Raw genomic sequence first — 57049 nt, forward strand, 5'->3', positions numbered from 1 at the left:
ATTACCGCGGCTGCTGGCACAGAGTTAGCCGGTGCTTATTCTGCAGCTAATGTCATCGTCCATGGGTATTAACCATGGAGTCTTCTTCACTGCTTAAAGTGCTTTACAACCAAAAGGCCTTCTTCACACACGCGGCATGGCTGGATCAGGGTTGCCCCCATTGTCCAATATTCCCCACTGCTGCCTCCCGTAGGAGTCCGGGCCGTGTCTCAGTCCCGGTGTGGCTGATCATCCTCTCAGACCAGCTACAGATCGTCGCCATGGTAGGCCTTTACCCCACCATCTAGCTAATCCGACTTAGGCTCATCTAATAGCGAGAGCAACAAGTTGCCCCCTTTCTCCCGTAGGTCGTATGCGGTATTAATTCGAGTTTCCCCGAGCTATCCCCCACTACTAGGTAGATTCCTAAGTATTACTCACCCGTCCGCCGCTCGTCAGCGAGAAGCAAGCTTCTCCTGTTACCGCTCGACTTGCATGTGTTAAGCCTGCCGCCAGCGTTCAATCTGAGCCATGATCAAACTCTTCAGTTTAATCTTGCTTGAAGTCCTTTAAAGAGACTCCGAAACTTGGCTCATTTAATCTGGCAATTACGCTCTCGTATGTTTCATATAATGAATTAACTTTGAGTTTTCTTGCTGTCTTAAATGATAATTTTTATAGTTAGAATGACTCCCGAAAAGAGAGTAAAACCAACTTTATTTTTTAGCATTCTGAATCAGCAAAAATCCACACAAGTTGTTCTTTAGTTATGCTTTTAAATAGTGTCAAGCTACTGTCGTCCAGTAGTTGATTATATAGGGTATTTCTCTTTGCTAGTCAGTCTAAGTTAAGAACTTATCCTATCTAGCGAGCCGACTATCATATCATGATGATTTGGTTTGTCAAGCTTTTTTATAATTTGTTTCAATAAGTTAGCCAGGTTTGTTATATGTAATTTACATATAAGTCGTTCTGGTTCTCCCTAATGAGGTGCGTATTATAGACGCTTATTTTAATTAGTCAAGAAGTTATTTTATTTAGTTTGAAATTTTTATCAGTCTACGTAAAAGTATTTTGATGTGTTCTTTCTCGCTAATGGGTGTTTATTCAGTGCTAAAGCACTTTGTAAACGCTCTTCCCTTTCGACTGGGTGGCATTATACGCGCTTTTAGTAGGGGGTCAAGGGGGTTTATCCGCTATTTTAGCGATTATCTGACCTTGCCATTAATACTGTTTATTTATCAGTTAGTTAGGGTTAAAAATAATTTCACCTTCATTATAGACTACCTTTTTTGCTTAAAATTGCTTACCTCTCCTATATAACGGCTATCTAATAATTATCTTCTATATAGGATATGACACTTCTATAGTTTACCTATCTTTTTAAAGAAATCCTTATAAGCAGCGACTTTTTTATCTAACGCTAAAGGGTAGGCGCGTGAGGTTGAAGGCAACCTATATAAGGTAAGACTATTTACATTGGATTTTTTATTATTATCATTTTGCCATTCATAAGGGTAATTCATGCTTTGGTTGGTCTTAGGGTATTTTGATTTGGCAGGTGGCTCAGCTAATAAATTGAGTAGCACTTCAGTGGCTTTGCCGCCCGTGGTAAATAAGGTTTCAACCTTTGGTACTTGTGGCAAGATAATATCTAAATCAACGGGGGTGACAACGGTGAGGTTTTTATCAGAAGCATTACCAGTCTCGCGGATAGCTTGAGTGACGGTAGGACAAGAGGCAATGCCGCGCTCGAACATAAAGGCACGAATACGCTCAGGGTCAAAACGCTTTTCATCGCCTACTCTGAAATAATCAACGTCATCAAAAAAAACACTGCCATAGATACGCCACATATCATTATAAAAGTTCGGGTAGTGAAAGCGCATTGCCCATTTATCAGCAGTCGGTGGAAAAGTACCCATCATCATCACGGTAGCATTCGGCGGTAACACTGGACCGAACGGATGGGTTTCTACTTCTGCGGCGCGAGTGTCGAACAATAACGAGTTGGTAGCCAATTTATCAGTATTATCATGGGTATGGGATGGTTGTGTAGTCATAAGATTCTTCATCAGAAAAGCGGTTTTTTTGTTATCATAGCAAGCCTGAACACTACTTCATTTGTTAGGGCGTTATTATAGTCGAACATAGTTTGCTTAAATAAAACTAACCTTGTTATAAATGCCTTTGGCTTACTTTTTTATTAAAGCATTAAGCTTACTATTGATGGGCTAGGTATAGGGTTGAAGTGCAGTAAGTGTTTGTATCTTTATTACTAATAGCAACCGCAGTAACTGCGCAAGCATCAGCGAAAAATCAAGAGAGACCTTATGAATGACTTAAAAATCACCGTTATTGATCACCCGCTAGTCCGTCATAAACTCAGCCTTATGCGTGAAAAAGACTGTAGTACCTATAAATTTCGTACATTAACCAAAGAACTTGCACGCTTGATGGCGTATGAAGCGAGCCGCGATTTTGAAATTGAAACCTTCCCAATGCAGGGCTGGTGTGGCGAAATTACAGGTGAGCAAATTTCGGGCAAAACTGTGACTATCGTTCCTATTTTGCGGGCTGGTATCGGTATGCTCGACGGCGTGCTCGATTTAATCCCAACGGCGAAAATCTCTGTCGTCGGTTTACAGCGTGACGAAGAAACCTTGCAGCCTGTGCCATTTTTTGAAAAATTTGTCAGCCATATGGACAAACGCCCAGCCCTTATCATTGACCCCATGTTAGCGACTGGCGGCTCAATGGTTGCAACCATCGAGATGCTCAAGAAAAATGGCTGTACCAATATCAAGGCATTGGTCTTGGTTGCCGCGCCTGAAGGCGTGCGTTTGGTGAATGAAGCCCATCCTGATGTGACCATTTATACTGCCGCACTCGATAGCCATTTAGACGAGCATGGCTATATCATTCCCGGTCTTGGCGATGCCGGCGATAAAATCTTTGGTAAGCAGTTATTTAACAAGTAAGACAACGCCTTTAAACCAAAACAAGCTATCGTCATAAAAATTATGAAGCACGCAACATCAATGATAAGGATATAAGATGAACGTATTGATTACAGGGGCAAGCGCCGGTTTCGGTAAAGCATTAGCTGAGCGTTTGGTTGCCAATGGTCACCGCGTGATTGGCTGTGCCAGACGCTTAGACAAATTGAATGCGTTGGCAGATACGTTGGGCGAGGCATTTTTACCTGTGGTCATGGATGTCAGTGACACGGCGTCTATTCCACAAATCATTGCTGACTTGCCGGCTGACTTTAAACAAATCGATGTCTTGGTGAATAACGCTGGACTGGCACTCGGCACCGAGCCTGCGCACAACGCCAGTCTTGATGATTGGATACGTATGATTGATACCAATATTAAAGGTTTGATGGCGCTCACTCATGCTGTCTTGCCAGCCATGGTCGCACGCGATAGCGGTTATATTATTAATGTTGGTTCAATTGCGGGCAGTTGGCCTTATTTTGGTGGTAACGTCTATGGCGCGACCAAAGCTTTTGTCAAACAATTTAGCTTAAATCTGCGCGCTGACTTAATCGGTACGCAAGTACGGGTGACCAATCTTGAACCGGGTAATGTCGCGGGCACCGAATTTTCAAACGTGCGCTATCATGGCGATGACGATAAAGCCGCTCAAGTTTATGATGGCTTTAAAACCATGACCGGTGATGATATTGGCGATATCTTGTTATGGCTGATTGAGTCGCCTGCCCATATTAACGTTAATCGTTTAGAAGTGATGCCGGTTGCGCAAACCTACAACGGTCTAACGATTGCTAAGCAAGATTCATAAACGTTTAAACTACCGTTTGACTTATTAACGTAATTCATAAGACCGAAGCAATATAGACGCCTCTATGTTGCTTCTTTTTTTGGCTATGACATTCTCTTCATTGATCAGGCGCAATTCCTGAAAACCCAAAATCAATACCTCATTACGCGTGCGCTCGCTGGTACGTTTATTGTGACGTATCGGAAATCCTAAAACTTGCTTACCTTTAATTACTATCTGATTGATAATCATGGTCGGATTATTCATAGTAGATTTTGCACTTACCTTTTGAGCATCAATAATCGCGGTGGCAGGATTGAGCGTTGTGATTAACACCTTTGTCTGGCGCACGCTTTTTGCTAAATCTCCTGCAAAAAAGAATACTTGCTCTATTGGTAAATACTGGGCGTGGCGCATAAGCTCGCGGCGAAATAACGCTGGCATATCGGTATTAAAGCTGTCTTCTGTTTGTCGATAAAAGGCCGTAAAATTACGATGTAGATAGCGACCAAAGACGCTGCTATTTATCCAATCTTGATAAACACCATTGGCTAATAATTGCTTTGTAAATGCTTCGGCATCTGGCATATTTTCTGTCATGAGCATCGCTAGCAATAGCGCGCGCGGATTGGTAAATGTTTGCTGCTGCCAGCTTTGTGGATATAAGCTGCTATCAAGCAATGCTAAAGTTAACTTGCTCATACGCTAATATCCTTATTAAACAGTGAAACTATGATTTAGTACATATAGTATCTATTATATACGTTTCCTATTACAGTCATTCGCTATCGAATAGCAGCACAGATTGTGTGCTTGGATTCATTTGATCGCCTTACTCATATAAAAAAAAGCGACCTTAAAAGACGCTTTTTATTTGAGCAATGAGTTTTAAGTATTTTTAAAGCCTTAATCAGCTAAGGCTTTAATCAGCTCAAATCTCGGTATTTCTTTACCATCAACTTCAACGGTTTCTGTAAACATGGTTAATGGTCGAACCCAAACGCCATACTCGCCATATAGACAGCGGTAAACGACTAGCGATTCTTCGGTTTCTGAATGCTGCGCGGTATGCAATACCTGATAAAGATTGCCTTTATAATGGCGGTAGATGCCTTGGGTAACGGTTTGGCTCATAAAATTACTGTCTTATTAAATTTTATTAATTCCGAGGTAATTAAATAAATCTAACCATGTATAACATATTATGCTTTTATATTTACATGTATCAGGTATCTTTATGTCACCTACTAATTCTTTAGATATATCTTTGTTAAACCCTTGCTCACTTGTCAAAACACAAGCATTTTTGCTTATAGCAACAGCTATATTAGATAGGTCATTACTAATCCCATTAACCTTCTTCAAACGCTTTTCTACCTTCATGTTCTGAAAGAATGGTAATTCTTCAATCATTTGATTTTGTAGAGATAAAAGTTGAGTTTGATATGTCGTCTTTCTTATTACTTCGATGCTGAATGATTTGAAAAAATCATCCAAAACTATAGGTGAATACCCATCGAAAAGCGCTACTCGACCGTAAATTTCCTGTCTAATATCTTCAGAAACGACAAATTTAATAAGTCCAGCAGATATCGAGTTTAAAAGCGAATCCCAAATTGTTTTGAATATTTCAATAGGATAATATCGATAGCAAATATCAATAATAGCATTAGTATCTAAACAGACTCTTATCATCAAGAAAACGCCTTATCTTCTAAGTACTTCAAATCCTCAATACGATTAGGAATTCTCAGCAAGTCCATTGCAGAATTAATAGTTAGCTCTTCTTTCCAAATAGCTGAAAATACTTGCTGTAAATAAACTTTACCAAAATGATTATATGTAGTGTGTCTTTTCTTAACCCCAAAACCTCCAGAGCTTTCAACTTGAAGACTTTTTAAGTAGTCTTCGAGCTCTATTTGTTTTACTAAACCTAATTGTTTAAGCTGAATAGCAACAGCTGGTCGACTAGCCTTAGTAACTTTTCGAATTGCTAGTATGTTCTCACTTAGAGATAAGTTCGAAGAGTAATATTTATAGACAATTGAACTAGGGACTAAAACATATCCAGCAACCTCATTACAATAGACCTCTTCAGTATAGTTAGAATATATCAAGTTGCCGTCCAAAGCACTTTGCTTCAAACCTAAATGTACCAGTTCGTGTATTAGAGTAAAAAGTCGACGTGCAGGTGACTGTCCTGTAGTTAAAATCACTATGATAGGTAATTTATCATAGTAAAGAGACATACCCTCTGAGCTTAAAGAAGGATTTGATTTCTCTAAAACAATTACATCATTTTTTTCCACTATAGTACGCCAAGACTTATAATAATCAGAGCCTGACTCTAAAAGACTTTCTTCCTCTAAATTTAAGAAATCTATGATTAATTGTGCATCGTGCTGTGCATTACTTCCTAAGAGATTTAAACCAAAAGTACTTATATTCTCATCTAAAGACTCATAGATACTTAACAGATTATCTCTGTCGATATATGCTTCCTGAGCTACTTTTTGGAATTGATAACTTTGCTCTTCATCTTCTCCTGATATATCTTCATACTTATTTCTAAAATCAATGACTTTAGGTAATTCACGAATAATGACTGAATCAAAAGTTAAATAAGAAACTGGTACTAGAAGTATGTCAGCTAATTTATTGAGCTGCTTAATTGTGAAAACATTATTTTCAACTTTAGCACTTTCAATTTTTTTAGAAGGAATGGATGTTTTTTTGGCAAGCAAATCTACAGATAGCGACATCTGTTGTCGATAATGATTCAATGCTATTGGAGAATGTCTCACTAATTGACGATTTGTCATAACTTCCTAGAATATCCTTTTATAGTTAAACAAGGCTATAATTAATATTATAGCCCTATTTTAAATTAAACTTTATAAAAGAATTGTCTTTAACCTAACCCACCGTCACTTTTGCATACGCCTTTTTACCCGCTTGGATAACGACTGTCTGACCAGACGTTAAACTAAAGCCTGCATCGACGACTTCGCCATCTACTTTTACCGCGCCACGTTTAATCATGTCTTTAGCCGATGAGCTGTTTTTGGCAAGCTCTGCTTGGTTTAGGATTTGCGTGATAAATAATGCGTCCTGCCCTTCTAACTCTAACGTCACTTCTGGTAAATCAACGGGCAATTCGCCATCAGCCAATACGTTACCTGCTGATTTATGCGCATTAGCTGCCGCATCGGCATCATGGAAACGCTCGATTAATTCTTCAGCAAGAATACGTTTGATTTCTTGTGGGTTGCGACCGTTATCCATCTCTGCCATTAACGCCTCAACTTCTTCCATCGGCTTAAAGCTTAAAAATTCAAAGTAGCGACGGATTAAAGTATCTGGCATCGACAGCAGTTTTTGGTACATGGTGCCCGGCGCATCGTAAATACCGACGTAATTGCCGAGTGACTTAGACATTTTATTAACGCCGTCTAGCCCTTCTAAGATTGGCACCGTGATACAAACTTGCGGCTCTTGACCATAACGACCTTGTAAGGTACGTCCCATCAAAATGTTAAAGGTTTGGTCAGTACCGCCCAGCTCGACGTCAGCTTTTAGCGCGATAGAGTCATAGCCTTGCACCAATGGGTATAAAAACTCATGGATAGCAATTGGCGTTTGCGCAGCGTAGCGTTTAGAAAAATCATCACGCTCTAGCATGCGTGAAACGGTCAATTGGCTAGAAAGCTGGATCATATCGCCCGCTGACATGTCTTTAAACCATTCAGAATTAAAGACGATCTTGGTTTTTTCTTTATCCAAGATTTTAAAAACTTGTTCTGCATAAGTCTGTGCGTTGACTTTGATTTGTTCATCGGTCAACGGCGGGCGTGTGCTGTTTTTGCCAGATGGATCACCAATCTTGGCGGTATAATCGCCGATTAGAAAATAAATCTCATGACCCAAATCTTGAAAATGCTTCAGCTTATTAATCAACACGGTATGGCCCAAATGCAGGTCAGGCGCTGTGGGATCAAAGCCTGCCTTGATACGCAGCGGGCGATTCAGTTTTAGCTTTTTAACCAAATCCTCTTCCGATAGGATTTCTTGCGTACCGCGCTGAATCAGGGCAAGTTGTTCTTCTAGGGTGTAAGTTTGGGTGGTCATGATGCTCTCTTTATTGTCTTTATTTAAAGGGTAACGCGTTTGGGCCAATTAGAATTTCGTAGCCCGTAAAAGATGTTAGAATTTGAGAGATATACTAGCGTTTTTTAAGGTAAATTGCCATGACCAACCCTGCATCGATTGCTGATACTAATGATAATACTGATTCAACTATCAATTATGACGATAATTTAAATAACACTTTGGACAAAACTTTAGATGACGATTTAAATTATGCCACCTTGACCGATGCGCTTGAGCAAACGGTGTTTGAAAACTTCGATGATGGCTTATATATTGGCATGATGTCTGGCACCAGCTTAGATGGTATGGATGCGGTGCTTTGTCAATTCGATGGTGAAGAAAACATCCAACAACCGCTGCGATTGTTAGCGTCTATTAGCCAAGATTTTCCGCCACGCCTGCGTGAGGTGTTATTGGCACTTTGTCAGCCAAATGGTGTTCAAGAATTAACGCCAACAATGGGCGAACCAAGCAGCGAGTTAGATTGGTTTGGCTGGGCAAGTAAAGAATACGCTGAATTTGCCAGCGACGTGGTCAATAATTTATTGCAGCAGTCCAATACCGATGTAGAGTCGGTGCTGGCAATTGGCTGTCACGGTCAAACCGTGCGTCATCGTCCACAAATGGGCTTTAGTTTGCAACTGCTCGATGCCAATATCATCGCTGAGCGTACTGGTATTAGCGTGGTAAGTGATTTCCGCCGCCGCGATATGGCCGTTGGTGGTCAAGGCGCGCCTTTAGTACCTGCCTTTCATCAAGCCTTGTTTGCCACGCCTGATAGCACACGGGTGTTATTAAATTTGGGCGGTATTGCCAACATTACCGTTTTGCCAGCCAATGCTAACCTTATTAACGCTAATCCTGCTAATGATGCTCTTGTTAATAATAGTCCAATTATTGGTTATGATACCGGTCCTGCCAATTTATTACTCGATGCGTGGACGGCGTTGCATACGGATAAAGATTATGACGCTGGCGGCGCATGGGCGCAGTCAGGACAAGTCGTTGAGCCGCTACTTAACCAACTGATAGAACATCCATTTTTTGCGCGAACCTATCCGAAAAGCACAGGTCGTGAAGACTTTAACTTAGCATGGCTACAAAGCGAGCTGCAAAAATTTGACCAAGCCTCTGCCCATATTCGCTATTCGTCAGCCGATGTACAGGCAACATTGACCGAGCTGACGGCGATGAGTGCCAGTATGCAAATCAATATGTTTATTAAAGCCAAAGAAAATAGCTCGGTTTATGTCTGCGGTGGCGGTGCCTTAAATGATTACTTGATGACTCGCTTGCAGGCGCATTTACCTCACTGCAAAGTAGAAACTACTGCCAGCTTGGGACTAAACCCCGCTTGGGTCGAAGCCGTCGCCTTTGCATGGTTGGCACGGCAAACCTTAATGGGGGAAACTGGTAACTTACCAGCGGTCACTGGCGCAAGTAAAGGCGTGGTATTGGGTCAAGTTTGTTTTGCTTAATAAGCCTTTAATTGTTTAAATTTTAGTTTACATACGTGCACTAATGTGTTTTATAATGACGGTTAAAATACCTTCTTTTTAGGATCGCACGTACAGGATATATCGCATGAGCCAACATAGCAGTTCACCAAACGCGCAAGCCGCCGACTCTAATGCTGCCCCTATCCAGCAAAACCCGCGCCAAAAGCCGCCCCATTATGAGCGCCCAGACGAGATGCGTGTGGTGGTCACCGGTATGGGTGCGGTGACACCTTTAGGATTAGATGTCGCAAGCTCATGGACGCGTCTACTTAATGGCGAGAGCGGTATCGCGCCCATTACTCATTTTGATGCAACCGACTATCGGGCGCAAATTGCGGGCGTGGTCAAGGATTTTGACGCCAAGCAATATATGAATGCTAAAGACGCGCGCCGCTATGATGAGTTTATACATTATGCCGTTGCAGCTTCGGCTATGGCGTTAAAAGACGCGGGTTTTATCGATGAAGTGAGCGCAGCTGACGCACCTGTACAAGATGTCGAGCAAGAACGCTTTGGCGTGATCTTAGGGTCAGGCATTGGCGGTATCCAAACCATTGAAAACAGCCGTGATACCCTACGTGACAAAGGCGCTATGAAGGTTTCGCCCTTTATCATTCCAGGTTCTATCGTTAATATGGCTGCAGGTTTGGTCGCTATTAAGCACACTTTACAAGGCCCAAACCTTGCGACCTCGACTGCCTGTACCACCGCGACCCACGCTATCGGGCTTGCTGCGCGTTTGATTGCCTATGGCGATGCCGATGTGATGCTGGCAGGTGGTAGTGAAAAAGGCTCGAGCCCGCTTGGAATGTCAGGTTTTGGGGCGATGCACGCCTTATCAACTCGTAATGATGAGCCAACCAAAGCCTCACGTCCGTTTGATAAAGAGCGTGATGGCTTTGTACTCGGTGATGGTGCCGGTGTCATCGTCCTTGAAAGCCTTGCCCACGCCAAAGCGCGCGGCGCAACGATACTTGCTGAGCTGGTTGGCTTTGGCATGAGTGACGATGCTAGCCACATTACCGCGCCACCAGAAGATGGTAGCGGTGCAGCGCGCGCCATGCGCAACGCCCTAAACGATGCCGGTATTGAGCCTGCCGTCGTTGGCTACGTCAATGCCCACGGTACCAGCACCCCTGCGGGTGATGTTGCCGAATCTATCGCTATCGAAACCGTTTTTGCGCCCGTTAAAGACAGCATTTTGGTCAGCTCGACCAAATCGATGACTGGTCATTTATTGGGTGCCGCTGGTGGCATCGAGGCTATCTTTACTGTACTTGCCCTGCAACATCAGCAGGTACCGCCGACCATTAACTTGGATAATGTTGAAGACAACTGCAATCTCGATTACGTCGCCAATCAATCACGTAAAGTTGATAATCTGCAATATGCAGTTTCCAATAGCTTTGGTTTTGGTGGCACCAATGGGTCGCTTATATTTGCCCGTTGGCCGGTGCAACCATCAAGCTAAAACGCCTAAAACAACGTTAAAAATGCTAAATAAATGTTAAATAACTATTATTTTAGCCGTTGTAACCTTGGTGTCAGATTTGCTACGTTTGACCACTTGCAGCCCCTTATCGTACTTGCGTATGATAAGGGGTAATTTTATGCAACATTTATGGAAGATACCATGTCAAGCTACTCATTTTCCCATCAGTTTTATCAGCGCTGGACGTGTGCGCCAGACCCTGTACGCGCCTCTATCATCCAAGAACTTACCGATATCACTACCCTCTTACAACACGACACGCCATTTGAAACCTTTGTTTTTAGCACTCATGACTTAGACGACCATCTTGATACTCTTTATGAAAATCATGAAGCCGAACAAGCGATTGCCAAAGCCATTGCCGAAAAACAAGCAAAAGAGCGCGCCGCTGCCGAAAAAGAGCGTTTGGAAGAAGAACAACGTTTAGAAAAAGAACGTTTAGAAAAAGAAAAACAGACAAAAGCAGCAGTAGACGCTAAGCAGAAAGAAGAAGAAACATTAAGGGCAGCAGAAGCGGCGAAACAAGAGCAACAGCACAATGAGCAGCCAGCTCATAAACAAGCTACCAGTGTTGATGACAATGCTAGTAGTAAAAATATTACTAGTAAAAATGACACTGACGCAGTAGACAAACTGGAAGCTACTAAAACGGATGCTACGAAAATTGCTACTGACACTGATAAAAAATCCATTCAAGAACCTGCTAATATTGCAAATGTGACAAATGGCACAAACGATCATAATATGAAAACCGTTATCGATAAAGCCGTTTCAGACGCCGCTATTCCTTTGTCTTTAAAAGATACTAAGCTTGGCGCGAGTCACCCAGAATTAATTCGCGAGCTTGAGATGCATGTCGATGACTATTTAAGCGAGCAAATGATGCAAATTTCTGAGAATTTAAAATCTTGGTTACGGGCCGAATTGGCACAGCATTTAACCGAACCTGATACCGCCACTACTATTAAAAGTAATGAGAATATCGCTAAGAAAAACATTCATTAGCGATAAAAAACCTGATTTAAATTAAAAAATTCATCTAATAAGTAAATACTAAAAAGCCCCATCGATATTGACGGGGCTTTTTAATATCTTCAATGCAAGAATATAAGCTTTTGCCTTAGATAGCTTTAGTACGCTCAGTTAACCACTCAAGCGCCGCACCTTTAACGCGATCTTTTAGCTCGGCATAGACTTGGCTATGATAATCATTGAGCCAATCAATCTCGACTTGGGTTAATAGTGCAGGCTCAATCAAACGTGTATCGATTGGGCAGTAAGTAATGGTTTCAAAGTTTAGGAATTGGCCAAACTCAGTCTCAGTCGGATTCGCAACCGGCGTATTGACCACCAAGTTTTCGATACGAATACCCCATTTACCCTCGCGGTATAAACCCGGCTCATTACTGGAAATCATGCCTTCTTTCATGGCACGTTCTTTTGGCGTACTGGCACTATAAGCAATGACCTGCGGGCCTTCATGGACGTTTAAGAAATAACCAACGCCATGACCGGTACCATGACCATAGTCCATCTGTGCTTGCCACAAGGGTGCACGGCAAATCGCATCGATGAGCGGTGAAGCAATACCATCAGGGAAATGTGCTTTTGCTAAGGCGATATGGGCTTTTAGCACAGTGGTGAAGTCGCGTTTATGCTCAGAATTTACTTGTCCAATACCGACCACACGAGTGATATCGGTGGTACCGTTTTGATATTGCGCACCTGAGTCAATGAGCAATAAGCCGCCCTCGCCCTCAGCGACATCAAGGTAGCTGAATTTTTCTGGCGTCGCACGGTAATGCGGCAAGGCGCCGTTTTCGTTAAAGCCTGCGATGGTTGGAAAGCTTGGCGACACATAATGCGGCTGCTGACTACGAACTTCGATGAGCATACTATCGACATCTAACTCACTCAAACGCTCACCATCTGCTAGGCGTTTTTCAAATGTCGCAAAAAACTCACTTAACGCTGCGCCATCTTGACGCATCGCTTCGCGCACATGCTCGATATCCGCCGCAGACTTCACTGATTTGAGTAACGTACTTGGCGCCATTTGCTCGATAAAGCCCACATCGTCGGCCATTTTTGATAACGTACCGACCGCCACTTTGCTTGGGTCTAACAATAATAAATCCTCTGACGTTAAGGTAGCTAATGCCTCTTGTACCGCATCATAATCCGCAAGCGCGATACCGCTGTCTTTTAGCGCTTTTTCAATCTCGCTACTGACTTTATTATTATCAACAAACAAGGTCGCTTTATCTTCGCTAATGAGCATATGCGCTAAAAATACCGGATTATAATCGACGTCTGCACCGCGTAAGTTGGTCAACCAAGCGATATCATCTAAGCTTGATAGCAAGTGATGGCTTGCGCCTGCCTTCGCCATACCTGCGCGCACGGCAGCAAGTTTTGAGCTGGCGGGCTGATCGATAAATTGCGCATCGTGTTGATATAATTGTGCTGATGGCAATGCTGGACGCTCGCTCCATATGTCAGTCAACACATCGCGCTCAGTAATTAAAGTAATATCTTTGGCATCAAACGCATCAAGCAATCTGTCTTGCTCAGCGATAGACAATACATTGCCATCAACCGCCACGCTATCGCCTTCGGCTAAGTTTTGCGCTAGCCAATCGACATGATTTGGCTGACCAGGAGCCAGTTTTTCCAGAGTAATACCCGTGCCTTCTAACTGATGCGCGGCGTGTACCCAGTAGCGGCTGTCCGTCCATAGGCCAGCAAAGTCAGCGGTAACGACCAGCGTACCAACCGAACCTGTAAAGCCTGATAACCATAGACGCGCTTGCCAATATTCTGGCAAGTACTCAGACAAATGCGGATCTGCTGACGGTACGATAATCGCCGTTAAATCTTGTGCCGCTAGCGTTTGGCGTAGACTATCAATACGCTCGTGGATATGTTGTTTATTCATGAAAGGTGTCCTTATTGCTTTTAAAAATGAGAGTTAAAAAAACGCTTGTGAGGCGACTATGAGTAGCCGTCTTATTGAGGCAAATAAATTCATCAGTATTACGTGAAGCCTTTATTTGCCTATAAAGGGTTTACTATTTTTAGAATGATAGTTATATAAATGAGTAAGAGTGTTTAGGCGTTTAGCCGAGCTATTATTAATTTCAGCTTAGTAATAGTATTTTAATAATAGTATTAAAGCAGCGCATCTCTAGATGTTTGGGCAGACAGCAGGCTTTCAACGGCGACAGAGAAATAACTCACTGATTGAAACAATAAAACGTGCTACCGATTATGGTAACACGTCTTATCTTTGGGCGTTTATAGGGACGATTGCTACTATAAATAAGCTAAATAGGCTTAATTAATCTTCACCATCCACTTAACGCTTTATTTACTGAGCCGCTTTATCGGCTTGCTCACTTTTTACCAGCATGTTATTGATAGGTTTTGCCAGTACCAATAACACCACTGCGGTCACTACCAAAAAGACGGTCATGGTGGTAAATAATGTCGGTAAGCCTTCAATTTTGTCCGCAGAAACATGACCACCAAAGAACGCAGCGACCAAGTTGCCCATGGCGACAGAAGCAAAGAAAAGTCCCATCATTTGCCCCTGCATACCTTTTGGCGCAAGCTTTGTCATCGCAGACAACCCGACAGGGCTGAGCGCCAATTCCCCAAGTGTTAGCAGTAATAAGCTGCCCACTAACCATAAAGGTGAGGCCAGTGCACCATCACTGGTCAAAATACTTTTTGAGGCAAATATCATCAACGAAAAGCCTGCCGCGGTCAGTAACATACCCAGTGCAAACTTAACCATACTATTTGGCTCAAGGCCACGATTGGCAAGCTTGATCCAAACAATACTAACAATGGGCGCCAGCAATAAAATAAACAACGGGTTTAATGATTGGAACCAAATACTCGGTATCTCAAATCCTAAGACGTTCAAGTCAGTATAGCGATCGGCAAATAGGTTAAACGAGGTTGGTTGCTGCTCAAAGCTTGACCAGAATAGTGTCGAACCGATGATTAAAATAAAGCAAGTCAGTAGGCGCAGCTTATCGGTTTTATCAAGACGAGGTGAGACAAACATAATCGCAAAATAGCCTATCACCACTGCTGCGATGATATAAGTCATATATTCGGCGACCATTTCAGGATTAAACGGTAACATGCCACTTGCTACCAAAACCACAGCCGTTGCCAATAACACCAAGAAACCGATTACCCAGCGACCGATATTTTTATAACGGTCATTGGCGTATTCCCACTCAGGTTTTATATTTTTGGCTTGGGCATAGTGGGTCAAGGTTTTTTTGCGCAGAAAAGCGGTAAATCAGAAGTGATACCAGCATTCCAAGTCCGCCGACACCAAAGCCTGCGTGCCACATGCCTTTTTCTTTAAACACCCCAACGATGAGCGCTGCTAAAAGGGCGCCAATATTAATGCCCATATAAAACAAGGTAAAACCACCATCACGGCGCACATCGCCTTTTTTATACAAAGCGCCTACCATGACGGAAATACAGGTTTTAAATAACCCTGACCCTAATACAATACATATCAAACCAACAAAAAACAGCGTCATGCCAAATATGGCGGAGAGCGCAATACATAAATGACCGAGGGCGATAATCACGCTGCCCCACCATAATGCCCGCTCTTGACCAAGCCAGTTATCAGCGAGCCAACCCCCCGGTACCGCCGCCAGATATAATGAACCGGCGAAAATGCCATAAATAGCAGAGGCAGTAACTTCATCGAAGCCAAAACCGCCGCTGCCAACGGTCGCTACCATAAACAGTACTAATAACGGACGAATACTATAATAAGAGAAGCGTTCCCACATTTCGGTAAAAAACAGCGGGCGTAGTGGCTTTGGGTGCCCCATAAACCCATTATCCAATGCTGACAATTCAGCTTCACTAACATTTACTTTTGAGTCTCTGCTCATAACTTTATTCCTTTAAAGACCACTGTAATGACGACCAAACTCCTGTTTATTTTGCTAAGCGGTCACATAGGCGCATTATTGTTTTACTTGGTTATGGTCAAGTAAAGAAAAAGTTATTCAATAATTACACAAATACCTACAAAAAAACCTGTGCTCAGTTAACCAAGCACAGGTCTTTAATGTTAGCTTCTAGAGTATTTTCACTCTTAGAATAAAGTATCGTCACAACAGTTGTATTTAATTACGGGTATCTGACTATATTTATACAAGTATTTGTTTTTATAACAAATACTTAGGTCACAAGCTTACTCTTCAGTTTTCCAAGTATGCGTTAACTCTGCACCCTCACCACCATCCAAATCCGCATCGGCTTCTTCTGCTGTCAAGTTAGCATCATCAGGTACTGCCGCTTGATTGACAGTACCCTCAGCAGTTGCGGTGCCAGATTCAGCAGCAACAACCGTACCATCAGTATCAGCAGCTGGGGTTACGGTAGCATCTGCTGGATTTTCAGTAGGTGCGGTTGCAGGCGTACCAGTTGTTGCTGGCTCGGCAGCGGTTGCAGCGGGCGCAGTTTCTTCTGCCGCAGTTGCCTCTGTTTCAGCAGCCGCTTCGGTGCTCTCAGCAGTGATATGCTCGCCTGCTGGACGCAAATAGCCAGAAATGCCGATTAATAAGACGATACCTAAAAATAAGGCAACACCGCCTAAGGCAAATAGGAACTCTTTCTTGGGATTGTTTTCGACAATATGTTCTGACATACCTTATCCACCTTGCACAAAATATTTAAAATATTGGCCTATTATATCGCAATTTATATCGATTTGTGAAAACCCTTAACGATTTAAAGGGTTTATTAGCGAAAAAACTTACAACCAAAGCCTATGGGTATTTTTTATTTGACCAAACGTCTCTGCGGGGTCGCACGCTTGCCAAGATAGCTTAATAATAGCAGAAGCGCAATAATGATTAAAATAGGATAATTACCCGCGCGCATATAAGGCGTATTACCAACGCGTGCCTGCACATTTCCGCGTAAGACGGTGCGCTCAAACTGCGGTGCGCGCTTTACGATATGACCTTTATGGTCAATGATAGCCGTAACGCCAGTATTGGTGGCGCGCATAAACCAGCGGCCGTTTTCAAGCGCGCGCATTTGGACCATTTGCAAATGCTGGAGCGGACCTGCCGAGCTACCAAACCACGCATCGTTAGAGATGGTCAATAAAAAGTCAGTATTGATGGCGTTTTTGCGCGTGGTGTCAGGATAGGCAACTTCATAGCAAACCGCAGCGCCCAAGTTATGACCACGCACGCGCAGCGGTGATTGATTATCACTACCGCGGCTATAGCTCATGATATCTTGGCTACCAGCAAGGTTTGGCAAGATATCTAGCATACCCTCAAAAGGAATATATTCGCCAAAAGGTACCAAACGCTGTTTTTTATATAGCCCTTCAGCGTCCGCACCTAAAGCAATGACACTATTATAAAACGGCGGGTATTTATCGGTCTTGGCATCAAAAGCCGCGGTATCCTTATAAGGGATACCAGTGACCCACGTGGTATCGGTTTCTTTGGCCACTTTGACCACTTCACTGATAAAACCTAGCGCTTCATCTTGAAACATGGGAATGGAAGACTCTGGCCACAAGATCATGTCGCTGCCCCATTCGGTACTGGACAGGGTGGCATAAATTTTTAGCGTTTCTACCTGATATTCAGTCAGCCATTTTAAATCTTGTGGAATATTACCTTGAATTAATGATACCGATAAGTCAGGCGTGCCCTTTGGTTTTGTCCATTGCGGATTTAGCAACCATAACGCGCAGCTGACAATAAGTAGTGCGGCAGTAGGAATCATATAACCGCCGCGGCGACGCAATAGCTCAACCAAACTTGCCGCCAATAATACTGCCACAAAAGACACCGCAAACACACCAGCAATGGGCGCTAATGACGATAGCCAATACTGCTCGGTAAAGGCATAACCGACAAATAACCACGGAAAACCGGTAAATAGCCAAGTTTTCATCCACTCTTGCAATACCCAAAGCGCGGCAAAGGATAACGGCTGCTTACCGACGACACGATTAAAAATCAGCGCCAAAAAGCCATGAAACAAGCCCATCCCAAGGCCCATCAGCGCAATCATAATTAGCGCGAGCCACACTGGCGTATCGCCATAGACATGGATTGAGGTATACAGCCAAAACGCCCCGACGCACCAAAGCCCGGTGCCATAAGCTTGACCGATAACAAAAGCACGCTTGCCTGTCATATCAGGCATCAGTAAGGCATACAAAATAGCGGGCGACACCAACGCCACCGGCCAAAAACCATACGGCGCGAGGGCAAAGATAAACACTGCGCCTGCCAGCCACGCAATCAATATGGTCAACACCAGCGGCAAGCCCTTGGGCTTATCGGGGTTTAGACGTTTTTGCAAATCCACAGTAGACAGACGCATAGCAGTTATCCAAAACCTTATTTTTCAGTCGTTTAAAGCTTAAATATTAAACTTTGATTTATTCGGTGAGCGCTGGATTGATAGCCAATCGTTAGCTGCTCAATACAGCGCTCAAAAATTAAACCTGCCCATGATACCAGTCTAAATCAATCAATAGGTAACATTGCGTTGCAAAATACCGATTTTAAAAGCAAAAAAAAACACGACCGCAATCGTGTTTTTTTATATTTAAATGCCGAGCTGATCTTTAAGTGCCAAGATTAAGTGATAAACATCAATAAATTAATGGCTACCTATTAATATTTGCTGGTCAGCATTGATTTTAGACAGCTCAAGATTCTGAATAAAGCGCCCTTCAACATCGGTAATGGTAATTTGCCAATCGTCTATCACCACACTCTCCCCTTCCAAATCACCAACATGACCGAGCGCTTGCATGACCAAACCGCCCATAGTATCAACATCGGTATCATCAAAGTGGGCGCCAAGCTCATCGTTACAGTCTTCAATCACTGTCGATGCTTGCACGCGCCACGTATTTGGTCTTTCAGGATCGGCGACGATATTATTGATATCACTGTCTTCATCGAAGTCATCATGCTCATCGACGATATCGCCGACGATTTCTTCGAGCAAATCTTCCATCGTTACCACACCAGCAAAATTCCCAAACTCATCGACGACAATCGCCATATGCACTTGGGTGCGCTGTAATGAGCGTAGCAAAGTATCAGAGCGCGCTGTTTCGCTAATATAAAGCGGCTGACGCACCAAGTCTCGTAAACGTTGACTGCCAATTTTATCTTCTTGATCGCGCACCATGTGTACGAGGATAGGAATCAAATCTTTTGCCAATAGAATACCGATAACGGCATCATCGTCTTGGCTATCAAAGACCGGATAGCGCGAGTGTGTGGTCTCAAGAATGATATCCATCACTTCAGCTAAGCTAGCGCTTTCGTGCAGCCCAATCACTTGCGGGCGCGGGGTCATAATTTCGCGAACTTGGGTGGCAGGCAAATCAAGGACGCCTTCCAACATGTCCACGGTATCGGGTTCTAAGAACTGGCGCGAGTCTTGCACCAAACGTATCAGTTCATCACGGGTTTCGGGGGCGGTCGATAGCCAGCGTTTTAAGCCGCGCATCGACCAACTACTCGGGCTTGGAGCGTCTTCGGACATGATGATGTGATTTAACCTCTTTAGTTAATAGCAGTAATCAAAGAAAATAGTGAATAGCAATTAAAATCTTAAACCTAAATGGGGATTAAAATAGCAAATAAAACAGCGACTTTATATTTAGGCAGTAGTCAAAATATTTAAATAAAGATCAAATTATCCATACAAATCCTATCATAGCGATAAATGACAACTATATAAGTATAGATAAAAATAGACTAGCCTAATAGGTTTCACTTTATCGCAAGGCTTACGGACATTCAACGACAAATTCACTCAAATTGTATTGTCAGTGTGTTGCAAACTTTGCTATGGTCAAAGCCTTCATTCCTCAAAGTCAAACCTATGTCGCTATGTGCCTTTTTTTCTCGCCTGCTCTCGCCGCTTTCAAACAGCAATCGCTTAGAGCATGGGGCAGCTCATGATCGCCAGCAAAAGCGAACTTGGCGCTATTACCTCGCGCAGGTTTTAATCGTTACTACGTTGCTCCTATCTGCTGTTTGGCTGTTAATGGCAATTTGGTATCAGTTTGGCATACGCTCACCGATTACTTGGCTTACGACCCTTGTTATAATCGGCATTTTAGCGGCGCTGGCTAATGCCGCTTATGCAACAAAAAGGCATTGGTCAAAAACTCCAAAAAATCGAGGTAATCAGCCATCAAATAATTCAGCAGCGCCAGATAAAAAAGTAACCGTTAAATGGCTCATTGGTTTATATGGCGCAGTTTGGTTTATCGGTTTGGGCTGGTTTTTTTCTATTGAGCCCAAACAAGACCGCGACTGGATGGCGGAAGTCAGCGAAAGAGTTACTTATAGCCGCGATGCCAACAGCCCTGACTTAGTCACGCTCACCAATGTTCGTAATTTTGATTGGCGTACTGATAAAGAAGCGGCTGAACACTGGGGCACGCGCACGATAGATATGTCAAAACTCTCTGGCGTCGATGTGACCAACTCCTATTGGATGGGGCCGCTGATTGCGCATACTTTGGTCAGTTTCCGCTTTGAAGATGATAGGCCGCTCGCCTTCTCGTTCGAGATTCGTAAGGAAGAAGGCGAGTCGTTTTCGGCATTGGCAGGGTTTTTTAGGCGTTTTGAGCTGAGCCTGATTGCTGCCGAAGAGCGCGATATTATTTATACCCGTAGTAATGCTCGCGGCGAGCAAGTTTATCTGTTTCCGGTCAGCAATTTACAACAGCACGAGGTCAAGTCGTTATTTGAGTCTTACTTAACTGCCGCCGATGAATTGAACGCCAAACCAACTTGGTACAATACGTTGATGAGCAACTGTACCAATATTATCTTTTATATGGCACGTATTGTCAGTGGCGACCGTCTGCCATGGGATTACCGAATTTGGGTATCGGGCTGGCTACCAAACTACTTATACGACGTTGGCATGCTCGACGCCAACCCTGAAAAGGACGGTCAGCCTTGGTCAATGGATACATGGTACGAGCGCACCCATATCAATCCAAAGGTTCGCGGTTTTGATAATCTGGCAGGAACTAGCGCTATCAATAGTCGCGAGTTCTCCAAGCAAATTCGGCAGGATATTCCTATCCCGCCACTAGCAGATTCACAAGCCGATGCGGAAGCAAGTGCCAAATCCGCCGCGCAGGATTCTAAAGAATAGCTGAGGATTTCGAAGAGGTGCAGCTACTCTCCAAAGCGGTATTGCGACGTTAAATCCATTGTTCATTAAGCATAAACATAGATTAAACCCTTTATAAAAAAAGTTAGGTTAAGGCTGGACCCAATTTACCACCCGCTCCTCCATTTCCTCATCTGTCATGCCAATCTCAGAAATACAGCGCCCTGCTACGCCAACATTGGCAGCGCGCATCTGCTGCTGAGTTGCCACCGCATCTCCCGTCAATAACAAATGCCAATTTGGTAAATCTTGTCCTTTATACAAGCGCTTATAAGCACAGTGTGACGGCAGCCACATCATCTGCGGCAAATTCTCCATAGTTAGCTGAATACAGTCCGGCACATGCTCTTGGCGTGTGGCGTAATGCTTGCAGTAACCGGTCGCGCAATCCATCAGCTGGCAGGTGACATCGGTATATTCAACCATTTCTGCTTCATGACTATGGTCATCGCTGACATTGTCATCGTCGATATACTTGATTAGGCAACAGCTACCGCAACCATCGCATAGCGCTTCCCATTCGCTATGGTTTAGCTCTGACAGCGCAAAACGTGACCAAAACTGCGGACGCAATAGATCATTAGCATTGTTTTGGCTGTGAGGAAATAAGCGCACCGCAGATGGCGTCGCTGAATCTGAATCAGTTGTTGTTTTGGAATCTAGAGCGGATGCTAATTGAGATCCAGATTGATTGAACAAATTGAGTGTCATAAAGTCGCCGTAGCATTTTGATAAAGAGCGTTACAGTATTATAGCTGTTTTTGGCGAACTTGGGCGTTAAGGTAGGAGAAGTAAATAAAAGAATGAAGCAAAATACGAACAGTTAATACTTATAAAACAAGCATTTATAAAGTAGTTATTTATAAAACAGCCATTTATAAAACCCCCTTCATAACATAAAAAAAGGACAATAATATGTCAATTAAGACTTTTGAATTGATCAGCACTACCGAAAATAACGTTGAGCTTATCAGCTATGTGGCGCTGCCAGAATCTGCCTCAGAGGACAATCCAGTAGCAGGTATTTTGGTGGCGCCAGAATGGTGGGGCGTGGTCGATCATCCAAAGTCCGTCGTTGAGCGCTTAGCAAAAGCAGGCTATGCAGCGGTGGCGATGGACGTTTATGGTGAAGGCAAGCTGACCAGCGACGCGTCGATGGCCAATATGTGGATGGAGCAAGTACTTGCTGATCAAGACATGCTAATGGCACGTTGCCGCTTAATACTCAATGACTTTGGTGACCAACTGGCGGTTAATCGCGATAACTTAGCGGCGATTGGTTATTGTTTTGGCGGTAAAGTGGTGCTCGATATGGCACGCGAAGGCATGCCATTAAAAGCCGTCGCTACTTTCCACGGTAATCCATCAGCAAAACAGCCTGCCGATAAAAACTTCAAAGCCAAAGTATTGGTCGCTCACGGCCGTGATGATTCGATGGTGTCAATGGAGGCAATCGAAGGTCTAAAATCAGAGCTAGATGCTGCCGATGTTGACTACACGATTGATGTCTATGACGGTGCTAAGCATGGCTTTACCAATCCGCATGCCGATGAACGCGCGGCCAAAAACGATGTTGACCTTGGCTACAACGAAACCGCTGCTAAGCAAAGCTGGGACAACATGCTTGAATTTATGAAAACCAATCTCGGTCAATAATTTTAAAAATATCATCAATCAAGTTGTATAAACGCTCACTATAACGAGTGTTAATACAAAGTATAAGACGAAAAACAGGGGTCACTTTCTCAGAAAGCGACCCCTATTTTTCGTCATTATACACAATAACTACCATGACCAATCTTGTGCTTATGAGCAAATAACGTCATCATCACTCTATTATAAGTGGGATTGAGTAACGAGGATGTTATATCTATTGATAAATCAGCTGGGCTGGCTGGCTTTTATGGCTTTATTGATCGTGGTGTTCATACTATACGCCAGGATAAGCCAACAAATCAGACAGTTGCGTCATGATATGACAGCGCTACAAGCTGAGCTTAAACGGCAAGAAGAGGGCTTGATCACAGCAAAATCTTCTCACGCCGATATAAATAGCGATCAAGAAAGTCAATTTGCATCAGTGCCTGACACCTCTCCAACCTTGCGGTCATCAATGCCGCCACCGATACCGTTAGCAGCAGTAGATTTGGTTACAGCCGCTGACGCTAGTCCCACGCCGATAGAAAATATCGTGTTAACGCAAAAATCGACAAAATCGAAACCCCCTGTTACAACGATAGAGCCAGACGAGCGCTCCTTGCCTATCGTCACCTCCATTATTCACTCTATGCAAAACTGGTTTTTTGGCGGCAACTTAGTAGTGCGCGTTGGGGTATTGGTGTTGCTCGTCGGGGTGGTGTTATTACTGCGCTTATTAAGCGACTATATTGAAATACCCATCGCCTTTAAACTCATTGCCATAGGCGTCCTCGGTTTAGGGTTAGCAGCTTTAGGATTAAAATTAGTAAAAAACCGCTTTGCTTACGGCATCACTTTGCAAGGCGCAGGATTGGCGATTGCTTATCTAACCACCTTTTTTGCCTATAGCGTTTATCAAGTGCTGGCAAGTCTACCAAGCTTTATAGGACTTGGTTTATTATCAGCACTTACCGTCGTTTTAGCCGTCCGTCAAAACGCCTTTCCTTTGGCATTACTGGCATTATCGGGCGGCTTTTTTGCGCCTATATTGACCAGTCAGGATACAGGCAGCTTGACGGTTTTGTTTAGCTATTACTTATTACTAAACGTGACTATTGCAGTAATTGCTCATTATCGTCCGTGGAAAGTGCTCAATATTTTTGGGTCAGGAGTCACGTTTGGGCTGGCTTATTATTGGGGACTGACAGAGAACGTAACGGTAATTATTGATAATCAGCGTTGGTCATTGGTGGTACTGGTTGCCCTACATCTCATTCTGTATTTATTTGTGGTGATTCGCTACGCGCAACAAATCATTGCTTATAACGATGACAATGAAGCGATTATGAACGTGGCTAATGTTGAAGAACGACGTTCTAGCTATGTATTCCCTATCGATATTGGTCTGTTATTCTCCGTGCCGATATTGGCATTTGGCTTATTTTCTGCCTTATTGCAGGATATTCATCATGCGTTGACCATTGTTAGTGCTATTTTAGCGATGATTTATCTGGGTCTTGGTTGGCGCTTTATTAAACGCAGTCAGCGCTATGCTCTGATTACTGAAGGTATGCTGGCGTTAGGGTTTGGCTTTTTAGCATTAGTGATTCCGCTGGCACTTGATGCAGAATGGATTGCCTTTGGCTGGTCGGTACAAGGGCTAGCCTTGGTATGGTTTGGACGGCGCTCACTACGTGCATGGTCAGTATTGTTTGGGTTGTTATTGCAGCTGCTCAGTATCGCGATGCTGATGATAACTGTGGTCTTTACGATCAAAGATTATCCAACGTTGGCGTTGACGATTTCGGCGCTCAGCTATCTAGCTACGATGTTTATCTTACGCGCCAGCAACTCGCCTATTGATGACGCCAACAACCAGCTTAACGCCAATCATACGCTGACTGCCTATACTAAAGCTTTGGGCATTGGTGAACTCGCTACTAAGCAATGGCTTACCAGTATCAATAGCCAAAGTATGGCGTTTAACTTGATGTGGCGCAGTCCAAATTTAGGTCGCTTTTTAACCTTTACTGCAATGGTTTGGCTGCTGTACGTATTGGTGATTGATTTTGACCACTGGCTTGCCAGCCGGCGCTTAGCAACGACGGCGCTGCTAGGATTGGCCACCTTAACCAGCCTAGCTATTTATCAAACAATCAATCACTATCATGCGTGGCGCGAGATTAGGCAGTTTAGCCATGGGTTATTGCTGCTATTTTATGCCGCACTACTGTTTCAACTGCCACAAAAGTATGAATTTGATCATCAATGGACAACCTTTCATTGGCCGATATTTATTGCCTTATTCATAGGTTGGTTAGTCGTTGGGCAACTATGGTTAAAGTCATGGCATAAAGAATTGGAGTTAAAAAGTTTTGATAGCGCGAGCTGGCTTGGTGCTGGCATTATCCTGTTGGCAGAAGCTATGCATTATGGCTTGCCTGATTCAAAAGGCGTCATGACTATTTTAGTTCCGGTTGCCTTTATGCTGGCTGGATTATGGTGGACACAGCGTCATGCTATGGTTCAGTACAATGATAAGCAATCAAAAGCAGCTAATTCAGCGCTTGCGCCTTATTGGTTCGACTGGCATCAGGCATTATTAGATAGCGCCAAACTCTTTGTGCCTATGGCTTTAGGCTGGGCTATTTTTACCAACTTCACTTACGATGGCGTCATTTGGCAGCTACCCTATTTCCCCCTATTTAACTTATATGATGTGACGTTATGGCTGGTGGTTTTTTACAGCTTGGGCGTTTATTTGCTCCGTCAGCCACATGGCATGAAATCGAGAAACCTATTAAGCGCTATTCCTAAAAACGATATGCTATTAATTATCTTAGCGCTGATTGGCCTTTGGATAGGTTCTAGTATGTTGGTTAGAACGCTGCATGCATTTATCGACACGCCGTTATGGACTGGCGGCTCATACGACGTGACAGGGGGCGCTTGGAGCAGCGAGCAGGTACAGACGGGATTGACCATTTTATGGACGCTCATTGCTTTGGTCGCCACTATCATCGCCAGCCGCTATGGACAGCGAACACTATGGTTTATGGGCATTGGACTGCTGGGCGTTGTGGTGCTAAAACTGGTAATCGTCGATTTATCACAAACCGAGGCAATTTGGCGGGTGATTTCCTTCCTTGGTGCGGGTAGCTTAATCTTGGTCATTGGTTATTTAGCGCCATTGCCACCAGCACGTGAGGATTTAACAGACGAGTTTGAATAATAGTCTGCTCTGTGCGTTACGTTAAATGAAATGTTAACGTGGTGACGCTGGTTGTGTAGTAAACTGGACGCCATTAAAGAGTAAGCAAAGAGTGTCTTACTTTTAGCATTTTTTATAAAAGGTTATAAAAGCAGATGGATAAGAGAGCAAGTATTCAGTGGTTCCCTGGGCATATGAACAAGGCCCGTAACGAAATCAAAGAAATCATGCCGCAGATGGACGTCGTCATTGAAGTGATTGACGCGCGTATTCCTTATAGTAGCGAAAACCCAATGGTCGCGGCATTACGTGGCGAAAAACCGGTCATCAAAATTTTAAACAAAGCCGACCTTGCTGATCCTGAATTGACTAAAGCGTGGATGGAATATCTTGAGCAACAAGATGGCGTCAAAGCCATCGCTTGCGACAATAATAAAGCCGATGACGTCAAACGTATTATCGCGATATGCAAATCCCTCGTACCCAATAAAGTCGGCACCGGTCGTCAAATCAAAGCCATGATAATGGGTATTCCAAACGTTGGTAAATCGACCTTGATTAATACCTTAGCTGGACGCGCCGTGGCAAGAACCGGCGACGAGCCTGCCGTCACTAAGTCGCAGCAGCTGATTAAACTTGACGATGACATCATGCTCTATGATACCCCCGGTATGTTATGGCCAAAGGTTGAAAACGAAAATTCTGGCTATCGCTTGGCGGCGACCGGCGGTATTCGTGATACTGCTTTTGACTTCGCCGATGTGGCCAGTTATACCGCTGAGTATCTCATGCAAGCCTATCCTGAACTGCTAAAAACCCGCTATAAGATTGAAGAATTACCCAAGACCGATTGGGAGTTTCTTGAAGTGGCGGGACGTAATCGCGGCTGCGTGCGCGCGGGCAATCAAGTCGATACCTACCGCATGTCTGAGATTTTGATTAACGAGTTACGTAGCGGCAAGCTTGGAAATATTACCCTCGAGACGCCAGAAATGACTGAAGCTGAAGAAATTGTGGTCGCTGAACAACGAGTCGCAGCCGAAGAGAAAAGAATCGCTAAAGAAGAAGAAAAACGTTTGCGTCGTTTAAAAACGCGGAAGAATCGGAAGTAGATCGAACTTAGATAAAGTTGTAGGGTGCGCCTAGCGCACCTGTTATATTCTATTATTTACCTTTAACTTATCTGAAGGTTTACTCAAAATTTACTTGGCAAACAAGACAGTGAATTATAGCTCCATTCCTTGATTTTCATTCCCCGATACTGAAAACCAAGCTCATCTACTATTGTCTTGTATCAATCGTATTACACCCCATAAACACTGTTTGTCCCAAACGTTATATATCCCTGTTCAATTTACAAGGAATACTCTTGCCTACTCAATTTTCTCAGTCATTAACTTCTCTGGATTCATTCGCTCCCCGCCTGCTCGATTGGTTCGCTGAAAACGGTCGCCACGATCTGCCGTGGCAACAGCACCAGACTGACACCCCCAACCCTTATATCGTTTGGCTATCAGAAGTCATGCTCCAGCAAACGCAAGTAATGACAGTGCTGCCCTACTTTGCCCGCTTTATGGCGTCGTTTCCGACGGTGCAAGATTTAGCCGCAGCAGAATGGGATATGGTGGCGGAACACTGGGCAGGACTTGGCTACTATGCGCGCGCGCGTAATCTGCATAAAGGCGCAAAGCAATTGGTTGCAGTAATTGATGAGACGGGCGACTTTCCGCAAACACTAGCAGGTTGGGAAGCGATTTCTGGCGTTGGCCCTTCGACCGCTGGGGCGATTATGGCAATGGGGCTACATCGTTATGGCGTGATCTGTGATGGTAATGTCAAACGCGTTCTCACCCGCTGGGCGGCTATCGATGGTGATATTACCAAGTCTGTTACTACCAAAGAGCTGTGGGCATTGGCGGAGCGTTTAACACCAAGAGAGAACTCAGGATTGTTTGCGCAAGCCATGATGGATATGGGTGCAACCTTATGTACGCGTAGCAAACCTGCTTGTCTATTGTGCCCATTACAAGATGATTGCTTAGCCCATGCGCAGGGTCGCGAAACCGATTATCCAGTCAAGGCCAAAAAACAGCCCAAGCCCAGCAAAGTTAGCAATGCACTATTGATTAAAGATACGGATGGCAAAATACTGTGGCTACAGCGTCCTGATAACGGCATTTGGGGCGGACTATGGAGTTTGCCTTTGCAATTTGTTGAGAAAATTGACGGTAAAGCTACTGCTAAAAATTCGGAAGCCAGCGATGATAAATCATTAAAAGTTACTAGCAATGAAAAAGTCTATGAAAAAGAGTATGAAACAGAATTTACCACCGCTGAGCAAATTATCAATGAATGGTTGGATAAGCATAGTTTAGCAGCCGCGCCCATTAATAAAACCTTGCTTGATGACGCGCCTATCAAACACTCACTAACTCATTTCCATTGGTATTTAACGCCGCAATCACTAACTTTAACGAATGAGCAAACGGCTGATTTGACCAAAGCCTTGCAAGCAGCGGAAATTAATATAAATTGGTCAAATGCTGAAGATGCACAAGCGACACTTGGATTGCCACGAGCGATGATGAAGATTTTGGAAGCATAAGTTAGGGAAACCAAGTAACCTTTATAAAAAAAGCGACTCAAAATATACTCTGAGTCGCTTTTTTCATTTATAACCTACAAAAAACTAAGAAAAAACTTAAGATTTGGGCACCCGCAAACGCATCAGGCCTTCTTGTTGTACCGTTGCGACCAATCGACCATCTTGCCAAAACTGACCGTGATTTAAGCCTTTGGCATTAGAGGTCGTGTCGCTCCACATGTCATATAGCAGCCAATTATTTAAATCAAAATCACGATGAAAATGCATCGAGTGATCAATACTCGCCGCTTGCAAACCACTGGTCATAAAGCTGACCCCATGTGACATCAGCCCCGTACCGACCAAGTAAAAATCAGACGAAAACGCCAATAGTGCTTGCTGAATGGCCACAGGCTGCTTGCCAAGCTCACGGATACGCAGCCAGTTTGCTTGCTTGGGTTTCATCGGTTCTGGATGAATCGGATCACGCGGCTTAATCGGTTTAATCTCGACATGACGATGACGCATAAAACGCGCTTTTAGGGCATCAGGAACCTTTCCAACATACTGCTCTTTTAAATCTTGCTCATCAAGCAAGTCTTCTGGCGGCGGATACACGGGCATATCTTCTTGATATTCCAAGCCCTCTTCCATTGGTGAGAACGAAGCAATCATCGAAAATATCACTTGCTCGACAGGCGCTTTACCGCGCACTTCTTTATACTGAATTGCCGTGACTTCACGTGCTGACAGACTGCGACCATCACGCAGGCGGCGTACTTGGTAAATCACCGGCTGATTGATATCGCCGCCGCGCAAAAAATAACCATGCAGCGAATGACAAGGTTTGTCTTTATCGAGCGTATGCGATGCGGCCATAATTGCTTGCGCCAGCACTTGCCCGCCAAAAATACGACTGCCCACATAATCGTGGCTTTTACCTTCAAAAACATCAGGGCTGACTTCGATAAGCGCGACGGTAGCGAGCAGCTCATCGATCAGTTGCGGATAATCAGACATGACGATAGGTTTCCTTATTTTGATCAATCACGCCAAGCATTGAGATATAAGCGATCAAGGGTCAAGCTTATCAATACGATACGGCTTAAGCCAATGCGGCGTTTTAATTTAAAATAATATGTATAGTAGGTTCATTTTAAAACTGTTATGGCATGACTATTATAGTTTGCACTAAACAGCCAGATAACGCTGACAACGCCAAATAAATAGCCAGTAAAATGATTAGCAATCGCTCATTATAAAGCGAAAAGCCAATCATCTTAGCGAATATTAAAGATTTTGACTAGGCAGTCGCCGCCTTACGAGTCGGTTTAACGCTTTTTTAGTTTAATAATCATGCGCAAGTAATTATCTAAACAAGTAGCTATCTAAACAAGCAGCATCTAAGCTCACAAACATAAATAAAAAACGAGATGATGAAACACCTCGTTTTTTATTTGACTTTATATTATGGCTTTACAGCGACCAGCACGCGGATAGAGTCTGGCACCAGCGATAAATTGCCTAGTGCTTGCTCGCCTTGGGCTTTTAGCTGCTCTAGACGCTCAATCTCTTCTGGGCGGACGTTAGGATTGATGGTTTGCAGATGCTTTAGGCGTTTGATTTCACGTGACCACTGCTGACTAAAGCGCGCGCTTGCTTGTTCACCAATCTCTTCTAGCTGCTGACGGGCAATATCTTCAGCTTCATAATAGCGCTGCTCAATCACATCGCCGCGTACTTTTATCACTTGGCGGGCGCGGTTTTTATCCAAGCGCTCAGTATGCGGCATAATCATATCGCTGCTAATACGGGCTGATAAATCACTGCCCTGCTCACTGATAAAGACACGGATATTTTGTGTGGTTAAAGTCGCAGGTAAATTGAGCAATCTTGGCGCAATCGCTTCGACGCGGAAATTCACTTCTAGCAGCACCATACCTTGCGGGACGGCAGCGCTCTTTAGCATCGCAACGGTGGTATTACCAAAGGTGCTGGTACTTGCCAGCTCATAAATCGCGCGCATCAACGGATGCTCATGGGTGATAAATTCGATATCTTCACGCTGCAGCGCTTGCTTGCGCTCAAAGGTCAGCGTCATACCATCTTCATCACCGAGCGGCAGACCGTCGATATAGTCACTAATCTCAGTGCTATCAATCGGCGCAATCACCCATGAACCATCACGTTGGATATTGTGGTCGATATTGGCGGAAGCAAAGAAGCGCTCGATAAATTGCGGCAATAGATTATGTTTATCAAAATCATGCATGGCATCGGCAATACGCCCAGCAACGCGCGGACGGCATGAGTTGTACTCAAGTAAGCGATCGCGACCAGCTTGTAGCTGTGCTTCGAGTCCCAAGCGCGTTTGCTGTGCTTCTTCGATAATCTCCTGCAAAGTGGTGCGGTTAGCGTCGGTATCCGCGCCTTCAAGCAGCAGTTTCAACTCTTGGATATATTGCTCTTGTACGCTTTGCGCCGTTGGAGAAATCTGATTAAACATATTGAGCGCGTCGTTATACCAGCGGTACAGTCGCTCTTGCGCCGTTCCTCGTACATAAGGAACGTGCAGCATAATTTGCTGTGTCTGCCCGATACGGTCTAGGCGACCGATACGCTGCTCTAACGTATCTGGATTGGCAGGCAGGTCCCACAATATCAGCTGGCTTGCAAACTGGAAGTTGCGACCTTCTGAGCCAATCTCTGAGCAGAGTAATATCTGCGCGCCTTCTAAGTCGGCGAAAAACGCCGCCGCTTGGTCACGCTCAAGTAAGGTCATCTGCTCAGTAAAGATAGCGGTTTTAATACCAGCATGTAGACGCAATACCGCCTCTAAACTTTCAACCGTCGCCCCACTCCGAGCAATCAACAATACTTTTTTATGCTTAAGCTCACCCTTTAAGATATCAATCAACCACGGCACACGTGGGTCATCTTCTAACCAGCTACCGTCAGGTTGGTTTTCTTCGCCCCAAAGCTGCTCGCGCAATTTACCCTTGGTTTGATAGCTATCTACCCATGCTTCAGGTAGCGGCAATGGATATGGCTGGCTGCTACGCCCATAGAAGCCTTTGACGCTTTCACGGGTATTACGGAATAAAATACGTCCCGTGCCATGACGGTCAAGGAGTTCATTGAGCGCATAAGTACGCAGTTTTTCGTCGTCATTAATGTTTGCTAATTCATCGATACTAATAGAAAGCAGATGACTTAACGCCGCTATTTGACCGTCGCTTAACGGTTTATCTTCGATTAAGACACTGGCAACAGCGGCAGTTTCGGCAAAGGCTTCTTGGCTATCGATAAATTCATCAAGGTCATCAAAGCGATCGGGGTCTAATAAACGCAGACGGGCAAAGTGGCTTTGGGCGCCAAGCTGCTCAGGTGTTGCCGTTAATAGCATGACACCCGGTGTCTCTTCGGCAAAGTCAGCAATGAGGTCATATTTATCATTGCCGCCTTGTGCTTCATCCCAATGCAGGTGATGCGCTTCATCGACGACCAATAAATCAAAACCCGCTTCCATCGCTTGATCGTACAAATCTGGATGGTCAAGCAATAAGTCCATGCCGGCAATGATACATTGCTCGGTCGTAAAGACGTTTTGCTCAGGGTCGTGCTCTTTAATCGCAGCGGTACGTACCAAATCAAATAAGGCAAAATTTAGATTAAAGCGGCGGCGTAGCTCAATCATCCACTGATATTGCAAACTGTCTGGTACAAGAATTAGGACGCGCTCAGCTTTGCCAGTCAGTAGCTGCTGATGAATAATCAGACCTGCTTCAATGGTCTTACCCAAGCCAACTTCGTCAGCAAGCAAGACACGCGGGGCGATGCGTTTGCCGACTTCATGGGCAATATACAGCTGATGCTCGATGATATCGACACGTGCGCCCATCAAGCCTTTGAGTGGGTGACCTGCTAGCGCCGATTGCATACGCAAGATATCTTGACGCAGCTCATACCAATCGCCACGTTCAATACGACCAGCAAGCAGACGCTCAAGCGGCTTGGCAAGCGTGATATTGGCCGCCAAACGGGTTTCCATAATGCCTTTTTCATGCTCATCGACACTGTATTTGAGCACGCCCATCACTTCTTCGACCGCGGTTACGGTATAGGTTTTACCGGCTTGGTCAGAAATGCTATCGCCTTCTTTGAACACCACGCGCGATAACGGCGCAGAATTTTTGGCGTAGACGCGGGTCTCTTCACTTTGTGGAAATAAGATATGTACACAGCGGTCATCAACATCGATGACCACCCCCAAGCCAAGCTCAGACTCCGTATCAGATAAATAACGTTGACCAACGGCAAATTCGGTGCTGTGCAATGAAGCGATAGAGATAGTCATAAGGCGATGTCTTTTGTACTCAGATGATAAGAAAATAGATAGTTAATGAATCAAGCCACAATCATACAAACAATCACGCAAGGATTTAGTCAATTAATAGCTCAAACTCATTAATAAGTTGCTGGTCATTGAAGCTATCAGCAACGCCCAACTTGTCAGCTAGGTCGATGGATAAAACAGACCATTATATAACGTTAGCGCCTAGATGAGTGCGTTAAGTTAACTTTTCAAGAGCACTTTTTGGCAAGATTATTGCAATTGTTTGGCAAGATTATTGGAATACTGCGCTTAAGTAACTTTTTAGAAATCCATATATAACGACTCACAAGTAAAGAAAAAGGCGCACTGGGCGCCAATACCGCCACCCATCCATTTTTGATGGTGCGTCAAAACGGCGATTATCAAGCGGTACTCAGCGACCCAAACCCTGCCAATCCTTATTATCAAGAAGACTGGTTTAGCGTTTTGAAATTGCTCAAACCTGAAAGCTGTATTTGGAACCATGTCCGCGCCAGCCAAACCAAAGGCGAGCTGGCGATGAGCTGCGGTGTCGCCATCGAGCGTGACAACCAGTTCTGGGGTGCCAGTACCGTCAACTTTACCCTCAACCAGCTGCAAGAAAACATCGTTAAGCTCAGCGAAAGCTCAGGCTCAGGTTATATTTTACTGCTCGATAACAGTGACAAAGTTATCGCCTCCTCTAATCCTGAGCGCTTAAGCTATATCGACGAAGCCACCGGCACACCGCTCGATATCAAGCAAGTTATCAACGCTGACCCTGCTTGGAATCCGGTACTAAACTTCTTGGAGATGCAGCGTAAAGAGACTATCGAGCGCGTTGCCGCTAGCGTATCGCCGCAAGTCCAGCAGGTATTGACCACGCTTGATAAAGCCGAAACCGGTACGTCAAAAGGCTATTATCTCGTCAACTACGCCGCTTATCTAAACAACGGTGAAAATAAGCAAAACGCGATGGACAGCCGTTTATTGCAGAGCTTCGAGTTAGAAAAAGACAGCTATTATAACGGCAGCCAAGCGTACGTATTTGAGATTCCTGAGACTTATTGGAAACTTATCGTCGTCCAGCCTGATGCTGAAATTAACGCCATCGCTGACAATCTAAGTAAAAATCTGATTAACTGGATTGCCCTCGCGCTACTTATCACCGCGGGTTTGATTTACTTTATGCTCACTTATTTAGCGTTTAAACCGTTAAAAGAAACCACCGATAAAATCTCGCAAGCGGAAAACCTGATTAATGATAAGCAATACAATAAGCTAAGTGAGGTTAAATTCGCCGAAGGTCGCAACGAGATTGGGCTGGTAAACGGCTCTATTAATGACCTCCTAGACCGTATCCAATCTAACGAAGGTAAGCTTGCCAATATTAATCAGCAGCTAGAGATTAAAGTTGAAGAGCGTACCGCTGAGCTACAAGAGACGCTAAAAGAGCTGAAAAACTCTCAGCTGCAATTGATCCGTTCAGAAAAAATGGCAACCTTGGGTCAAATGGTGGCGGGCGTCGCTCATGAGGTTAATACGCCATTATCTTATGTGCAAAACAACCTTGAGATTATCGGTCAGTTGACTGAGCAATACGAAGAGTTGATTGAGTTGGTACAAGGGTTAAAAGCCGCTAAAACTGATGCCGCTACTGATGGCAAAATTGATAAGTTATTGGCTTATATCGTCCGTGCGTCGGATGAAATCCAAGAAGATGATTTGTCCACTGAGCTTAAAGAGCTGATTAAAGACTCACTCTTTGGTGTCGAGCAAATCACCGAGATGGTCCTAAACCTACGTAACTTTGCCCGTCTTGATGAGTCAAAAGTGAAAACCATCGATGTGCGCGAATGTATCGAAGCGTCATTGAAAATCGCTGGCAACTCTATCAGACATCAAGAGATTGTCACTGATTTTGCGCCGACGCCTGAAATTAAATGCTCGCCGTCACAGATTAATCAGGTGCTAGTGAACTTGCTTAATAACGCCGCGCAAGCCATGGGCGAAAAACCAGATGGCAAAATCGAAGTGCGAACGCGCGCCGATGACAATCATGTCTATATCGATGTCAGCGACAATGGTAAAGGCATGAGCGCCGAGGTACTTAACCAAATCTTTGAGCCGTTCTTTACCACTAAGGGTGCGGGCGAAGGAACCGGTCTTGGGATGGCCATCAGTCAGCAGATTATGGAGCAGCATAATGGCGACATTAAAGCGGTTTCAACCGAAGGCGTTGGCACTACCTTTACCTTAACGCTACCGATTGATAATGATTTAACCGAACAAAGCCTAGCAGCATAAATGCTAGGTTCTGGTGTTCGTTTTGTTGTGAGCTCAATTGCTATTTAAATGATTATATAAAACTATCGTACTATTATTCATCATAAGGATATCATCATGAATGAATTTGACCATGAAATGGAAACCTCTGGCGACGAGCTAGGGTCTGTACCAAAACCGAAGTTGGCATTTATCGACGATGAACAACGTATTTTACGTTCGATGAAACTGCTGTTTCGTAAAACGCATGACGTTTTTATCACCACTGACCCGACTGAATATATCGACTATATCAAAAACAACCACGTACACGTGGCGGTCAGTGACCAGCGTATGCCTGAGCGCGTTGGTGTCGATATCTTGCGCGAAGTCAAAGAAGTATCGCCGTCTACCATGCGGATTTTATTGACCGGTTATGCTGATTTAAACGCGATTATTGGCTCTATTAACGATGGGGAGATTTATCGTTATTTGACCAAACCTTGTAAATCTGAGGAGCTACTTGCGGTCGTTGGCCGCGCTACCGAAATCGCGTTGACTTATAATCCAGATGAGGACGCGGAGCAATTTGATAGCTCGGGTAAAAAGCAGACACTGTTGGTCATCGATGAAACCGACGAGCTGATTGAGCAAATAAGCAAGCAGTTCTCGCATAGCTATAGAGTCCTGCACGCAGAAGGCTTAGAAGAAGCTTACGATTATTTGGCCAATGAAGATATCGGCGTGTGTATTACCGACATCAATGTCAGCGGCGAAAATATCGCGCCAATTATCTTTACCTTAAAACAAGATGCGCCGCACTTGGTGGTCTTGGTACAGACTGAATTCCAAGATGCAGGCTTGTTGATTGACTTGATTAATAAAGGTCAGGTCTATCGCTGCTTACCAAAACCAATGCGCGCCAGCCTCCTTGAGATTAGCGTCAACCGTGCCTTTCAGCATCATACAAAATTAAAAGCCAGCCCTGAATTGGTTAAGCGTTATGAAGTTGAGCATGACCCTGAAAACGACGTGCGTATTGATTTAAGCAGTCGCGTACGTAGTCTGATTGGCAAATTGCGCAAGCGTTTTTCTTTATAAGCGTTTTTCTTTATAAGCTTAGGAACGATATAAGTACAAATCAGCGCTGACGTCATTGCCAATCTGCCCAAACTTAAGCTTATCCAACTGACCGCAACAGGTATGAATAACGTCGATCAAGATGCCTGTGCTAAGCACAATATTGCGCTATATAACGTCGCGGGTTACGCGGTCAAAAGCGTGCCCGAGCATACCTTTATGCTGATGCTAACGGCCATGCGCGCAGGCATCTATTATCATGAAAAAGTTGCTGACGGTACGTGGCAAGATGATGGTAATTTCTGCTTACTTGATATTCCACTGATAGATTTGGAAGATAAGACGCTTGGTATTATTGGTGTTGGCACTATCGGTAAACGTGTCACCGACATCGCCCGCGCTTTTGGGATGACGGTATTGTGGGCGGAGCATCAAGGGCGTACGCCGCGTAATGAGGATTATACGGCGTTCGATGAGGTACTTGCGCAGTCTGATGTATTGAGCTTACATTGCCCATTAAACGAGCAAACCAAGCACATAATTAATAAAGACACCTTAGCAAAAATGGCTAAGCAGCCACTAGTTGTTAATGTCGCTCGTGGTGGTATTGTCGACAGCCAAGCGCTGAGCGATGCCATTAACAACGAGCAAATTATTGGTTATGCCACCGATGTATTTGAGCAAGAGCCGATTGTCAAAGACGACCCTTTATTAACCCTTTCTAATCATCCTCGGGTGATATTTAGCCCACATAACGCTTGGGGCAGCAAAAGCGCGCAAGAAACCTTATGGCAAATTTTAAGTAAGCAAGTTTCAGAATTTATCGATAAGCATTAAAAGACAATCACTAGGGCGCGTCCTCATTTTAAAAATGGTGATAAAAATGAGATAAATTGTAGCCAAACAAGGAAAATAGTGCCGTTAATATCGGGATATTACCAAGCTATTTGACGAAGTTTGGCAAAATTTAGCCATTTTTAGACCATTTAGATGTCCATCGATTGAATTGAGGACACGCCCTTATAACACTTAACGACTAAAGCGTAACCAATCGTCTTTTACTTTACGGTATTTAAGCATCACGCGGTCACTCAGATAATTATTGGTGACTCGCCAAGGATAAATATCGCCTTGTTTCGGTAATTCGTGTTGCGCGCGCTGCACGTAGCCTGCCGTTAGCGCGCCCATGACCGTATCTGGCTGCGTATGCGCCTCGCTATGCGCAGTTTTTGCGTGTGGCACTGCCACCTGATAACCGTGCTTGTGCATATGGTTGAGCAAGCGCAGCACATACTGACAAGCCAAATCGATTTTGAGCGTCCACGACGCATTGGTATAACCAAATAGCGCCACCATATTTGGTACACCTTCAATCATCACTGCCTTATACGTCATGCGTTTGCCAATATCAATTGCCCGTCCATCGATATATAGTTTCGCGCCGCCAAGCATTTGCAGCTTTAGCCCCGTTGCGGTCACAACAATATCAGCGTCAAGGTGTTTACCAGAATCAAGCATGATGCCAGTTTTGGTAAAGTGGCTGATTTGATCAGTCACGACGGCAGCGTGCTTGCCATGTAATGCTTTAAACAAATCGCTGTCTGGCACCGCACAAAGTCGCTCATCCCACGGATTATAAGTAGGCATAAAATGCGCAATATCAACTCCGCTGCCCTTTAACTCGGTTTTAACACTACGCTTTAATAAGGCTTTTATCACCTTGGGCGCAAAAACTGCCGCTCGATACGTCCCTTGTTGCATCAACACATTACGCGCGCGCAGTAGCTTATAAGCTTGCGTTTTTGATAACGGCGAAAATTTACCTGCCAGCCAATCAAGCGCATAATCATCGCCCGGTACACTTGCTACATAGGTCGGCGAGCGTTGTAGCATAGTGACGTGCTGCGCTCACTGCTCGCTTTCTTCATCGACCATAGCGGGCAGTAGCGTCATCGCGGTGGCACCGCTACCGATTATGACCACTTTTTTATCGTCATAATTGACGTTTTGCCAATGCTGCGGATGGATGATTTCACCTTGGAAATCTGCTTCGTTTTCAAAATGCGGGCGATAACCTTGCTCATAATCATAGTAGCCTGTAGCACCGACGACAAACTTTGCCGTTAAGGCAAATACCTCGCCGCTTACATGATTTTTTACCGTTGCCGTCCACTGCTGACTATGGCTTGACCAAGACAGTTGTTGCACCTCATGCTGATAGCGAATGTGCTCAGAGACGCCAAACACACGCGCGGTATCGGCAATATAGTTTTTAATATCACCGCCTTTTGCCAATACCCGATGGTCCAACCATGGACGAAAGCTATAGCCAAAGGTCAAAGCATCAGAATCGGAACGAATACCAGGATATGTAAACAAATCCCACGTACCGCCCAAACAGCCCTTTGTGCTTTTGCTGCTGCAATCGACACGCCATACCGATACCGGCAATCCCTGCGCCAATAATCAGCACCTCGCAATCGACGGGCGTCTTTGAGGTAGATGACGACGATTTAGGTTTAAAGCGCTGTTTAAGCGTCTGTTTAGCGGTATTGATATCAAGCATAATACGATCCTTGTTTTGCATGATTTATTTAAAAAAGCTTTTTAAAATGAGCTGATCAAAAAAGTTGTTAAAGAGGAATGGCTAAAAAGGGCATGGACTTTCCCAATCCATCCACGCACCAAGGGTCGGATGTTTTAGGCGCAATTGCTGGGCATGTAAATTCAGCCTCGGCGCAATGGTTAAGGCGTCACCTTCGGCATAAATTGGGTCGCCAATCATCACATGACCGACGTGCACCATATGCACGCGCAGCTGATGACTGCGTCCGGTCACAGGCTTTAACAGCACGCGCGTGACGGCCTGACCGTTGCATTCTTCATGCGCCAATACTTCATACAATGTCAATGCATGCTTTGACCAATCATAGTCAACGATATGCCGCGGTTTGGTCGTGGGCTCATAGCGTACTGGCACTGATATCTCGCCTTTGGCACCGACACGCTGCCACGCCCCAAAGACGCACGCTTGATAGCTTTTTTGCGGCAGGCGGTCGATGAATTGCTTACTAATATGGCTTTGTGCGGCGGCATTCTTGGCAAAAATTAGTAGCCCTGAAGTATCCATATCTAAACGATGAATCAATTTTACCGCCGGATTGGCGCGCTCGAGCCGTGCCAATAAACTTACCTTAAGGCTTTTACCATCGACGCTTAACAGTCCGGCGGGCTTATCAACAACCCAAATGTCGTCGTCTTCATAGACAGTAATGTCTTGGGCAAATTTTTGGAAAAACGCAAGAGGATAGGCATTTTCTTGAGCGTTTAAGGCGTTTATTGCTTCATCGGTAAAAGGCATAAAAATGGGCTACTTATATCAAAAGGTTGGTGGTCTAAAAATAGATTATTCTAATAAGGCAATAAATGATATTAGGGTTTAGAAATATTAACGGCGCTACACGGTAAACATGCTAGATGTAGAATAATACCTGCACTAGATTAGGGTGACAGATAAAACATAACCTGTGTCATTATGTGTCGATTTATTGTGCTAATAGTAATAGTTAAACATTTTAACCCGCCTGCATCTGTCAACTTTGAGCAAACATGTTAATATAATGGCAGATTTTCACCACCTCCTAACCATTCTTTAACCACTCATCGCTCGAATATGACAGTCGTATTGTATGATGACTGGTGATAGAAATAATAAAACAAGAGAGATAAATTATGTCAGACCTTATTGTTAATACCACTGATGCAAACTTCGACCAAGACGTTCTACAATCTGATATGCCAGTGCTAGTAGACTTTTGGGCAACTTGGTGTGGTCCTTGTAAAGCCATTGCACCTATTTTAGAAGATTTGGCGAGCGAGTACCAAGGTAAAGTCAAAATCGTTAAAGTCGACGTCGATAACAACCCGCAAGCAGCGAGCCGTTTTGGTATCCGCAACATCCCAACGCTATTTGTCTTTAAAGATGGCGAAAAAGTCGATTCAGTCATGGGCTTACAGCCAAAAGCTGAACTTGCTAAAGTATTAGATAAGCATCTATAAGTACGGTTAATACACGCCCTCTAATAATCGCTAAAGGTGTTTGTTAAAAATAGCGATTTTAAAGAATGCGCTATGCTATTTATAAAGTACGTATTGAAAAAGCCATTATCTTTTTGAGCTAATGGCTTTTTTGCTGCTTTTCTGAGCAAAAAGCTGGATATTATAGCTTTTTTAGCAAAAATTATTGACAACGCTGTCTTGAACGCCGTATAGTCTGCTGACAAGAGAAAACTAATCATTTTCCTAAGTGTCTTGTCGCTATTCTCCTCGTGTTTATCAACAAAAACACAATCGTCATTATAAAACACCACTACTGAACGCAATGACTAAACACAATTACTGATATTGAGTTTTTGACGCAGACTCTTATGTAGACTTCTTTATCTTCACTTTTTATAAACCTGCCCGACTGTCTTGCAAGGCGTTTATAAGCTGGCACGTAAAACAAATCCTACATAAGCCCCAAGCCCTGTGTATATACCCTCTATCGCCCTACACCCTTTGTTTAATCCTTGTCGTGATTTGTGCTGATAATGGCATCTCTCATCTGATCAACTGCTAATGACCTATCTATGAATCTTACTGAACTAAAGAAAAAATCAATCGCTGAGCTATTGGCCATCGCCAAAGAAATGGGCCTTGATAATATGGCGCGTAGCCGTAAACAAGACATTATCTTTGCTATCTTAAAAACCCATGCCCGTAACGGCGAAGCCATCTACGGCGACGGTGTGCTTGAGGTACTTCCTGATGGTTTTGGCTTTTTACGCTCATCAGAGGGCTCTTATTTAGCAGGCCCTGACGACATTTATGTCAGTCCGAGCCAAATTCGCCGTTTTAGTCTCAAGACGGGCGATAGTATCGCGGGCACCATTCGTCCGCCAAAGGATTCTGAGCGTTATTTTGCGCTACTAAAAGTTGGTGAAATCAACTTTGATACCCCAGATCGCTCGCGTCATAAGCTGATTTTTGAGAACTTAACGCCATTATTTCCAACTGAGCAATTAAAGCTAGAGCTTGGTAATGGTACGACTGAAGATTTGACTGGTCGTATCATCGACCTGATTGCCCCGATTGGTAAAGGACAGCGCTCGATTATCGTTGCACCGCCAAAAGCCGGTAAAACCATGCTCTTGCAATCTATTGCTCAGTCTATCACCCGCAATAATCCTGAATGCTACCTTATCGTCTTGCTCATTGATGAGCGTCCAGAAGAAGTAACCGAGATGGAACGCACCGTGCGCGGTGAAGTCGTTGCCTCAACCTTTGATGAGCCACCGCAGCGCCATGTCCAAGTCGCCGAAATGGTCATCGAAAAAGCTAAACGTCTGGTCGAGCATAAGCAAGACGTGGTCATTTTGCTTGACTCTATCACCCGTCTTGCCCGTGCTTACAACACTGTTATTCCATCATCGGGTAAAGTATTGACCGGTGGTTTGGATGCTAACGCGTTAGAACGTCCAAAACGCTTTTTTGGCGCGGCGCGTAACGTCGAAGAAGGCGGCAGCTTAACCATCATTGCCAGTGCCTTGATTGATACAGGTAGTAAAATGGACAGTGTTATCTTTGAAGAGTTTAAAGGTACGGGTAACCAAGAAATTACCCTTGAGCGTGACTTAGCCGAAAAACGCGTCTTCCCTGCGATTAATATCAAAAAATCCGGTACCCGCCGCGAAGAGCGCCTACTTGATGAAGATAAACTACGTAAAGTTTGGATATTGCGTAAACTGTTACAACCGATGGATGGCGTGCAAGCGACTGAGTTTTTGCTTGATCGTTTAAAAGAAGCCAAAACCAATGATGAATTCTTTGAGCAAATGAAACGTAAGTCACAAAACTAGACCGATAGCATGACTTATAGATTAAAAAAGACCACTTTATGTGGTCTTTTTGGTTTTGCAATTACGCAATTGCAAAAAACAGTTAGCGGACTATCACCATAAATACAATAACTATAAGCAAAACCCCTACCAATGATACAGCGAAGTAACATAATTTACCGTATATTTGCAAAGCTTAGCGTTTCTACTACGGCTTGATAGAGACAAACAAGCTATTATAAAAAGTAGTACAGACATATTTAGATACATCCTATATATTGGATTTCAAATTTGACAACTTAATAGGTGATACCATGAAATTTGCTAAAACTTTTGCACTAACTGCGATTGCAAGCTCAGCTTTGATGATGGGCGGTTGTGCTAACAATGGTTATGGTTACAACAGTGGCTTGAGCAACACTGCTAAAGGCGCTACTGCTGGTGCAGCTGCTGGTGCTCTACTTAAAAGTGGCGGCAACAGTAAAGACATCGCTCGCGGTGCAATTGGCGGCGCAGCAATCGGCGGCGCAGGTGCTTATATCCTTGACCAAACTCGTTAATCACTATTCGTTAGCTATGATTAAATCATTATCTTAATTAAGATGATAGATTACATGAGTATTGAAAAAAGATAGCTGACTATTAAAAAGTTAGCAAGAAAAAAGCCTGCAATGGATTTGTAGGCTTTTTTACGTTTATAGGGTAAGCAATACCCAAATATTTTTATAACACAAAACGAACTCTATAACGCGCCGCTAAAAGTATCGCACGCTTGCACATTACCGCTCTCTAAACCACGGGTAAACCACTGCACGCGCTGTTGACTGGTGCCATGAGTGAAATTATCTGGTACCACAGCGCCGCCGCCGGCACGCGCTAAACGGTCATCACCGATTTGACTGGCAGCATTGATGGCTTCATCAATATCGCCCGCTTCCAAGAACTGTACGCGCTCTTGATTGCGCTGCGCCCAGACACCTGCAAAACAATCGGCTTGTAACTCTTGCATGACGGATAACTTGTTAGCCTGCGCGCGTGTTACTTGACGACTGGCTTCATTGACTTGCTGAGTAATACCAAGCAAAGTCTGCACGTGGTGACCGACCTCATGAGAGATGACATAGGCTTGCGCAAAGTCTCCCGCTTTACCTTGATTTTCACTATCGCCTGAACCTTGTTCATCGCCAGTAATACCCAAACTTTGCCGCATTTCTACAAAAAACGACGTATCCAAATATACCGTCTGATCGCCTGGGCAATAAAAAGGCCCTGTGGCGGCGCTGGCACTGCCGCAAGCTGAGCTGACCTGTCCATTAAATAAAATCAATGACGGCTCTTTATAAGTGCTCCCTGCCTCGTTAAATATCTGATGCCAAACTTCCTCTGTATCCGCCAATACGACTTTTACGAAGCGGGTATCACGGTCATCACTAGTGGCAGGTTGGGTAGAAGTATTGCCGCCACCCGTAATCACTTGCCCCGTTTGCAAGGCGGTCATCGGATTGACTCCAAAAACCAGCCATAAAATACCAGCGATGATAATACCGCCGATACCGCCGCCAATCATCTTGCCACCGCCACTGGTGGTGCGCACATTCGAGCTGCCACGTCTGTCTTGCCATTTCATAATACTTCTCCTAAAAAATCCAATAGCATACCTATCGCTATCGTAGTAAACCCTGTTATTTGATTATTGGTGTTATAAGATATTTGCCTCAATCCTTTGATTTTTTATTCTAGCTTTCAACCATAATCGCTTCTATATTTTTATAGGTATTTAAATGTCAATTTTATTGATACCAAGGCTACCAATAAGCAAAAAATACTCTTAAAATTATGAAGAAAATCCTTTTATAGAAAAAGCGCCAAAACGTCCTGATGTCATCGATTATACGTCGATTAATTTGAGGTGTTGTATTAAAAAGTATATTAAATGAGCAAGTTAAAAGTTGATTTACAATTTTATTGTTACTTAATTGTACAACCTCTTTCCATCCAGAAAGAAATCATATAGAATGCGTGAAAGCTGAGTAGCTGTAATTAATACTAGTTGAATTCTGGGAAATCTCGGAGATTCAACCTTTTTTGCTGCTACTGATCATTTCATTTTCCCGGAGAAACCTTATGAAACTTAAATTACTTGCTCTAGCTGGTATCATGGCTGCAACTATGGGCCTTACTGCCTGTGATAGCAACAAAGAAAACGCTGCTGAAGATTTAACTGACGCGAAAGAAGAATTAACTGACGCGAAAGAAGAATTGGCTGAAGGCCAAGCTGAAGGCGAAGCTATCCCTACTGAAGCTGTAGAAGCTGTTAATGCTGCTGATGCTGAGATCTCTCAAGCTCAAGCTAACACTGCTACTGACGAAATTGATGCTGAAGTTCCTGTAGACGGTACTACTACTAGCATGGACATCGCTAGCGAAACTGATCCTGCTGTAGCTGGTTCTGACGACGTTGTAGTTGTAGAGTAATTTTTATTGCTGATGCAATAATTAGTTACTTGTAAAAAAAGAGAGCTTATGCTCTCTTTTTTTGTGTCTACTATTTATGTTTTATAAAAAGTAGTATGATATAAAAGCGCCACATAAAAAATGATGGTTATCACAGTAATATATTCAATAGACTGTGATAACCATCATTTTCACTTACTGCCGAGATTATTATTAGTCAAATAAGCGCTCATCCACTTGTTGGCGAAACTTCTGTCCTGTTTTAAAGGTGACGACGCGGCGTGCTGACACGGCAACGGGCTCCCCTGTTTTTGGATTGCGCCCAGGACGGCTGTTTTTATCTTTAAGCTCAAAGTTGCCAAAGCCTGACAGCTTGACCTCTTTGCCATCAATCAAACTCTCTGACAACTCGTCAAAAAAATTCTCCACCAAACAGCGGCCTTCTTGGCGTGTCAGGTTAAGATGACTCATCAAATGCTCAATCATGTCAGATTTGGTTAAGGTGCTCACAGTACGACTCCTATGCTATGTCGTGATGTCGAATATCATGGTCTAGCGGTATGAGAATTAATGTTAGTTATTATAAAGGTTTTTTGTCCTCTTTTTCATAAAGTCTGCATGAAAATCCTTTATTAATAACCACTTAACTTTTTTAAGGATGAAAATTTCTATCAGATAATCATTTTTATAAATAGCAAAACGCCATAGCCTCATTTATGCAGAGGCCATAGAGCGTTTTAGATGGTTATATCTTGGTTTTAGCTATCACGCAACTGAGCGGCGTGCTGTTCAGTTAGCGCTTGCACGACTTTATCTGTCGCCGTTTTTACTGCGTCATCAGATAATGTCTGTGCTTTGTCTTGCCATATTAAAGCGAATGCTAAAGAGCGTTGACCAGTCGGTACTTTGTCGCCTTCATACACATCAAATAACCATAAATCTGTCAGCAATTCATCAGCTGCGGCACGAATCGTCGCCTGCAAGGTCTGTAAGCTGATGTCACTATCGACTAAGATGGCGATATCGCGGCGTACGTGCGGGAATTTGCTTGGCGTGGTGATAGCGTGCTGTTCACGTACCAAGGTTAATAATGGCGCCAGTGACAATTGCCCCACCCACGTCGCTGGCAAGTCTAGCTGTTTAGCGGTATTGGGATGGAGTTGACCCAACCAACCGATGTATACCTCATCGATATAGAGCTTAGCACTTTGACCAGGATGTAAGAAGGCAAGCGCACTACGCTCATAGCGGATACGCGCACTGTCGATTTGCGCCGGTAATAACTGCTCAATATCATGTTTAAGATCATAAAAATCTAGCGCACGGTTTTGATACGCTTGCTCATCCCAAACATCGCCGACAGCAACCAACGCAATACTTGGCGTTTGTACCAACTCGCTAATACTTTGACCGACAAAGCTTAAACCCGTTTCAAAGAAACGCACGCGCGGCTGCTGACGATTGAGGTTATATTGCACGCAAGGCAATAAGCTTGATAGCAAAGTACGGCGCATCACTGCCAAGTCGCTAGAGATAGGATTGGCCAGTGCCAACACTTCGCCCAGCGCTTTATCATCAAGCAAGGCTTCTATTTTTGCATCACTAAAGCTAAAGCTAATGGCTTCCATATAGCCATTATTGACCAAGGCCAGCTTCATCTCATGCGTCAAGTCCGCGGTGTCGTCATAATCCATGCTGACTTGCAAATGCGGCAAGACGCTTGGAATATTATCATAACCGTAAATACGGGCAATCTCTTCAATCAAGTCCTCGCGGATACTCATATCAAAACGATACGATGGCGGCGTGCAAATCAGCTTATCTGCTTGCTGCTCTACCTCAAAGCCTAATTGAGTCAAAATACGCACCATCACGGCAGGCTCAATCTCAATACCAATGACCTCACGGACTTTAGTGATTGGCAAAGTAATCGGCGTACGTGTTGGCAAGTGCACGATATTTTCTACTTTTACTATTTGCCCAGCTTGAGAGCCCGTGACACTGGTAATCAAATCAACTGCACGCGCTAGTGCTAACGCTGGTAACTCAAAATCGACACCACGCTCAAAGCGTTGTGAGGCATCGGTATGCAAACCAAAACGGCGCGCGCGTGCAGCGATCGCTAAGGGATTAAAAAAGGCACTTTCTAGGACAATATTGGTGGTGTTATCAGTGACACTGCTGCGCTGACCGCCCATGATACCAGCAAGTGCCAATGCACCTTTATCATCGGCAATGACCAACTCATCACCCGTTAGAGTAATAGTTTGCTCATTTAATAAAGTAATGGTCTCAGCAGGCTGCGCCAAACGTACTACGATATCGCCTTCAATGGTATCAGCATCAAACGCATGTAGCGGTTGACCGAGTTCCATCAATACATAGTTAGTCACGTCAACCAAAAAGTTATGCGAGCGCAGTCCTGACTGTACGAGCGCATCAGTCATCCACTTTGGCGTATCGATGCTACGATCAATGTTGCTGATTGATTGGAGTAAATAGCGTGGGCACGCTTCAACCGCGCTTACTGTTACTGCTGGCGTAGTATTTCCAGCACCGTTAGCATCAGTTGGTACGTTGGCAGGAATCTCAGGCTGCTGCATTGGCAAATCGTTAATGACTGATATCTCGCGCGCGATACCGCGTACGCTGAAGCAATCTCCGCGGTTTGGGGTGATAGAGATATCCAGTATTTGATTGTCTAAACCTAAATACTCACGGATATCCATGCCAATCGGTGCATCACTTGGCAATTCAAGCAGACCATCGATGCTATCGGTTAAATCAATTTCAGAGGCACCGCAGAGCATACCGTTAGAGTCGACACCGCGTAGGTTGCCATTTTTAATTGTAAAGCCTTCTGCGTCGTTAGATGGTAAAACGGCACCAACGGTCGCAACCGGCGCTTTCATACCAACCGTCACATTGGGCGCGCCGCAAACGATTTGTAACGGCTCAGCGGCACCAATATTGACCTGCGTGACGCGCAGTTTATCGGCATCGGGATGCTGCTCGACGCTGATTACCTCACCTACTACCACGCCGCTAAAAGCACGAGCAACCGCAAAGCGATCATCAATCTCAAGCCCTGCCATTGTAAGCTGTTCGGCCAATTGCTCACTGCTATTGTTGGGGTTTACCCATTGACGTAGCCACTGTTCGCTAATTTTCATAAATATCTCGGATCTGAATTTTATAATAAAGATTTTAGAATAAAGGGTGACATATTAATAACGACCATCTAGCCAAACTGTTTTAAGAAGCGTACGTCGTTTTGGAAAAATAGGCGCAAATCGTCGATACCATAATACAGCATGGCAAAGCGCTCAATACCCATGCCAAAAGCAAAGCCGGTGTATTTTTCGCTATCAATACCGCAATTGGTCAGCACCTGTGGGTGTACCATGCCGCAGCCCATGACTTCAAGCCATTTACCATTATCATCGAGAATATCGACTTCAGCAGAAGGCTCGGTAAATGGGAAGAATGACGGACGGAAACGCACGGTTAGCTCTTTGGCAAAAAACGCTTCTAAGAATTCACTAATCAAGCCTTTTAACTCAGCAAAGGTGCTCGACTCTGTCACCATAAGCCCTTCTAGCTGATGAAACATCGGTGAGTGGGTTTGATCTGAGTCATTACGATAGACGCGACCTGGACAAATAATACGAATCGGCGGCTCATTCTTTTCCATGGTGCGAATCTGCACCGGACTGGTATGGGTACGCAGTAAATAATGCGCATCAAAATAGAAGGTATCGTGCATCGCCCGTGCTGGATGATGCGACGGGATATTTAGCGCTTCAAAATTATAATAATCGCTCTCAACTTCAGGGCCAGTGGCAACATTAAAACCCGCTTGGATAAAATACTGCTGCATACGTTGGGTAATCATGGTGACAGGATGCAGATGACCTTTTTGACCACCGCGCGCAGGCAGGGTGATATCAATGCTCTCGCTGGCAAGCTTGGCATTTAATGCCGCCACTTCTAGCTCTTGCTGCTGCGCCGTCAATGCATCTTGAATACGGCTACGCACTTGATGTAACCAGCCGCCGTAAGTTTTTTTGTCATCGCTGCTAAGCTTACCCATCTGCTTTGACCAGCCGGTTAATGGGCTCTTTTTACCGGTCAGTTGCACACGTAAATCTTGCAGGGCGCGCACATCGGTTACTTGTAGAACTAACGCTTCAGCAGCACTGGCAAACTCATTTAACTGGGCTTCGTTTAACTCGCTGAGCTCGGTGGACAAGGTCGGTAGCGCCGACAAATCGGTGGTAGCAGCAGGGGTAGTCATAAGACGCATTCTTCCTGATTTAAACGGACTATTAATAATAGTGATTTATAATTGTAGGGATTTGACCAAATATTGCAAACCATTTACCCACTCATTTTCAACCAAAGGCGTGTGATATAAATGGCTTGAATATTTAGACAATAAAAAGTGCAACTTTACTAAAAACGTTTTACATTTTTGCGGTGTAAAACTGGCTGTAAAATAATTTAATATAAAAAAAGCCACCGACCAGCGGTAGCTTTTATTAATATCGTACTATTAATCAATATTATTGCTATCCATTTAAGCAAACACTCAAACAAGCAGAATACTTAAAGGATAACTAATATTTAGGCTAATTCCGCTTTTGCTTTTTCAACTAAGGCGGTGAAAGTCGCTGCATCATGCATAGCGATGTCAGCAAGTACGCGACGATCGATAGCGATGTTTGCTTTTTTCAAGCCGTTGATAAGGCGGCTATAGCTTAAGCCGTTTAAGCGTGCACCAGCATTGATACGTGCAATCCAAAGACGACGGAAAGTACGTTTTTTGTTGCGACGGTCACGATATGCATATTGACCAGCTTTGGTCACAGCTTGTACTGCTACGCGATAAACACGTGAACGAGCACCGTAGTAGCCTTTTGCGCGCTTTAAGATTTTTTTGTGACGGCGATTTGCCTGTACACCACGTTTTACACGGGCCATAAATTACTCCAAGATTTTTTAATCATTATTAAACGAATCACGATGTCATCAAATAATTGACTAATAGACATCGTTATCAAATTGCAAAGTCAAATATCTTTAATTGATTAAAGCTAAATGACGATAGGCTATTAGATGTATGGGCACATACGACGAACTGCTGCTTCGTCAGACTTGTCCACCATCTTTAGACCGCGCAACTGGCGAATACGCTTAGCTGATTTCTTGGTCAAGATATGGCTTTTGAATGCTTGTTTACGCTTAAAGCCGTTCGCTGTTTTTTTGAAGCGTTTAGCGGCGCCGCTTCTGGTTTTCATCTTAACTTTCATGATGATTTGCCTCTTTGTCTTTGATAGAACCTGGTCGTCAAATAGTAAAAACGAATAGTCGCTTTAAAAACAAGCACTAAACGGCTATTTGCCTCGAGGTGGGAGGCGCTATTTTAGCAGATAGTACGCTGTTTTGCCAAGGAAAGTTTTAATCGATACTTTATAGGGTGCGTTAGTTGATATGAAATACACTACGCGCAAAAACGTGCTGCTGTTATAATTGCGCTTTATTTCCTGCGTTAACATATTGAATGTCAGCGGTAGCTGTGTTTAAGTAGGGTTTGAGTGCTATCTTTATTACTTTATACTTTTTACCACTTTCTCATTTCTTTTATAAGACGACTGATAGATTATGACTTTACCTGCTTGGCTTGCTGCCGTAAATTTTAATACTGATGGTTTGATTCCTGCGATTGCCCAAGATTATGTGTCCGGACGTATTTTGATGATGGCGTGGATGAACACCGAATCGCTGCAATTGACTGCCGAAACGCAGACGGCAGTGTATTTTTCGCGCTCGCGTGGCAAGTTATGGCATAAGGGCGAATCGTCTGGGCATACCCAGCGCGTGCATGATATTCGTTTGGACTGCGACGCTGATGTGATTGTACTGAGCGTCACGCAAGCGGGCGGTATTGCATGTCATACTGGCCGCGAGTCTTGTTTTTATCAGCGTTTGGATTTGTCAGGGCAAATACCTGAATGGCAAACCGTCGATAAAGTATTAAAAGACCCCGCAGAGATTTATCAGACAAACGCCGCAGCAAAAGCCACGCCTAAAACTAATGAAGCGGCGGCGGAAAATATAGACCATTCTAACACCCATCAAAATAACAGCCTTGCTACCACTCATTCTATTTTGCAGCAGCTTGATAAAGTATTGGCTGAGCGCAAACAAGCAGACGCTGACAGCTCATATGTAGCAAGCTTATACGCCAAGGGTCTCAATAAAATATTAGAAAAAGTAGGCGAAGAAAGTACCGAGAGCATTATCGCGGCTAAAGACTTAGCCAATTGCGATGAAAATGTGGATAAAACCCAGTATGACGAAGCGCGTCACGAGCTGATCTATGAGGTCGCTGATGTTTGGTTCCATAGCTTAGTTGGGCTGGCATGGTTTGATATAGAATCAGAAGCGGTATTAAATGAGCTAGGCCGACGTTTTGGTCTGTCAGGTATTGATGAAAAAGCCGCGCGCTAGCGTTTTTTAAGCTTAGCCGTTACCCTGTTTGATTATTGTTGCTTTCACCTTTTTGTCACAAGTGCAGGTTATAATATAATGACGTGTTACTTCGCATAAGCTGTCGATAGCTTTTGTGTACGACAGCAATATTCTATACACTCAAAGTATTTATATAAAGACTAAAAACCAAGACAGAAGGATAGCATCATGGGTAGTTTTTCCATTACGCATTGGCTAATTTTATTGGTGGTGGTGGTGGTCGTATTTGGCACCTCCAAGCTAAGAAATGCCGGTAAAGATTTGGGCGGCGCGGTCAAAGGTTTTAAAGACGCCGTTAAAGATGAAAATACTGAACATGCCAAAAAACAAGTCGTGCTCGATCATGATGGCAACGCGCACCCTGAAGAGCGCACAACCACCAAGGTTGATGACAAGCATAATGTATAGCATTTAATAGTGGCATTGAGACATTATGTTTGATATCGGATTTTCAGAATTACTGCTGTTTGGCGTCATCGCCTTAATCGTTTTGGGGCCAGAAAAACTGCCCCAAGCGGCGCGTACGGCTGGACAATGGTATGCCAAAATTCGTCGTACGGTGTCTACTTTACAGTCTGAAATCGAAGCTGAGCTTGACTTGGCAGAGACGCGGCAGCAAATGCAAAAAGAGCTGGCGAAAATTCGTGAAACTGAAGCAGAAATGCGCCGTGAGATGGCAGAGATGCGCGGCAGTCTGCAAGAATTTGAATCCTCGCAAAACCAGCATCTTAAAGCCGCGCATCAAGTCAATACTGCGAAAGTGGATAGCGCTAGTAATAAAATCGACCATGAAAAAGACGATCATTCATCAGTAACGCCAAAAGAATTTGACTACGCTTACGACCGCTATGACTCCGATAAAAAATTAACAGCGCCTGAACCATTAGAATTACAGAACTCAAATAATGATGCTAATCTGAAAACTGATGTTAACGACAATACCCATCAAATAATCCAAACTGCCATTACCAAACCCTGGGAAAACATGTGGTTTCGTTTGGGCGCTTATGACAAAGCAAGGCGTCTGCAGCCGCCGCCCTACCTGCCCAATTATAAAGCCGATACGTTATTAAATAACCATTTAAATAAACCATCGATTAACAAATCATCAATTCAGCAGGCTTCTGCCAAGCAGCAGGAGAATGATTAGTGGGCTTATTTAAGCGTAAAAAAAGCCGTCAAGAAAAAGTAACGGCTACAGACATCGATGCTATTACAGATGCCGCCACAGATGCCGCTGCGCATGATGACTCTGGTGATATCTTAAGCTCAATGGCTGATATGCCGATTACTGAGCATTTGATTGAATTGCGTCGGCATCTGATTAAAATATGCGTCGCGGTACTGGTGATATTTTTGGCGTTGGTCGGATTTTCACGTGAGCTCTATGATTTTTTATCCGACCCATTGGTTGCTCAGTTGCCCGCCAACTCGACGATGATAGCAACCGATATCACCTCTAACTTTATGGCACCGATACGCTTGACCATATTTGTCGCGGCCTTTTTTGCGATGCCGTATATTTTGTATCAAATCTGGTCGTTTGTCGCACCCGGTTTATATAAAAAAGAGAAAAAAGTCGCCATTCCTGTACTGATGTCCTCGATATTTTTATTTTATGCGGGCGTGGCTTTCTCTTATTTTATTGTACTCAAAGGCGTACTTAAGTTTTTTATCATGTTTGCGCCGCAAAACGTCTTACCGATGACAGATATCGACAGTTATTTAAGCTTTGCGCTCAAGCTGTTTATGGTGTTTGGGCTTACCTTTGAGATTCCAGTGGTGACTTTACTATTGATATTGGCGGGTGTCGTCTCCATTCAGAGTCTAGAAGATAAACGTCGCTATATTATCGTCGGCTGTTTTGGCGTTGCAGCGGTCGTTACACCGCCCGACGGGGTGTCGATGTTAATGCTTGCCATCCCAATGTGGTTATTGTTTGAGCTGGGATTATTTTTAGCAAAAATCTTAATCAAAGAAGAGCGCAGCCTTGATGCAGTAGACGATATAGAATTGAAGAAAGAATAGCTCTACTTATCAGACACTTATTGCAAAACAGCCAACGCGCTAATCTGTTAATATAACCTGCTTATTTCCACCTTTATTTTCTACTAACTTTTTTATTATTGTCCTGTGCGCTTGCAATTTTTTTGCAATCAACATCATGACCAGTCGGCCATTGTTTATGCAGTGGCTTTTTTTACCGTCGCTAATCTTGACCCCATTCTAGTTTTTTTAGGTAGCTTTATTATGTCCGCATCGATGCCAGCTTATATGAGCGATCCCACTGATGAGCAGCTGAACGCGCTAAACATGGCGATGGATCACAAGTCATTTAAAGTGGTCGCTTATGCGGGTGCAGGGAAAACCACGACGCTCAAATTAATTGGTGAGCGTCTGCGCGGTCGCGGCTTGTATTTAGCCTTTAACAAAGCCATTGCCAACGATGCGCGGCAAAAATTCCCCGGTCATGTCGATTGTCGGACGTTTCACTCATTAGCCTACCGTCACGTACCACGTGATATTACCGCTAAATTGTCGTTACCGAGATTTTCACCCAAGCGTTTGGGTGATGATTTGGGCTTACAACCGGTACAAGTACGCCGGCAAATGGATGGGGTGAATAAATATATTACCCTCACGCCAGCGCGCTTGTCGCGGTTTGTCAGTGATGCGGTGAGCAATTTTTGTAGTACCCACGCCAGCTATCCTGCGCCAAGGCATATTGAGTTTCCAAGCTGGCTCGATGATTCTGATGCTGAGCAGCTGCGTGAAATGCTCTACCCTGCCGTCGAGCAGCGCTGGCTACAGTCAATTGATGCGCGCCATCCGGCCGGTATCGGGCATGATATTTATCTTAAATTGTGGGCATTATCGAAGCCCAGTATTCCTGCGGATTTTATCTTATTTGACGAAGCGCAAGATGCCGATCCCTTGATGATGGGGATTTTGACCCAGCAGCCACGGCAAGTGATTTATGTAGGCGACGCCCATCAGCAGATTTATGAATGGCGCGGTGCGGTCAATGCGATGAAAAAACTGCCATTGCCGCAGACTTTATTAACCCAGTCGTTTCGTTTTGGCGAACCGATTGCTGAGATTGCCAATACCTTGCTCAAAGCCTTACAAGAAGACGTACCATTAAAAGGCAATCCTAATAAGCAATCGTCTACCGAAAAAGGCATGGTGCATAGTAAAAAAGATGCCATTCTTTGCCGTACCAATGCTGCGGCGATGTCGCAGTTATTAACTGGTTTAAAACTTGGGCATAGAGTGGCGTTACAAGCCGATACTGATCGTATGCTTAAATTTTGTCAGGCAGCCGAAAACTTAAAAAATGGTAAATCGGCGTATGGCGTGCCCGAACTGGCGTATTTTTATAATTGGGGTGACGTTCAAGAATACTCTGAAACCAATGAAGGCAGTGACCTTAAAACCTTGGTGAAGTTGGTCGATGACCATGGTACCAATGTGTTGACGCAGGCAGTTAACAGCCTAACCCGTATCGAAAATGCTGATTATGTCATCTCAACCGCGCATAAAGCCAAAGGGCTTGAGTGGGGCAAAGTGCAGCTCGATGATGATTTTTATTATGATATAACCACCAATGCGGTCAAGATTAGCCCAGAAGAGCTGCGTCTGCTCTACGTTGCGTGTACGCGCGCGCAAAGCAATTTAGATATTCATAATATTAAAGACTTGGTATCAGGACTGCAGACGGGTAAAAAGGTGATTTTTGGTAATACTTAATCTGCCCGTCTATCTCTCCCCTCATCGCCTTTGCCGACCTCTTTTTATAACATTGACCCTCCTATCATGAATCATAATCAGCAACTTCAAGCACGCCAAAACACCATACAGCAATTATTTGCCAATTCTGTTCGTCTTCTTGCGCCCATGGAAGGCTTAACTGATCCTTTGATGCGCCAAATCCTAACCCAAATTGCGTCAGACTTGGGTCGTCCTTATAATTGGTCGGTCAGTGAGTTTATTCGCGTCACCCAAACTGTCTTGCCAGCACATGTATTTTATAAATACGTACCAGAGTTGCATCATGATGCCAAAACTGCATCCGGTACACCGATTCATATTCAGTTGCTCGGTAGTGACGCGCAATTGATGGCAGAAAATGCCGCTTATGCTGCCGAGCTTGGTGCGCCTGCGATTGATATCAATTTTGGTTGTCCGGCTAAAACGGTTAACAGCCATCGTGGTGGCTCAGTGCTACTTGATGAGCCTGAGGTGATGTATGAGATTATCAGTGCCGTACGCCGAGCTGTACCCGCGCACCTTCCCGTATCCGCAAAGATTCGCTTGGGCTATACGGATACGAGTCGCATGGACGATATCAAAGCGGCGATTGCTGCGAGCGGCGCTGATTGGTTAACCATTCATGCGCGTACCAAAACCCAAGGTTATAAGCCGCCCGCTTACTGGGACAAAATCCAAAATTTTAATATGCTTGCTATACCAGTGATTGCCAATGGTGAAATTTGGAATAGTGAACACGCACAAAACTGTATGACGCAATCCGGTACGACGCATTTAATGCTTGGTCGCGGCGCTGTCACCCGTCCTGATTTGATTGCCGAGATTGATGCCGATAATAACGACACAAAAACACTGACAGCCTTAGCATGGCAAGATTTAATTACCCATCAGATTAAGTTTTTAGAGGGTGCGGCGAAAAACGATGTGGTGTTGGTCGGGCGTTATAAGCAGTGGCTTGGTATGTTGACCAAAGGTTACTCTGAGGCGCAAACCTTGTGGGAACGTATTAAAAGAGAAAAAAATAAAGCGGTGATTATCGCGGCGCTGCAAAATAGTACATGCGAATAAACAGCGCCTTATGATCGATACTGTAAAGGTGTTAAAAATAAAAATCTCAAAGACTTACAGCAGCAATAAGCTAAAAACTGACCCGAATCGCTAAATAAAACAACATCAATGAGCAAGCCATCGAAAGCACCCAAAGAATAGAGCGAAAGGTCGCTAAATTGGTAATATAGGCCACGCAAAACCCAATACGAATCAGCACATAAAGCCAAGCGATGGTATTAATTATCAACTGCGGTACAAAAAACAGCATTGCAACCAATACTGCCGCCAAAAATATAGGCAAGGTTTCATAGCTGTTTTGCTGGGCAGCATTGGCCCGCGCGGCCGCTCCTGTCGTCCCTTGTAAGAAATCACGCGGGTGGGCATTGTCAGCAAAATTAAAACCACCAAGCGCTTTTGCTGTCAGCGCCATCATCAGTGGCAGCAGACTTGCCACCACCATCGCCCAAATAGCCGCTGCGGCACTATCGGGAATCAACCCAAAGAATAGACTCATCAGTATACTCGTCCCTATCCTGCAATCACTTCAAAATCGTGAGTCACATTGACGCCGCCCTGTACCAGCATCCGACTGGCTGAGCAGTATTTTTCGGCCGACAATTTGATGGCTTTTTCTACTTGGCTTTCTTTGACCTCTTGTCCGGTCACCACAAAATGCATATGAATGTCGGTATAAACTGCTGGAATGGTCTCAGCACGCTGAGCGGTCAGCTCACAACGTACGTCGGTCACTTGTTGGCGCGACTTTTGTAAAATTGCCACCACATCGTAGCTGGCACAGCCACCAAGTCCTAATAAAATTAGCTCCATAGGACTGGCGCCCTTTTCTTTATCAGCATCGATTTGGACGTTATGTCCTGATGGCGACACACCTATAAAGGCTTTATTTTCTTGCCACGTGACGCTTGCTTTTGACTCTGACATCTTAGATATTCCTTGTTTTAATTGCTACGACTTTGAATGCGCATGCTTCTTAATTCATATGCTTCTTAATTCATATGCTTCTTAATTCATATGCTTCTTAATTCATATGCTTCTTAATTCATATGCTTCTTAATTTA

Annotated in this window: 47 protein-coding genes, 1 rRNA gene and 2 pseudogenes; 23 read left to right on the forward strand and 27 right to left on the reverse strand. The window is 44.1% G+C overall.

The features are described 5' to 3' along the window. Together FOR85_RS08925 and FOR85_RS08930 are read right to left on the reverse strand one after the other, a co-directional pair. A 16S ribosomal RNA gene (locus FOR85_RS08925) occupies positions 1-530 on the reverse strand; the annotation flags it as partial. A gap of 813 nt (positions 531-1343) precedes the next feature. Further along, on the reverse strand, positions 1344-1910 hold the full coding sequence (locus tag FOR85_RS08930) for a DNA glycosylase (RefSeq protein WP_373681951.1): 567 nt from the start codon (positions 1908-1910) through the stop codon (positions 1344-1346). Between the two features lie 402 nt (positions 1911-2312). Here FOR85_RS08930 and upp point away from each other — a divergent pair, with 402 nt between their 5' ends. Together upp and FOR85_RS08940 are read left to right on the forward strand one after the other, a co-directional pair. Continuing rightward, positions 2313-2960 (forward strand): uracil phosphoribosyltransferase, encoded by a 648-nt coding sequence (gene upp / locus FOR85_RS08935; protein ID WP_144297646.1) that lies wholly within the window; start codon positions 2313-2315, stop codon positions 2958-2960. A gap of 76 nt (positions 2961-3036) precedes the next feature. After that, on the forward strand, positions 3037-3789 hold the full coding sequence (locus FOR85_RS08940) for an SDR family NAD(P)-dependent oxidoreductase (protein WP_144297647.1): 753 nt from the start codon (positions 3037-3039) through the stop codon (positions 3787-3789). A gap of 24 nt (positions 3790-3813) precedes the next feature. On the opposite strand, the gene FOR85_RS08945 is transcribed toward FOR85_RS08940, so the two are convergent. The 5 genes from FOR85_RS08945 to tyrS all read right to left on the reverse strand — a co-directional run bounded on the left by FOR85_RS08945 (position 3814) and on the right by tyrS (position 7896). Continuing rightward, positions 3814-4470: a hypothetical protein gene (locus tag FOR85_RS08945; RefSeq protein WP_144297648.1), complete on the reverse strand. Its 657-nt coding sequence runs from the start codon at positions 4468-4470 to the stop codon at positions 3814-3816. Positions 4471-4674: 204 nt separating this feature from the next. Continuing rightward, positions 4675-4902, reverse strand: a complete 228-nt coding sequence (locus tag FOR85_RS08950; RefSeq protein WP_144297649.1) for a DUF1653 domain-containing protein — start codon at positions 4900-4902, stop codon at positions 4675-4677. A 15-nt stretch (positions 4903-4917) separates the two neighbouring features. Further along, positions 4918-5463 carry a DUF4411 family protein gene (locus FOR85_RS08955; protein WP_223808594.1) on the reverse strand — a complete coding sequence of 182 codons (546 nt, stop codon included), beginning with the start codon at positions 5461-5463 and terminating at the stop codon, positions 4918-4920. After that, on the reverse strand, positions 5463-6590 hold the full coding sequence (locus FOR85_RS08960) for an ImmA/IrrE family metallo-endopeptidase (RefSeq protein ID WP_144297651.1): 1128 nt from the start codon (positions 6588-6590) through the stop codon (positions 5463-5465). Before FOR85_RS08960 ends, FOR85_RS08955 begins: the two co-directional genes overlap by 1 nt. 94 nt (positions 6591-6684) lie before the next feature. Next, a complete protein-coding gene (gene tyrS, locus FOR85_RS08965) occupies positions 6685-7896 on the reverse strand; it encodes a tyrosine--tRNA ligase (protein WP_144297652.1) in 1212 nt (403 codons plus the stop codon). Positions 7897-8015: 119 nt separating this feature from the next. Between tyrS and FOR85_RS08970 the strand changes: the two genes are divergently transcribed. The 3 genes from FOR85_RS08970 to FOR85_RS08980 all read left to right on the forward strand — a co-directional run bounded on the left by FOR85_RS08970 (position 8016) and on the right by FOR85_RS08980 (position 11913). Continuing rightward, on the forward strand, positions 8016-9395 hold the full coding sequence (locus tag FOR85_RS08970; protein ID WP_144297653.1) for an anhydro-N-acetylmuramic acid kinase: 1380 nt from the start codon (positions 8016-8018) through the stop codon (positions 9393-9395). Between the two features lie 214 nt (positions 9396-9609). Next, positions 9610-10887, forward strand: a complete 1278-nt coding sequence (gene fabF / locus FOR85_RS08975) for a beta-ketoacyl-ACP synthase II (RefSeq protein WP_190295535.1) — start codon at positions 9610-9612, stop codon at positions 10885-10887. 150 nt (positions 10888-11037) lie between these two features. Further along, positions 11038-11913, forward strand: a complete 876-nt coding sequence (locus FOR85_RS08980) for a hypothetical protein (protein ID WP_144297655.1) — start codon at positions 11038-11040, stop codon at positions 11911-11913. A gap of 115 nt (positions 11914-12028) precedes the next feature. On the opposite strand, the gene FOR85_RS08985 is transcribed toward FOR85_RS08980, so the two are convergent. The 5 genes and pseudogenes from FOR85_RS08985 to FOR85_RS09005 all read right to left on the reverse strand — a co-directional run bounded on the left by FOR85_RS08985 (position 12029) and on the right by FOR85_RS09005 (position 19497). Next, a complete protein-coding gene (locus tag FOR85_RS08985) occupies positions 12029-13846 on the reverse strand; it encodes an aminopeptidase P family protein (protein WP_144297656.1) in 1818 nt (605 codons plus the stop codon). A 432-nt stretch (positions 13847-14278) separates the two neighbouring features. Then, positions 14279-15845: pseudogene (locus tag FOR85_RS08990) on the reverse strand (peptide MFS transporter). Between the two features lie 305 nt (positions 15846-16150). After that, the gene (locus FOR85_RS08995) at positions 16151-16606 is read right to left on the reverse strand and encodes a hypothetical protein (protein ID WP_068403673.1); all 456 of its coding nucleotides are present in this window, start codon (positions 16604-16606) and stop codon (positions 16151-16153) included. A 134-nt stretch (positions 16607-16740) separates the two neighbouring features. Beyond that, a complete protein-coding gene (lnt, locus tag FOR85_RS09000; protein WP_144297657.1) occupies positions 16741-18315 on the reverse strand; it encodes an apolipoprotein N-acyltransferase in 1575 nt (524 codons plus the stop codon). A gap of 282 nt (positions 18316-18597) precedes the next feature. Further along, positions 18598-19497 carry an HlyC/CorC family transporter gene (locus FOR85_RS09005; protein ID WP_144297658.1) on the reverse strand — a complete coding sequence of 300 codons (900 nt, stop codon included), beginning with the start codon at positions 19495-19497 and terminating at the stop codon, positions 18598-18600. A gap of 342 nt (positions 19498-19839) precedes the next feature. Here FOR85_RS09005 and FOR85_RS09010 point away from each other — a divergent pair, with 342 nt between their 5' ends. Then, a complete protein-coding gene (locus tag FOR85_RS09010) occupies positions 19840-21132 on the forward strand; it encodes a DUF4105 domain-containing protein (RefSeq protein ID WP_144297659.1) in 1293 nt (430 codons plus the stop codon). 108 nt (positions 21133-21240) lie between these two features. Here the strand turns inward: FOR85_RS09010 and FOR85_RS09015 are convergent, their stop codons facing one another. After that, the gene (locus FOR85_RS09015; RefSeq protein ID WP_144297660.1) at positions 21241-21861 is read right to left on the reverse strand and encodes a YcgN family cysteine cluster protein; all 621 of its coding nucleotides are present in this window, start codon (positions 21859-21861) and stop codon (positions 21241-21243) included. Positions 21862-22065: 204 nt separating this feature from the next. Here FOR85_RS09015 and FOR85_RS09020 point away from each other — a divergent pair, with 204 nt between their 5' ends. The 4 genes from FOR85_RS09020 to mutY all read left to right on the forward strand — a co-directional run bounded on the left by FOR85_RS09020 (position 22066) and on the right by mutY (position 28604). Beyond that, positions 22066-22806: a dienelactone hydrolase family protein gene (locus FOR85_RS09020; protein ID WP_144297661.1), complete on the forward strand. Its 741-nt coding sequence runs from the start codon at positions 22066-22068 to the stop codon at positions 22804-22806. 319 nt (positions 22807-23125) lie between these two features. After that, on the forward strand, positions 23126-26020 hold the full coding sequence (locus FOR85_RS09025) for a DUF2339 domain-containing protein (RefSeq protein ID WP_223808588.1): 2895 nt from the start codon (positions 23126-23128) through the stop codon (positions 26018-26020). Between the two features lie 134 nt (positions 26021-26154). After that, on the forward strand, positions 26155-27111 hold the full coding sequence (gene ylqF, locus FOR85_RS09030) for a ribosome biogenesis GTPase YlqF (protein ID WP_144297663.1): 957 nt from the start codon (positions 26155-26157) through the stop codon (positions 27109-27111). A 257-nt stretch (positions 27112-27368) separates the two neighbouring features. After that, on the forward strand, positions 27369-28604 hold the full coding sequence (gene mutY, locus FOR85_RS09035; RefSeq protein WP_223808589.1) for an A/G-specific adenine glycosylase: 1236 nt from the start codon (positions 27369-27371) through the stop codon (positions 28602-28604). A gap of 96 nt (positions 28605-28700) precedes the next feature. Here the strand turns inward: mutY and FOR85_RS09040 are convergent, their stop codons facing one another. Both FOR85_RS09040 and rapA read right to left on the reverse strand, forming a co-directional pair. Then, positions 28701-29603 carry an acyl-CoA thioesterase II gene (locus FOR85_RS09040; protein WP_144297665.1) on the reverse strand — a complete coding sequence of 301 codons (903 nt, stop codon included), beginning with the start codon at positions 29601-29603 and terminating at the stop codon, positions 28701-28703. A gap of 448 nt (positions 29604-30051) precedes the next feature. After that, positions 30052-32940, reverse strand: a complete 2889-nt coding sequence (gene rapA, locus FOR85_RS09045) for an RNA polymerase-associated protein RapA (protein WP_190295533.1) — start codon at positions 32938-32940, stop codon at positions 30052-30054. A 378-nt stretch (positions 32941-33318) separates the two neighbouring features. Here rapA and FOR85_RS09050 point away from each other — a divergent pair, with 378 nt between their 5' ends. From FOR85_RS09050 to FOR85_RS09060, 3 genes and pseudogenes are all read left to right on the forward strand, one after another. Beyond that, a complete protein-coding gene (locus FOR85_RS09050) occupies positions 33319-35244 on the forward strand; it encodes an ATP-binding protein (RefSeq protein WP_223808590.1) in 1926 nt (641 codons plus the stop codon). Between the two features lie 96 nt (positions 35245-35340). After that, positions 35341-36303 (forward strand): response regulator, encoded by a 963-nt coding sequence (locus tag FOR85_RS09055; protein ID WP_144297666.1) that lies wholly within the window; start codon positions 35341-35343, stop codon positions 36301-36303. A gap of 33 nt (positions 36304-36336) precedes the next feature. Beyond that, positions 36337-37119 (forward strand): annotated as a pseudogene (locus FOR85_RS09060) (NAD(P)-dependent oxidoreductase); the annotation flags it as partial. A gap of 192 nt (positions 37120-37311) precedes the next feature. Here the strand turns inward: FOR85_RS09060 and FOR85_RS12800 are convergent. From FOR85_RS12800 to FOR85_RS09070, 4 genes are all read right to left on the reverse strand, one after another. Beyond that, positions 37312-38175, reverse strand: coding sequence for an NAD(P)/FAD-dependent oxidoreductase (locus tag FOR85_RS12800; protein ID WP_223808591.1), 864 nt, complete (start codon positions 38173-38175; stop codon positions 37312-37314). 15 nt (positions 38176-38190) lie between these two features. Continuing rightward, positions 38191-38661 (reverse strand): SidA/IucD/PvdA family monooxygenase, encoded by a 471-nt coding sequence (locus FOR85_RS12805; protein ID WP_223808592.1) that lies wholly within the window; start codon positions 38659-38661, stop codon positions 38191-38193. After that, positions 38627-38848: a hypothetical protein gene (locus tag FOR85_RS12810; protein ID WP_223808593.1), complete on the reverse strand. Its 222-nt coding sequence runs from the start codon at positions 38846-38848 to the stop codon at positions 38627-38629. The genes FOR85_RS12805 and FOR85_RS12810 overlap by 35 nt, the downstream gene beginning before the upstream one ends. An 81-nt stretch (positions 38849-38929) precedes the next feature. Then, positions 38930-39643 carry an RluA family pseudouridine synthase gene (locus FOR85_RS09070; RefSeq protein ID WP_144297668.1) on the reverse strand — a complete coding sequence of 238 codons (714 nt, stop codon included), beginning with the start codon at positions 39641-39643 and terminating at the stop codon, positions 38930-38932. A 371-nt stretch (positions 39644-40014) separates the two neighbouring features. Here FOR85_RS09070 and trxA point away from each other — a divergent pair, with 371 nt between their 5' ends. The 3 genes from trxA (at position 40015) to FOR85_RS09085 (ending at position 42721) form a co-directional block, all read left to right on the forward strand. Next, a complete protein-coding gene (trxA, locus tag FOR85_RS09075) occupies positions 40015-40341 on the forward strand; it encodes a thioredoxin (RefSeq protein ID WP_068403703.1) in 327 nt (108 codons plus the stop codon). A gap of 572 nt (positions 40342-40913) precedes the next feature. Beyond that, on the forward strand, positions 40914-42182 hold the full coding sequence (gene rho / locus FOR85_RS09080; RefSeq protein ID WP_068403707.1) for a transcription termination factor Rho: 1269 nt from the start codon (positions 40914-40916) through the stop codon (positions 42180-42182). A 293-nt stretch (positions 42183-42475) separates the two neighbouring features. After that, positions 42476-42721 (forward strand): hypothetical protein, encoded by a 246-nt coding sequence (locus FOR85_RS09085; protein ID WP_068403710.1) that lies wholly within the window; start codon positions 42476-42478, stop codon positions 42719-42721. A 182-nt stretch (positions 42722-42903) separates the two neighbouring features. Here the strand turns inward: FOR85_RS09085 and FOR85_RS09090 are convergent, their stop codons facing one another. After that, entirely contained in the window at positions 42904-43788 is an 885-nt protein-coding gene (locus tag FOR85_RS09090) for a neutral zinc metallopeptidase (protein ID WP_144297669.1), read from the reverse strand. Positions 43789-44285: 497 nt separating this feature from the next. Here FOR85_RS09090 and FOR85_RS09095 point away from each other — a divergent pair, with 497 nt between their 5' ends. Continuing rightward, complete coding sequence (locus FOR85_RS09095) at positions 44286-44636, forward strand: hypothetical protein (RefSeq protein ID WP_144297670.1); 351 nt, start codon at positions 44286-44288, stop codon at positions 44634-44636. 192 nt (positions 44637-44828) lie between these two features. Here the strand turns inward: FOR85_RS09095 and FOR85_RS09100 are convergent, their stop codons facing one another. The 5 genes from FOR85_RS09100 to rpmI all read right to left on the reverse strand — a co-directional run bounded on the left by FOR85_RS09100 (position 44829) and on the right by rpmI (position 49927). Continuing rightward, positions 44829-45125, reverse strand: coding sequence for an integration host factor subunit alpha (locus tag FOR85_RS09100; RefSeq protein WP_068403716.1), 297 nt, complete (start codon positions 45123-45125; stop codon positions 44829-44831). 248 nt (positions 45126-45373) lie between these two features. Continuing rightward, positions 45374-47788 carry a phenylalanine--tRNA ligase subunit beta gene (pheT, locus tag FOR85_RS09105; RefSeq protein WP_144297671.1) on the reverse strand — a complete coding sequence of 805 codons (2415 nt, stop codon included), beginning with the start codon at positions 47786-47788 and terminating at the stop codon, positions 45374-45376. Between the two features lie 68 nt (positions 47789-47856). Beyond that, the gene (gene pheS, locus FOR85_RS09110) at positions 47857-48912 is read right to left on the reverse strand and encodes a phenylalanine--tRNA ligase subunit alpha (protein ID WP_144297672.1); all 1056 of its coding nucleotides are present in this window, start codon (positions 48910-48912) and stop codon (positions 47857-47859) included. 329 nt (positions 48913-49241) lie between these two features. Beyond that, complete coding sequence (gene rplT, locus FOR85_RS09115; protein WP_058369591.1) at positions 49242-49598, reverse strand: 50S ribosomal protein L20; 357 nt, start codon at positions 49596-49598, stop codon at positions 49242-49244. A gap of 131 nt (positions 49599-49729) precedes the next feature. Beyond that, entirely contained in the window at positions 49730-49927 is a 198-nt protein-coding gene (gene rpmI / locus FOR85_RS09120; RefSeq protein WP_011281253.1) for a 50S ribosomal protein L35, read from the reverse strand. 352 nt (positions 49928-50279) lie between these two features. On the opposite strand from rpmI, the gene hisI reads away from it, so the two are divergent. From hisI to FOR85_RS09150, 6 genes are all read left to right on the forward strand, one after another. Continuing rightward, entirely contained in the window at positions 50280-51128 is an 849-nt protein-coding gene (gene hisI / locus FOR85_RS09125; protein ID WP_144297673.1) for a phosphoribosyl-AMP cyclohydrolase, read from the forward strand. Between the two features lie 189 nt (positions 51129-51317). Further along, the gene (gene tatA / locus FOR85_RS09130; RefSeq protein ID WP_144297674.1) at positions 51318-51557 is read left to right on the forward strand and encodes a Sec-independent protein translocase subunit TatA; all 240 of its coding nucleotides are present in this window, start codon (positions 51318-51320) and stop codon (positions 51555-51557) included. 25 nt (positions 51558-51582) lie between these two features. Beyond that, the gene (tatB, locus tag FOR85_RS09135; RefSeq protein ID WP_144297675.1) at positions 51583-52299 is read left to right on the forward strand and encodes a Sec-independent protein translocase protein TatB; all 717 of its coding nucleotides are present in this window, start codon (positions 51583-51585) and stop codon (positions 52297-52299) included. Further along, positions 52299-53177, forward strand: coding sequence for a twin-arginine translocase subunit TatC (gene tatC / locus FOR85_RS09140; protein WP_144297676.1), 879 nt, complete (start codon positions 52299-52301; stop codon positions 53175-53177). The genes tatB and tatC overlap by 1 nt, the downstream gene beginning before the upstream one ends. Before the next feature lie 222 nt (positions 53178-53399). After that, the gene (locus tag FOR85_RS09145) at positions 53400-54899 is read left to right on the forward strand and encodes a UvrD-helicase domain-containing protein (RefSeq protein WP_144297677.1); all 1500 of its coding nucleotides are present in this window, start codon (positions 53400-53402) and stop codon (positions 54897-54899) included. A gap of 66 nt (positions 54900-54965) precedes the next feature. Next, positions 54966-55988 carry a tRNA-dihydrouridine synthase gene (locus FOR85_RS09150; RefSeq protein ID WP_144297678.1) on the forward strand — a complete coding sequence of 341 codons (1023 nt, stop codon included), beginning with the start codon at positions 54966-54968 and terminating at the stop codon, positions 55986-55988. 70 nt (positions 55989-56058) lie between these two features. Here the strand turns inward: FOR85_RS09150 and FOR85_RS09155 are convergent, their stop codons facing one another. Both FOR85_RS09155 and FOR85_RS09160 read right to left on the reverse strand, forming a co-directional pair. After that, on the reverse strand, positions 56059-56484 hold the full coding sequence (locus tag FOR85_RS09155) for an MAPEG family protein (protein ID WP_144297679.1): 426 nt from the start codon (positions 56482-56484) through the stop codon (positions 56059-56061). A 14-nt stretch (positions 56485-56498) separates the two neighbouring features. After that, a complete protein-coding gene (locus FOR85_RS09160) occupies positions 56499-56912 on the reverse strand; it encodes an OsmC family protein (protein WP_144297680.1) in 414 nt (137 codons plus the stop codon). Between the last annotated feature and the right edge of the window lie 137 nt (positions 56913-57049).

This window comes from Psychrobacter sp. YGAH215, from assembly GCF_007280595.1.
GTDB lineage: Bacteria > Pseudomonadota > Gammaproteobacteria > Pseudomonadales > Moraxellaceae > Psychrobacter > Psychrobacter faecalis.

What these genes read in the sequence shown, in the direction of transcription:
- FOR85_RS08930 (WP_373681951.1), bottom strand. Translation starts at nt 1,910, where the DNA reads ATGATGATGGGTACTTTTCCACCGACTGCTGATAAATGGGCAATGCGC.
- upp (WP_144297646.1), top strand. Translation starts at nt 2,313, where the DNA reads ATGAATGACTTAAAAATCACCGTTATTGATCACCCGCTAGTCCGTCAT.
- FOR85_RS08940 (WP_144297647.1), top strand. Translation starts at nt 3,037, where the DNA reads ATGAACGTATTGATTACAGGGGCAAGCGCCGGTTTCGGTAAAGCATTA.
- FOR85_RS08945 (WP_144297648.1), bottom strand. Translation starts at nt 4,470, where the DNA reads ATGAGCAAGTTAACTTTAGCATTGCTTGATAGCAGCTTATATCCACAA.
- FOR85_RS08950 (WP_144297649.1), bottom strand. Translation starts at nt 4,902, where the DNA reads ATGAGCCAAACCGTTACCCAAGGCATCTACCGCCATTATAAAGGCAAT.
- FOR85_RS08955 (WP_223808594.1), bottom strand. Translation starts at nt 5,463, where the DNA reads ATGATAAGAGTCTGTTTAGATACTAATGCTATTATTGATATTTGCTAT.
- FOR85_RS08960 (WP_144297651.1), bottom strand. Translation starts at nt 6,590, where the DNA reads ATGACAAATCGTCAATTAGTGAGACATTCTCCAATAGCATTGAATCAT.
- tyrS (WP_144297652.1), bottom strand. Translation starts at nt 7,896, where the DNA reads ATGACCACCCAAACTTACACCCTAGAAGAACAACTTGCCCTGATTCAG.
- FOR85_RS08970 (WP_144297653.1), top strand. Translation starts at nt 8,016, where the DNA reads ATGACCAACCCTGCATCGATTGCTGATACTAATGATAATACTGATTCA.
- fabF (WP_190295535.1), top strand. Translation starts at nt 9,610, where the DNA reads ATGCGTGTGGTGGTCACCGGTATGGGTGCGGTGACACCTTTAGGATTA.
- FOR85_RS08980 (WP_144297655.1), top strand. Translation starts at nt 11,038, where the DNA reads ATGGAAGATACCATGTCAAGCTACTCATTTTCCCATCAGTTTTATCAG.
- FOR85_RS08985 (WP_144297656.1), bottom strand. Translation starts at nt 13,846, where the DNA reads ATGAATAAACAACATATCCACGAGCGTATTGATAGTCTACGCCAAACG.
- FOR85_RS08995 (WP_068403673.1), bottom strand. Translation starts at nt 16,606, where the DNA reads ATGTCAGAACATATTGTCGAAAACAATCCCAAGAAAGAGTTCCTATTT.
- lnt (WP_144297657.1), bottom strand. Translation starts at nt 18,315, where the DNA reads ATGCGTCTGTCTACTGTGGATTTGCAAAAACGTCTAAACCCCGATAAG.
- FOR85_RS09005 (WP_144297658.1), bottom strand. Translation starts at nt 19,497, where the DNA reads ATGTCCGAAGACGCTCCAAGCCCGAGTAGTTGGTCGATGCGCGGCTTA.
- FOR85_RS09010 (WP_144297659.1), top strand. Translation starts at nt 19,840, where the DNA reads ATGTCGCTATGTGCCTTTTTTTCTCGCCTGCTCTCGCCGCTTTCAAAC.
- FOR85_RS09015 (WP_144297660.1), bottom strand. Translation starts at nt 21,861, where the DNA reads ATGACACTCAATTTGTTCAATCAATCTGGATCTCAATTAGCATCCGCT.
- FOR85_RS09020 (WP_144297661.1), top strand. Translation starts at nt 22,066, where the DNA reads ATGTCAATTAAGACTTTTGAATTGATCAGCACTACCGAAAATAACGTT.
- FOR85_RS09025 (WP_223808588.1), top strand. Translation starts at nt 23,126, where the DNA reads ATGACAGCGCTACAAGCTGAGCTTAAACGGCAAGAAGAGGGCTTGATC.
- ylqF (WP_144297663.1), top strand. Translation starts at nt 26,155, where the DNA reads ATGGATAAGAGAGCAAGTATTCAGTGGTTCCCTGGGCATATGAACAAG.
- FOR85_RS09040 (WP_144297665.1), bottom strand. Translation starts at nt 29,603, where the DNA reads ATGTCTGATTATCCGCAACTGATCGATGAGCTGCTCGCTACCGTCGCG.
- rapA (WP_190295533.1), bottom strand. Translation starts at nt 32,940, where the DNA reads ATGACTATCTCTATCGCTTCATTGCACAGCACCGAATTTGCCGTTGGT.
- FOR85_RS09050 (WP_223808590.1), top strand. Translation starts at nt 33,319, where the DNA reads ATGGTGCGTCAAAACGGCGATTATCAAGCGGTACTCAGCGACCCAAAC.
- FOR85_RS09055 (WP_144297666.1), top strand. Translation starts at nt 35,341, where the DNA reads ATGAATGAATTTGACCATGAAATGGAAACCTCTGGCGACGAGCTAGGG.
- FOR85_RS12800 (WP_223808591.1), bottom strand. Translation starts at nt 38,175, where the DNA reads ATGCTACAACGCTCGCCGACCTATGTAGCAAGTGTACCGGGCGATGAT.
- FOR85_RS12810 (WP_223808593.1), bottom strand. Translation starts at nt 38,848, where the DNA reads ATGCTTGATATCAATACCGCTAAACAGACGCTTAAACAGCGCTTTAAA.
- FOR85_RS09070 (WP_144297668.1), bottom strand. Translation starts at nt 39,643, where the DNA reads ATGCCTTTTACCGATGAAGCAATAAACGCCTTAAACGCTCAAGAAAAT.
- trxA (WP_068403703.1), top strand. Translation starts at nt 40,015, where the DNA reads ATGTCAGACCTTATTGTTAATACCACTGATGCAAACTTCGACCAAGAC.
- rho (WP_068403707.1), top strand. Translation starts at nt 40,914, where the DNA reads ATGAATCTTACTGAACTAAAGAAAAAATCAATCGCTGAGCTATTGGCC.
- FOR85_RS09085 (WP_068403710.1), top strand. Translation starts at nt 42,476, where the DNA reads ATGAAATTTGCTAAAACTTTTGCACTAACTGCGATTGCAAGCTCAGCT.
- FOR85_RS09090 (WP_144297669.1), bottom strand. Translation starts at nt 43,788, where the DNA reads ATGAAATGGCAAGACAGACGTGGCAGCTCGAATGTGCGCACCACCAGT.
- FOR85_RS09095 (WP_144297670.1), top strand. Translation starts at nt 44,286, where the DNA reads ATGAAACTTAAATTACTTGCTCTAGCTGGTATCATGGCTGCAACTATG.
- pheT (WP_144297671.1), bottom strand. Translation starts at nt 47,788, where the DNA reads ATGAAAATTAGCGAACAGTGGCTACGTCAATGGGTAAACCCCAACAAT.
- pheS (WP_144297672.1), bottom strand. Translation starts at nt 48,912, where the DNA reads ATGACTACCCCTGCTGCTACCACCGATTTGTCGGCGCTACCGACCTTG.
- rplT (WP_058369591.1), bottom strand. Translation starts at nt 49,598, where the DNA reads ATGGCCCGTGTAAAACGTGGTGTACAGGCAAATCGCCGTCACAAAAAA.
- rpmI (WP_011281253.1), bottom strand. Translation starts at nt 49,927, where the DNA reads ATGAAAGTTAAGATGAAAACCAGAAGCGGCGCCGCTAAACGCTTCAAA.
- hisI (WP_144297673.1), top strand. Translation starts at nt 50,280, where the DNA reads ATGACTTTACCTGCTTGGCTTGCTGCCGTAAATTTTAATACTGATGGT.
- tatA (WP_144297674.1), top strand. Translation starts at nt 51,318, where the DNA reads ATGGGTAGTTTTTCCATTACGCATTGGCTAATTTTATTGGTGGTGGTG.
- tatB (WP_144297675.1), top strand. Translation starts at nt 51,583, where the DNA reads ATGTTTGATATCGGATTTTCAGAATTACTGCTGTTTGGCGTCATCGCC.
- FOR85_RS09145 (WP_144297677.1), top strand. Translation starts at nt 53,400, where the DNA reads ATGTCCGCATCGATGCCAGCTTATATGAGCGATCCCACTGATGAGCAG.
- FOR85_RS09150 (WP_144297678.1), top strand. Translation starts at nt 54,966, where the DNA reads ATGAATCATAATCAGCAACTTCAAGCACGCCAAAACACCATACAGCAA.
- FOR85_RS09155 (WP_144297679.1), bottom strand. Translation starts at nt 56,484, where the DNA reads ATGAGTCTATTCTTTGGGTTGATTCCCGATAGTGCCGCAGCGGCTATT.
- FOR85_RS09160 (WP_144297680.1), bottom strand. Translation starts at nt 56,912, where the DNA reads ATGTCAGAGTCAAAAGCAAGCGTCACGTGGCAAGAAAATAAAGCCTTT.